Here is a 57,056-nt window from a genome sequence, read left to right on the forward strand (position 1 = left end):
AAAGGCAAAGTTGGCGCCCACTGCTACGATGGCCAGCACGCGCCACTGGAAGTAATGAGTGCCTATCTCGACCACTGCAGGGTCGTCGGCGAGAAAGCGAATGATGCGCTCGGCCTGGGTCCAGCACAGCAGAGTGAGCGGCACGGCGAGCAGCAGAGCAATCAGCAGGCCTTCGTTGAGCGGACCGGCAATCCGGTTGGTGTCACCGGCGCCCTGGCGGCGTGCCACCATGGCCTGCACACCGGCGCCCAGTCCCATGACCAGCGCAACGGCCATGAAGTTGGCGTAGCTGCCCAGCCCCACACCTGCCAGCGCCTCGCTGCCCAGGCTGCCGACCATGGCGGCGTCCACCAGGTTAAGCAGGCTCTGGCTCAGCATGCCGCCCATAATCGGCAGCCCGAGCACGGCGATGCTGCGCAGCCGTGCGCGGGAGGGGAGCAGGGCCATCAGTTGTCGTAGCTGAGGTTGGGTGCCAGCCAGCGTTCGCTGACTGCCTGATCCTGACCTTTGCGGGCACTGTAGGACTCAACCTGATCACGGGTAATCTTGCCGACCGCGAAATACTGGCTTTGCGGATGCGAGAAGTACCAGCCGCTGACGGACGCCGCCGGGAACATGGCGAAGTGCTCGGTCAGGGTCACGCCGCTGGTGCCCTCAGGATCGAGCAGCTTGAACAGCGTGGCCTTTTCGGTGTGATCGGGGCAGGCGGGATAACCAGGTGCCGGGCGAATGCCGCGATACTGCTCACGGATCAGGCTGTCATTGTCCAGCTCTTCGGCGCTGTCGTACCCCCAGTAGTTCTTTCGCACCTGCTCGTGCAGCCATTCGGCGCAGGCCTCGGCCAGACGGTCGGCCAGCGCCTTGACCATGATGGCGCTGTAGTCGTCTCCCTTGGCCTCATACTCCTTGGCCAGCTCTTCGGCGCCGATGCCGGCGCTGGTGATAAAGCCGCCGACGTAGTCGGTCTTGCCGCTGTCTGCCGGGGCTACAAAGTCGGCCAGCGACAGGTTGGGCTTGCCTTCGGGCTTGATGGTCTGCTGGCGCAGGTGGTGCAGCAGGGCCAGCGGTTCACCTTGCGGGTCAAACAGCTGGATGTCGTCATGTGCGACCTGCTGGGCCGGCCAGAAACCGAAAACCGCGCGGGCGCTGATCAGTTTCTCGTCGATCAGGCGGGTCAGCATGCTGCGGGCGTCGGCGTACAGCGCGGTTGCCGCCTCGCCAACCACCTCATCTTGCAGGATGCGCGGGAACTTGCCGGCCAGATCCCAAGAGATGAAGAAGGGCGTCCAGTCGATATATTCGGCCAGCACCCGCAGATCGATGTTGTCCAGTGTCTGCACGCCGAGCGCGCGCGGGGTGGGCGGCTGGTAGTCGGTCCAGTCGAGCTGCAGGCGATTGTCGACCGCCTGTTGATAGGTCAGGTATTCGGTGCGCGCCGAGCGGTTGGCGGTGCGCTCGCGGACTACGGCGTAATCCTCGCGAATCTGCTGCACGTAGCCCGGCTTGAGCTCCTTGGACAGCAGCGAGGTGGCCACGCCGACCGCACGAGAGGCGTCGGTCACGTAAATCACCGCGTCGTTGTGATAGTGCGGCTCGATCTTCACGGCGGTGTGCGCCTTGGAGGTGGTGGCCCCGCCGATCAGCAGCGGCAGATGGAAGTCGCGGCGCTGCATTTCTTTGGCTACGTGGACCATCTCGTCCAGCGACGGGGTGATCAGACCGGAGAGACCGATGATGTCGCACTTTTCGTCGATGGCGGTCTGCAGAATTTTCTCCGCCGGCACCATCACGCCGAGATCGACGATGTCATAACCGTTGCAGCCTAGTACCACGCCTACGATATTTTTGCCGATATCGTGCACATCGCCTTTTACCGTGGCCATCAGGATCTTGCCCTTGGCCTCGGGGGTGTCGCCCTTTTCCTCTTCAATAAAGGGGATCAGGTGCGCGACGGCCTGTTTCATGACCCGGGCAGATTTGACCACCTGCGGCAGGAACATCTTGCCGGCACCGAACAGGTCGCCGACCACGTTCATGCCGGCCATCAGCGGGCCCTCGATAACTTCGATCGGGCGCTTGGCCTGCTGGCGAGCCAGTTCGGTATCTTCGACGATCCAGGCGGTGATGCCCTTGACCAGCGAGTGCTCAAGGCGTTTTTCCACCGGCCAGCTGCGCCATTCTTCGTTTTCTGCTTCCTTGGCGGCGCCGTCGCCCTTGAACTGCTCGGCAATGGCCAGCAGGGCGTCGGTGGCATCAGGGTTGCGGTTGAGGATCACGTCCTCAACGCGGTCACGCAGTTCGGCTGGGATTTCGTCGTAGATCTCCAGCTGGCCGGCGTTGACGATACCCATGGTCAGCCCGCTGCGAATGGCGTAGTAGAGGAACACCGAGTGAATCGCCTCGCGCACCGGGTTGTTGCCGCGGAACGAGAAGGACACGTTGGACACGCCGCCCGAGCTCAGTGCGTAGGGCAGGTTGTCGCGGATATAGGCGCAGGCATTGATGAAGTCGACAGCATAGTTGTTGTGCTCTTCGATGCCGGTAGCCACGGCAAAGATGTTGGCGTCGAAAATGATGTCTTCCGGCGCAAAGCCGACTTCGTTGACCAGGATATCGTAGGAGCGCTGGCAGATTTCGTTCTTGCGCGCTTCGGTATCAGCCTGACCGGCTTCGTCGAAGGCCATGACGATGACGGCCGCGCCGTAACGTTTACACAGGCGCGCGTGCTGTTTGAACTGTTCAACCCCTTCCTTCATCGAGATCGAGTTGACGATGCCCTTGCCCTGAATGCACTTGAGGCCGGCCTCGATCACATCCCACTTGGAGGAGTCGATCATGATCGGCACGCGGGAAATATCCGGCTCGCCGGCGATCAGGTTGAGAAAACGCACCATCGCCGCCTTGGAGTCGAGCATGCCCTCGTCCATGTTGATGTCGATGACCTGGGCTCCGGCTTCTACCTGCTGCAGGGCAACCTCAAGCGCTTCGGTGTAGTTTTCCTCACGAATCAGGCGGGCGAACTTGGCGCTGCCGGTAATGTTGGTGCGCTCGCCGACGTTAACGAACAGCGATTCCCGGGTAATGGTGAAGGGTTCCAGGCCGGAGAGACGGCAGGCTGGTGCGATCTCCGGGATCTTGCGCGGCGGATATTGGGCAACGGTCTCGGCGATGGCGCGAATATGCCCGGGTGTGCTGCCGCAGCAGCCGCCGACGATGTTGAGGAAGCCGGCGCGGGCAAAGTCTTCGATGACCGCAGCCATTTCTTCCGGGGTTTCATCGTACTCGCCGAACTCGTTGGGCAGGCCCGCGTTGGGGTGCGCCGAAACAAAGGTATCTGCCTTGTTGGACAGTTCTTCCAGATAGGGGCGCAGGTCCTTGGCGCCCAGAGCGCAGTTCAGACCGATGGACAACGGCTTGGCGTGGCGCACCGAGTTCCAGAAGGCTTCGGTGGTCTGGCCGGACAGGGTGCGACCGGAGGCATCGGTAATGGTGCCGGAGATCATGATCGGCAGTTCGATGCCGTCGTCTTCGAAAACCTGCTGCACGGCGAAAATGGCCGCCTTGGCATTCAGGGTATCGAAGATGGTTTCGATCAGAATCAGGTCGGCGCCGCCTTCGATCAGGCCGCGAGTCGATTCAATGTAGTTTTCTACCAGTTCGTCGAACGTGACGTTGCGGTAGCCCGGGTCATTCACGTCCGGTGAGATGGAGCAGGTGCGGCTGGTCGGGCCCAGCACCCCGGCGACGAAGCGCGGGCGGTCCGGGTTTTCGGCGGTCTTCGCGTCACAAACCTGGCGGGCGATGCGGGCCCCCTCGACGTTCAGCTCATAGGACAGCGCCTGCATGCCGTAGTCGGCCTGGGAAATGCGCGTCGCGTTGAACGTGTTGGTTTCGATGATGTCGGCGCCGGCGTCCAGATAGGCTTTCTGGATGGCCGATAACACCTCGGTCTGCGTCAGTTGCAGCAGGTCGTTGTTGCCCTTGACGTCGCTGGGCCAGTCGGCAAAGCGTTCGCCGCGGTAGTCCGCTTCTTCCAGCTTGTAGCTCTGGATCATGGTTCCCATGCCGCCATCAAGAATCAGGATGCGCTGCTGCAGGGCGTTACGCAGGGCGGTCAGGCGGGTGCTTCGGTCAGGCATGGGTACTCCGGGAAAGGCGCGCTGAAAAGCCGAAAATCATAGCACGGCGCGGGCTTGGGTGGCAGTTGGCTGCTGCGTGGATAATAACCAAGTAAAAAGGTAGGGCTTTATTCGCGAGCGTGCATCCCTTACACTTGCGCCCTATAAGGTCATTGAGTACGAGGCATTTCATGGCAGGCATTGTTTTTACCCAGGCGGCAGAGGACTACCTCGCTGACCTGCTGTCCAAGCAGGATACTGAAGGCGTCGGCATTCGGGTGTTCATCACTCAGCCGGGCACCCCCTACGCGGAAACCTGTATTGCCTACTGCAAGCCCGGCGAGCAAAAGCCGGAGGACGAGCTGCTCAAGCTGGACTCTTTCAATGTCTGGCAAGACGCCGTCAGCGTGCCTTTTCTCGAAGAGGCGCTGGTGGACTTTGCTACCGACCGCATGGGCGGCCAGCTCACGATCAAGGCGCCGAACGCCAAGGTGCCGATGGTCAACGACGACAGTCCGCTGAACGACCGCATCAACTACCTGCTGCAAACCGAGATTAACCCGGGACTGGCCAGCCACGGCGGTGACGTCAAGCTGGTGGATGTGATTGAGGGCGGTATTGCGATCCTGCAGTTTGGTGGCGGCTGTCAGGGGTGCGGCATGGTCGATGTGACTCTTAAGGAGGGCATCGAGAAAACCATGATTGCGCGGATTCCCGAGATCAACGGTGTGCGCGACGCCACCGACCACAGCGTTACCGAGAATGCCTACTACTGATTTGGCAGCAACCGCTCGTCGTGGCCGTGCATAAATAATCGGCGCCGGCCTGACGTATGCTTGCGCCGGGCCGCAGCTGTAGCGCTATACTGCTGCAAACAGGCTGGCCTCGTGCCAGCGCTTGTTCCATCGGCACGATGAGGCGACGTTATGGCAGGGGTTCTGGATACGGTTGACCAGCGCACGCGACTGGTTGGTGAAAACCGACTGGAAATACTACTGTTCCAGCTTGCCGGACCGCAGCTGTTTGCGCTCAACGTCTTCAAGATTCGCGAAGTCCTCACGCTCCCGGCGTTGACCCAGATGCCCCAGCGCCACCCAAACGTGGTCGGCGTTATCCACCTGCGCGGGCAGACCATTCCAGTGATTGATCTGTCCGGTGCCATCGGTTTGCAGCCGCAGGCTGTGGATGCCAACAGCACCATCATCGTCACCGAGTACAACCTCTCCGTGCAGGCGTTTCTGGTGCGGGCGGTCGATCGCATCATGAACCTCAACTGGGACGCCGTGCAGCCACCGCCGCGAGGCGCTGGGCGCGCGCATTATCTGACCGCCATCACGCGGCTGGATAACATGCGTCTGGTTGAGATCATTGACGTCGAGAAGGTGTTGGCGGAAATCGTACCGTTCAATACCCGGGTCAGCGATGCCTTGCTGGAAGACCCGCTGCTGCAGCGCGCCCGCGGGCGCGAAGTGCTGGTGGTGGATGATTCGCCGACCGGTGTCAATCAGGTGCGTGACACGCTCGCGCAGCTCGACCTGCAGCTGCATGTGGCTACCGACGGGCTGAAAGCCCTGCGCATGCTGCAGGGCTGGGCCGACGCCGGTGAAGACCTCAGCGAGCGCCTGCTGATGGTGATCACCGATGCCGAGATGCCGGAGATGGATGGCTATCGTTTAACCACCGAGATTCGCAAGGATCCGCGCCTCAAAGACCTGTATGTGGTGCTGCACACCTCGTTGTCCGGCAACTTCAACAAGGCCATGGTCGAGAAGGTCGGCTGTGACGGCTTCCTGTCCAAATTCCAGCCCGACCAGTTGGTCGAGGTGGTACGTACCCGGCTGCAGCGGCTGGAGTCCTGAGCGCTGATGGCTCAAGGCTCCAGATAGCGCTCGTGCTGTTCCATCACTGGTTGCTGAATGCCGAGTTTCTCACCGTAGATCACTGCATAGCTAAGTACGCTCTGCACGTATTTGCGCGTCTCATCGAAGGGAATGGCCTCAATCCACACGTCTGATGGCAGGCTGCCCATGTCGCGGGTCCACTGACGCACGCGCCCCGGTCCGGCATTGTAGGCGGCGGAAGCCAGTACCCGGTTGCCAGCGAACTGGCGATGCAGGCCAGACAGGTAGGCCGCACCCAGGGCGATGTTGCGCTCGGGGATCAAGGCATCCTGATTGCCGGAATAAGGGATGGCGTAGCGTCGAGCAGTTTCCCGCGCGGTGGCCGGCATCAACTGCATCAGGCCCATGGCGCCAGCGTGTGAGCGGGCGTCGGCCATGAAAGCGCTTTCCTGACGGGTGATGGCATAAACCCAGGTGGAATTGATTTGGCGTGTCTGGGCCTGATCCTTGATTGATTGCTGATAGGCCATCGGGAAGCGGATATCCAGATCGTCCCAGTACTGTGCCTGGCTGATGCCGCGGATGGCCGGGAAGTACCAGGCCATCTGGTTGGCCAGGACGGCCTGTGCAATCAGCTGCTCGCGGTTGAAGCGGTCACCCGCGTGATACCACTCGCGGCGAGCATTGATCACTTCATTGCGGTCCAGAAACTCCTTGGCGCGCAGGGTGCCCGGGTCTTGCTGCACGCTCTGCATGACCGCGTCCGGCACGCTGGCGCGCTGATGATTCAGGGCGTAGGGCTGACGCGCTCGTTCTGCTGCGAGAAAGCCGTAGAAATCGCGCTCCTGCGCCAGCGCCTGATAGTCGCTGACCAGTTCGCCCACGCCGTTGTTGGCCAGTTGCGCACTGCGCAGGCGCCAGTAGCGCCAGCGGCTCTGTCCGGCCAGTGAAGGCGGCAGTTGCGCGGTAAGCTGGCTGGCGGTATCCCACTGGCGGGTCCGCAGGGCCAGGCGCACGCGCCACTCGCTGACGTCGTCATCTTTCATCTGTGGATCGTTGGCTGCCATGAAGGGCAGGGCGGCCGGGTCGACCTTTTTGGCCAGACGTACGCCGATATCGCGGGTGATGGCCAGGCGGTCTTCCTCGGCGTACGGCAGATCCTTGTATTGCGGCCAAAGGCTCAATGCGGTGCTCGCGTCATCGCGGCCGAGTCGGCGCAGTGAGACGGTGGCAATGTCGGTCATGCGCTGGGGCGGCAGGTTGCGATAGGCGCTGGCATCGCGGAGTTTGGTTGGCTGGGTGGCGGTATCGACAAATAGAGTCGCCAGCGTCTGGTTGTCCTGCATTAGCTTGGTCAGGTAGCGGGCCAGGGCGTCTTGGCGGTACAGCAGGGCCAGGCGGATACGTTGCCAGACCACGTCGTCGTTTAAGCCGCCAGCGGCGCGCCAGCGATCAAACAGCGGGTCGCAGGCGTTGGGCTGTGAGCGACCGACAGTCCAGAGTGTCTGGGCCTGCTGCATGGCGCCGGCTTGGTCGCCCATATCCCATTGGTGCATGGCACGGCGACAATCCAGGCTGGCGTTGCGGTCAGCCTCCTGGTACTGCTGGTCAAACTGCTGCCATTTGCCCTGGCGCGCCAGGCGGGTCAGCCAGCGGTCTTTCAGGCGGCTGGCAAAGGGCAGGGTGCTGTGATCGCGAACAAAGTCGGCCAGGTCCTGATCGGTGGCGCTGTCGAAAGTCTGGTTCAGGTAAGCCTGGCGGATGTAGGGGTAGAGCACGTAGTCGCGTAGCCCCGGCTCCAGCTGTCGAAACTGCTCCCACTGCTCCTTGTCGATGGCCTCCAGCGCGCGATCATAATTCAGGCGCTGGCTGTCCAGACGAGCATTGGCCTGGGCCAGCACGGGCAGCAGCAGGCTGGCAAGAAGAGTACAGGTGAGAAAGGAGCGGGTGTGGCGACGCATGATTCTCCTGCCGCGAGGGCGTTGCAAGCTCGGTAATTGTCGTTGCGGCTGTCTGCTTTGCTGGCTGCGGCCGATTTGCGCACAGCTTAGCCTGTTGCCTGACGGCGGCATAGGGCCGGCATGTGAAATGGCGCACAGCGGTTATCGGCACGCCCGCCACAGGGTAGACTATGCGGCTTGCAAACCAACAGGTGAGTTATGGCGCTGCTCTCGTTCTCTGATGTATCCCTGGCCTACGGCCTCAATCCGCTGCTCGACAAGGTGAGCTTTCAGCTCGACCGGGGCGAGCGCGTGTGTCTGATCGGCCGCAATGGCGCCGGCAAGTCCAGCCTGTTCCGGTTGGTGACCGGTGAGCAGGGTGCTGACGAGGGCGATATCTGGTTTGCGCCGGGTTTGAAGATTGGTCAACTGCCGCAGGAGCTGCCGGCGGCCGACGACAAGACCGTTTACGACGTGGTCGCCTCCGGCCTGGCTGGGGTGGGCGAGCTGCTGGCCGAGTACCATCACCTGATTACTGGCGAGATGGGTGACGCGGAGCTGGCGCGGCTGGAGAAAGTGCAGGTTCAGCTCGAAGCCAAAGATGGCTGGCGGCTGGATCAGTTGGTTGATACCACACTGACGCGGCTCGGCCTGCCGGCCGACAAACAAATGTCCGAGCTGTCTGGTGGCTGGCGCCGCCGCGTCTTGCTGGCCCAGGCGCTGGTGGCTGAGCCTGATGTGCTGCTGCTGGATGAGCCGACCAACCATTTGGATATCCATACGATTGCCTGGTTGGAGTCGGTACTGCTGGAATTTCGCGGTGCCGTACTGTTTATTACCCACGATCGAGCCTTCCTGCAGGCGCTGGCGACGCGCATTCTGGAGCTGGATCGCGGCCAGCTGATTGACTGGCAGGGCGACTACCGCAGCTTTCTTGAGCACAAGGAGCAGCAGCTGGCTGCCGAGGCCACGGCCAATGCGCTGTTTGACAAGAAGCTGGCGCAGGAAGAGGCCTGGATTCGCCAGGGCATCAAAGCCCGCCGCACCCGCAACGAAGGCCGTGTGCGGGCCCTCAAGGCGATGCGGGACGAGCGCGCCCAGCGTATTGAACGTCAGGGCAAGGCGAGCTTCCAGCTGGAAACTGCAGAGGCCTCCGGCAAGCGGGTTATCGAGGTCGAGCATGTCAGCTTTGCCTGGCCTGGCCGCGCGCTGCTGGTGCGTGACCTGTCGCTTAACGTGATCCGCGGTGACCGGATCGGTCTGATCGGCAACAACGGTTCCGGCAAAAGTACGCTGCTCAAGCTGCTGCTGGGGCAACTGCAGCCGACCAGTGGTCGCATTCACAGCGGCACGCGCCTGGAAGTGGCTTATTTCGACCAGCTGCGCGACCAGCTGGAGCCGGAAAAAACGGTCATCGATAACATCTCCGAAGGCCGTGATTTCATCGAAATCAACGGCGAGCGTCGACATATCATCAGTTACCTCGGCGATTTTCTGTTTTCGGCCGAGCGCGCACGTACGCCGGTCAAGGCGCTGTCCGGCGGTGAGCGCGCGCGCCTGTTGCTGGCGCGTCTGTTCAGCAAGCCGGCCAACCTGTTGGTGCTCGATGAGCCGACCAACGATCTGGACGTGGAAACCCTGGAACTGCTGGAAGAAGTGCTCGCCGGTTTCGACGGCACCGTGCTGATCGTCAGCCACGACCGGGCGTTTCTGGATAACGTGGTCACCAGCAGCCTGGTGTTCGAAGGTCAGGGCAGGGTGCGTGAGTATGTCGGCGGCTATGCCGACTGGCTGCGGCAGGGCGGCAGTGTTGACCAACTCGCGGAGTGGGGTGAGAAGGCGCAGCCGCAGAGTGCACCGGTTGCCGAGCCGCCCCCTGAACCAGCTGCGGCAGCACCGGCAGCGGCCGCCAAGCCCAAACTCAGCTACAAGTTGCAGCGCGAACTGGACGGGTTGCCTGCTGTATTGGAGGCGCTGGAGGGTGAGCTTGAAGCCTTGCAGGCGCAGGTCGGCGATCCCGAGTTTTATCTGCAATCGCATGAGGTGACCGCGCCGGTGCTGGCGGCAGTGGAAGCCAAACAGGCCGAACTGGACGCCGCTATGGAGCGCTGGGCGGAGCTGGAGGACCAGTCGGGCGGCTAGACCGCTTCGCTTTAGCTGCAAGCTACAAGCTACAAGCTACAAGCTACAAGCCAGGGTGGGCTGTTCTCCCGGGTTTCTCTTGCAGCTTGAAGCTTGCGGCTTGCAGCTCCCGCAGGGCTGTTAGCCCTTCTTCCCCAGTCGTACCGCAATCACGTCGCACGGCGCGCCGTGCAGCACATCGTTGGCGGTGGAGCCCAGCAGCAGGGCGAGGCCGTGTCGACCGTGGCTACCCACCACAATGAGGTCGCATTCCTGATCGGTGGCTACCCGATGAATCTCCTGGCGCGGATGGCCAAAGGCGATCTGCAGGCATTCGTCGGGCAGCCCGTAGTCGGCGGCAAACAGCTGCATGCGTTCCTTGGCCTGTTCAAACTGCTGCTGCTGCAGCATTGACAGGTCCATGGGTACATCCCCCCCGTACGCCATCGCAAGCGGCTCGACCACATGCAGTAGCGACAGCTTGGCGTTTAGTGCGTTGGCCAGCTGCATGGCGTGGTCGGCAACCGCCCGACACTCTTCAATCAGATCGACGGCTACCAGAACGTGTTTGTACAGCATGGGCTCTTTCTCCTTTTTTGCTCGGATACTAGGCGTTGCCCCAGCCTGATCGCAAGCGGTGCGTTGTTGATAGCGCTTCAGGTGGCCCGGCAAATGCTGTCGGCTTTTTATTTTCAAGCGCTAGCGCGTTGTTTTGAGCGTTGCGCTTTCACTAGTTTGCGGAGGTTTAACAGCGTACAAAGTCAGCATACGCCGCCTGGTAGCGATGGCCCAGCGCCAAGCATGCGACCGAATGGCGCTAGGCGCTCTGGCGCGCCGGTCGGCCGGCTTCTACAGTAGTCTGTTGGTATGCTGGCGCGTTGATTTTATGCGTGCCGGGCTTTGCCAGGTATCTTTCGCAACCTATTGTTTTTTAATGACTTTGAATCTAGGTGCAGAGGGGCGTACGCTAGTGCCTGGCGCTCAGGCGGTGCGCCGGCAATTGACAACCGCCAGGAATTAAAAGAAGGTGTGCGCACCCGAATCAAACGGTCGTATGAATTTTTTGGTTCATCCCGTCCCGGATAATCGGGATCGTTCATGACACGGGCTTGGCCTGACGCCCCTAGCGGCAGTCAGGTCGGTCGGTGTTTCTCATGTGCTTTTCATAGCGTGGAGATCAGTTGATGATTTACGAAGGTAAAGCCATCACGGTTCAAGGCCTTGAAGACGGCATCGTCGAGCTCAGATTTGATCTGCAGGGCGAGTCGGTCAACAAGTTCAACAGCGCCACTCTGTCCGAGCTCGATGCGGCAGTGCAGGCCATCCAGAACAACGCCGACGTTAAAGGCGTTGTTGTCACCAGCGGCAAGGACGTATTCATCGTCGGCGCCGACATCACCGAATTCGTCAGCACCTTCAAGCTGCCTGAAGAAGACCTGGTTGCCGGCAACTTGTCCGCCAACAAAATCTTCAATGCCTTCGAAGACCTGAATGTTCCCACTGTCGCAGCCATCAACGGCATCGCACTGGGCGGTGGCTTGGAAATGTGTCTGGCTGCGGACTTCCGTGTCATGGCCGCCAGCGCCAAGATTGGTCTGCCGGAAGTCAAGCTGGGTATCTACCCGGGCTTTGGCGGCACCGTTCGTCTGCCGCGCATTATCGGTGTCGACAACGCTATTGAATGGATCTGCGGCGGTACCGAGCAGCGTGCCGACAAGGCGCTGAAAGCGGGCGCAGTTGACGCTGTTGTTGCTGATGACAAGCTGAAAGCGGCTGCCATCGACGTGATCAAGCGCGCCATCGCCGGCGAGCTGGACTACAAGGCCAAGCGTCAGCCCAAGCTGGAAAAGGTCAAGCTGAACACCATCGAGCAGATGATGGCGTTTGAAACCTCCAAGGGTTTCGTCGCCGGCCAGGCTGGTCCGAACTATCCGGCACCGGTTGAAGCGATCAAGACTATCCAGAAAGCCGCTAATCACGGCCGCGAAAAAGCGCTGGAAATTGAAGCTGCCGGTTTTGCCAAGCTGGCCAAGACCTCTGTTGCTGCCAGCCTGGTGGGTCTGTTCCTGAACGATCAGGTGCTCAAGCACAAGGCCAAGAAGTACGACAAGCAGGCTGCCGACGTCAATCTGGCCGCTGTTCTGGGCGCGGGCATCATGGGTGGCGGCATCGCCTACCAGTCTGCGGTCAAGGGCACCCCGATTCTGATGAAGGATATCCGCGAGGAAGGCATCCAGCTGGGTCTGGATGAAGCCTCCAAGCTGCTTGGCAAGCGCGTAGCAAAGGGTCGCATGAAGCCCGAGCAAATGGCCAAGGCGCTGAACGCCATCCGTCCGACCATGTCCTACGGCGACTTCAAGGAAGTTGACCTGGTGGTCGAAGCGGTGGTCGAGAACCCGAAGGTCAAGCACGCGGTACTGGCTGAAGTTGAAGGTCAGGTGACTGAAGACACCATCATCACCTCCAACACCTCGACCATCTCCATCACCTATCTGGCTGAAGCGCTGAAGCGCCCGGAAAACTTCTGCGGCATGCACTTCTTCAACCCGGTACACATGATGCCGCTGGTTGAGGTTATTCGTGGCGAGAAGTCCAGCGAGAAGGCGGTTGCCACCACCGTTGCCTACGCCAAGAAAATGGGCAAGACCCCGGTTGTGGTCAACGACTGCCCCGGTTTCCTGGTCAACCGTGTTCTGTTCCCGTACTTCGGCGGCTTCGCTCGTCTGATCGGCATGGGTGCGGACTTCCAGCGCGTTGACAAGATCATGGAAAAATTCGGCTGGCCGATGGGCCCGGCGTATCTGATGGACGTTGTCGGCATGGACACCGGTCATCACGGTCGTGACGTCATGGCTGAAGGTTACCCGGATCGCATGGCTGACAAGACCCGCACTGCTGTTGACGTCATGTACGACGCCGGCCGCCTGGGTCAGAAAACCGGTAGCGGTTTCTACGCCTACGAGATGGACAAGAAGGGCAAGCCGAAGAAGGTGGTCGACGCCAAGGCATACGAACTGCTGAAAGAAGTGGTTCTGGAGCAGCGCGAGTTCACCGACGAAGAAATCATCGAGATCATGATGGTTCCGCTGTGCCTGGAGACCGTACGCTGCCTGGAAGACGGCGTTGTCGAGTCTGCAGCTGACGCAGATATGGGCCTGGTCTACGGTATCGGCTTCCCGCCCTTCCGTGGTGGCGCGCTGCGCTACATCGACACCCTGGGTGTGGCCGAGTTTGTTGCCATTGCCGATAAATACGCCGAGTTCGGCGCCATGTACGCACCGACTGAGAAGCTGCGTGAAATGGCGAAGAACGGTCAGAAATTCTTCGGTTAACCGCGGAACGTACAGAGCGAGAGTAAATCTATGAGCCTGAATCCGAGAGACGTCGTTATTGTCGACTTCGGCCGTACCCCGATGGGCCGTTCCAAGGGTGGCATGTACCGCAACGTGCGTGCTGAAACCCTGTCCGCCAACCTGATTACCGGCGTACTGGCACGTAACCCGAAGATCGATCCGGCGGAAGTTGAAGATGTAATCTGGGGCTGTGTAAACCAGACCCTGGAGCAGGGCTGGAACATCGCGCGCATGGCGTCGCTGATGACCCCGATCCCGCACACCAGCGCTGCGCAGACCGTCAGCCGTTTGTGTGGTTCTTCCATGAGCGCGCTGCACACCGCCGCCCAGGCGATCATGACCGGCAACGGTGATGTGTTTGTCGTCGGTGGTGTCGAGCACATGGGCCACGTGGGCATGATGCACGGTGTTGATCCGAACCCGGCCCTGTCGCTGTATGCCGCCAAGGCGTCCGGCATGATGGGCCTGACTGCTGAAATGCTGGGCAAGATGCATGGCATCACCCGCGAGCAGCAGGATGCCTTTGGTGAGCGTTCTCACCGCCTGGCCCACAAGGCCACCGTTGAAGGCAACTTCAAGGACGAGATCATCCCGATGGAAGGTCATGACGAGAACGGCTTCCTGAAGCTGTTCACTGAAGACGAGACCATCCGCCCGGAAACCACCCTAGAAAGCCTGGCTGCACTGCGTCCGGCGTTCAACCCCAAAGGTGGTACCGTGACTGCGGGTACCTCTTCACAGATCACTGACGGCGCCTCCTGCATGATCGTGATGTCCGCAGAGCGCGCTCAGGCCCTGGGTCTGGAGCCGCTGGCGGTCATTCGCTCGATGGCGGTGGCCGGCGTTGATCCGGCGATCATGGGTTACGGTCCGGTTCCGTCCACCAAGAAGGCGCTGCAACGTGCTGGCCTGAGCATGGATGACGTCGACTTCGTTGAACTGAACGAAGCCTTCGCTGCCCAGGCTCTGCCGGTCCTGAAAGACCTGAAGCTGCTGGACAAGATGGACGAGAAGGTGAACCTGCACGGCGGCGCCATCGCCCTGGGTCACCCGTTCGGCTGCTCCGGTGCACGTATCTCCGGCACCCTGCTGAACGTCATGAAACAGAACAACGGCACCATCGGTATCTCTACCATGTGCGTTGGCCTGGGTCAGGGCATCACCACGATCTTTGAGCGTGTCTGACGGCTCTGGCTGGTGACTAAAGCCGAGGCCCTGTGCCTCGGCTTTTTTATTGCTGTGAGGAGGTTGTATATGCGTCCAGGACGCTATCGGCACTATAAAGGAAAGGACTATCAGGTCATCGGTCTGGCGCGGCACTCCGAGACCGAGGAACCCTTGGTGGTCTACCGCACTCTGTACGGTGATTTTGATCTCTGGGTCAGGCCGCTCGCCATGTTCAACGAGCAGGTCGAGGTTGACGGGGAGCAATATCCACGCTTTACCTTTATCAGCGAAGACGTGTAGGCTCTGGCCCTCCAGCCTGTCCGGCAGTGTTCTGCCAGAAGGGGTTGAGTGTCAGCTTCGAGTTCAGTTCGGGTCAGGAAAACAAGTATCCATGGGAAAAGCACTGGTCATTGTGGAGTCGCCAGCCAAGGCCAAGACAATCAACAAGTACCTCGGCAACGAGTTTGTGGTGAAGTCGAGTATCGGCCATATTCGCGACCTGCCCACCAGCGGCAGCGGCAAGACCGAAAGCAAACCCAAAGGCGGGCGCAAGGCTGCTGCCAGTGAGCAGGAAAAGCAGCAGAAGGCGCGTGCCCAGTTGGTCAAGCGCATGGGCGTCGATCCAGAGAACGACTGGAAGGCGCACTACGAGATCCTGCCCGGCAAGGAGAAGGTCGTCGACGAGCTGCGTCGCCTGGCCAAAGACGCTGATACCGTCTATCTCGCGACGGACTTGGACCGCGAAGGGGAGGCGATTGCCTGGCACCTGCGTGAGAGCATCGGTGGTGACGATTCGCGCTACAAGCGCGTGGTGTTCAACGAAATCACCAAGAAGGCGATCCAGGAAGCCTTTGCCGAGCCCGGCGAGCTGGATATGAATCGGGTCAACGCACAGCAGGCACGCCGTTTTCTGGATCGCGTGGTCGGCTACATGGTGTCACCGCTGCTGTGGCAGAAAATTGCCCGTGGCCTGTCTGCCGGCCGGGTGCAGTCGGTAGCCGTAAAGCTGATTGTTGATCGCGAGCGCGAGATTCGTGCTTTCGTGCCGGAGGAGTTCTGGGAGGTTCACGCCAAGCTGAACACGCCCAAGGCCGAGAGTGTGCGCTTTCAGGTCGTCAAGCAGAACGGCGAGACCTTCCGTCCGGGCAACAAGGCAGAGGCTGATGCGGCCCTGGCGCTGCTGAACAAGGCGGCCTACAAGGTTGCCAAGCGAGAAGACAAGCCAACCAGCTCGCGCCCCAACGCGCCTTTTATCACCTCCACGCTGCAACAGGCCGCGAGTACGCGCCTGGGCTTTAGCGTAAAGAAAACCATGATGATGGCCCAGCGTCTGTATGAGGCGGGTTACATCACTTATATGCGTACCGACTCGACCAACCTGTCGGCGGACGCAATTGACATGGCGCGCAGCTACATCGAGAGCAACTTCGGCGCGCCATATCTGCCAGAAAAGCCCAACCTGTATAGCAGCAAGGAGGGCGCGCAGGAGGCTCACGAAGCCATTCGCCCCTCCGACGTGAAGCTCAAGCAGACCGATCTCAAGGGCATGGAGCGTGATGCCGAGCGCCTGTACGAGCTGATCTGGCGTCAGTTTGTAGCCTGTCAAATGACGCCAGCCAAGTACCTGTCCACCAATATTCAGGTGGCTGCCGGTGACTTCGAGCTGCGCGCCAAGGGCCGCATCCTCAAGTTTGACGGTTACACCCGCGTGATGCCGCAGCAGGGTAAGGGTGGTGAGGATGAGGTGCTACCCGAGATTCAGGTTGATGACGTCATGGCGTTGCAAGCCCTGGACCCCAAGCAGCACTTTACCAAGCCGCCAGCGCGTTATGCCGAGGCAAGCCTGGTAAAAGAGCTGGAGAAGCGCGGTATCGGCCGTCCTTCGACCTATGCGTCGATTATTTCCACCATTCAGGATCGTGGTTACGTCACGCTCAACAATCGCCGCTTCTACGCCGAGAAGATGGGCGACATCGTGACCGAGCGCCTCAACGAGAGCTTTCCGAACCTGATGGACTATGGCTTTACCGCCAACATGGAAGAGTCGCTGGATGACGTGGCGCAGGGTGAGGTGCTCTGGAAGAAGGTGCTGAACGATTTCTACAGCGACTTCAGTGCCAAGCTCAGCGCCGCCTCTGCATCGGGTGATGACAAGGGGATGCGCGCCAACCAGCCGACGCTGACAGACATTGCCTGTCATGAGTGCGGCCGGCCCATGATGATTCGTACGGCGTCGACTGGCGTATTCCTCGGCTGTTCTGGGTACGCGCTGCCGCCAAAAGAGCGGTGCAAGGCGACTATCAACCTGGTGCCGGGCAACGAAGTGGCCGCCGATGATGACGAAGGTGAGTCACGCGTGCTGCGCGGCAAGCGTCGCTGCGGCCTGTGCGGCACGGCGATGGACAGCTACCTGATTGATGAGCGGCGCAAGCTGCATGTCTGCGGCAATAACCCGGATTGCTCTGGCTTTGAGATCGAAGAGGGGCAGTTCAAGATCAAGGGTTACGATGGCCCGACGCTGGAGTGTGACAAGTGCGGCAGTGAAATGCAGCTGAAGACCGGTCGTTTCGGCAAGTACTTCGGCTGCACCAATAGCGAGTGCAAGAACACCCGCAAGTTGCTGCGCAATGGCGAGGCCGCGCCACCCAAGGCAGACCCGGTGCCCATGCCTGAACTGAAGTGTGAGAAGGTGGACGATGTCTACGTCTTGCGCGACGGGGCTTCTGGTCTGTTCCTAGCGGCAAGCCAGTTCCCGAAAAACCGGGAAACCCGCGCGCCGCTGGTTAAAGAGTTGCTGCCGCACAAGAGCGAAATCGATCCCAAGTACCACTTCCTGCTGGATGCGCCAGTTGCTGACCCGGATGGTAACCCGACCGTGGTGCGCTATAGTCGCAAGACCAAGGAGCAGTACGTACAGACGGAAGTTGAGGGCAAGCCGACCGGTTGGCGTGCATTCCACGATGGCAAGCAATGGTCGGTGGATGACAGTCGCAGCAAAAAAGCCAAGCGTTGAGGTGATCAGCCATGGCCAATGAAGCTTATACCCGTACCAATCAGGCGCTGTTCTTTGCACGCAAGGCGATCGAATCCTGGCAGCAGGCCGAGAGCAGCAATGCGCTGGACGCCCTGACCCAGGCACTGTACCACCGCGAGCACGCAGTGTTTCACCTGTATCGGGGAGCGCTGGCGCTGATCCATGAGGTTGCCGACCGCTATCGCTGGCCGCTGGTGGACGCGCGCCAGGTGGAAGCGGTGCTGGTGCCGTCGGTAGTGCAACGTTTTCCCGGCCCGGAGTTGGCTGAGCTGACTGAGTTGGCTGACAGTAACGGCACCTGGCTGGCGGGCGTGATTGGTGCCTGGCAGCGCCTGCAAGCGCCGCCGGTGCCGGCTGACAGTGGTGCTCAGTCGCTGATAGCGAGCAGTGCGGTTGCGACGACCGAGTGGAGCGGCAGTGATGCGCAGGAAGCCCTGCAGGCGCTGTCCGAGCGTGTGGCGGCATACCGCGACGGCATGCAGGAGTGGTAGTGCGGATGCCCTGAAGGCGGCGCTGTGTTACACTGCGCCGCTGTCATACAGGAGAACCGCGTCATGTCTTCACCCTTTCTGGAAATCGTCGAACTCGCCAACGGTAAGGTGGCGCTGCGTCGTTCCGACGAGGAAGGGGAGCCGTTGCTGGTAATCGAGTTTTCCGACGATGCACGTGAATATCTGCAGGGTAACTACATTGAAGTCGCCAAGGTCATGATCAGCGCAGGCATGCAAATGGCCGGGCAGATGATGGATGATGAAGACGAGGATGGCGAACTGATCCCAGAGGATCGGGTTCTGCATTGAGTGCCGAACAGACACAAAAAAAGGCCAGCTTCTCAGCTGGCCTTTTTCTTTGTGTCAGCCCAAATGCACGTTCAGGCTGTGGCAACGGCCGATACGGGCGGCGCGCTCAAGCCGTGGCGCGCTGCAGCTGTCCTTGTCCAGCCAGCTGACCACGGTATGGCTGCCGCCCATCTTGAGTAGGTCGCAGCACAGGGTCAGCGTGTCCATGCCGGTCTTGGAGCGCACAATCATGATGCGCTGCGGGTCAAGGTTAGCGCCGCGCAGCCATTGCTGGCTTACGGCTGCCGGCGGATCGATCAGTGTCAGCCAGCGGCGGCTGTTGCGCGTGCTCAGATCTCGCAGTACCGGGGCAAGCCATTGCAGGCACTGGCGCGCGCTGCCTTGCAGGCTCATCTCGCTGTAACTGCCTTCCGTGTCTTCGACTGGTTGCCTGAGCGTGGTATCAAGGCGCTCGTGTTTAAGTCGGCTGGCCATTAGAGCGTTGTGAAACAGGTCGGCCTGGGTCAGGGTCTGTTGTTCGGTGCGGGCGTACTGCATGATCAGCTCCTCAGCGACGGATAACACCGACGCTTAAACCTTCAATGGTAAGTTCCTGTTCGGTGAGGTCGACTTCGATTGGCTTGAAGTCCGGGTTTTCTGCAATCAGTGAGACCTTGCGGCCCTGCTTCTGGAAGCGTTTTACCGTCACTTCTTCGCCGAGGCGCGCCACGACGATCTGGCCGTTGCGGGCTTCGCTGGTGCGGTGCACTGCCAGCAGGTCGCCATCCATGATGCCGATGTCGCGCATACTTTCACCCTGAACGCGCAGCAGATAGTCGGCGCGCGGCTGGAAAAAATCCGGATCAATGCGGCAATGATCCTCGACATTCTCCAGCGCCAGGACCGGGGCGCCAGCGGCAACGCGGCCGATGACGGGCAGCTGGCCGTCGCTGCTGTCGGTTTCCGACTCGGGCAGCCTGATACCACGGGAGGCGCCGGGAATCATCTCGATGGCGCCCTTGCGTGCCAATGCGCGCAGATGATCCTCGGCGGCGTTAGGGGATTTGAAGCCCAGTGTCTTGGCGATGTCGACGCGGGTGGGGGGATACCCGTTGCCGTCCATGTACTCCTTAATGAAGGCCAGAACCTGCTGTTGTCGTGCGGTTAGCTTCTGCATGGGAGGGTGCCTGTGTTTTTATCCAGTAGCTGTGATTATATACAGTTAGTCGCAGGCGACAACCCTGAATTTGTCATCCGCTGGTGAGCGGATGGCTGTGGCTGGATGAAAATGTAAGCAAGGTCACGCAATGGCGCGTCATGAGGCGATATGAAGCAGGTGGAAGGGTTGACGGTATTTCGTTTTAAACGTATGTTTGAAACGACTGTTTGTTTCGATCTTGTACGCCAACTGGGGAGGACGCATGGCGCAGTCTGATACCGTCAAGCGCATTCTTGATGCCGCTGAGCAGCTGTTTGCGGAAAAAGGCTTTGCCGAAACCTCGCTGCGTTTGATTACCAGCAAGGCAGGGGTCAATCTGGCCGCGGTCAATTACCACTTTGGCTCAAAAAAGGCGCTGATTCAGGCGGTCTTCGTGCGCTTTCTGGACCCCTTTGTCAGCAGCCTTGAACGTGAGCTCGACCTGCGTGAGCGGCGTGGCGATGCGGGGCAGCAAAGTCTGGAGACCTTGCTTGAGATGCTGGTCGATCAGGCGCTGGCGGTCAAGCCGCGCAGCGGCAATGATTTGGCGACATTCATGCGTTTGTTGGGGCTTGCCTTCAGTCAGAGTCAGGGGCATTTGCGCAAGTATCTGAGCGAGGTGTACGGCAAGGTGTTCCAGCGCTATATGGGACTGGTTGTCGGTGCTGTACCCGGAATCCCGCCACAGGAGCTGTTCTGGCGCGTGCATTTCATGCTCGGTAGTGCCGCTTTCACCATGTCCAGCATGAAGGCGCTGCGTGCCATCGCCGAGGCTGAGCTGGGTGAGCCGCGTCCGGTTGATAGTGTGCTGCGTTTGATGGTGCCGTTCCTGGCTGCGGGCATGCGCGCCGATAGTGCGGTTGCCGAGCCGCAGGTCGCGCCCGTCTGATTTCGCCGCATTTACCTCTGCTGCGCCGTCCGCTATGGTGTGCGCAGCGTTGGAGGTGACATGCAGCTCGACCATATCCATATTTCCCTTTCTGATCAGCAGCTCGTCGGTTTTGTCGATGGTCAGCCGGTGTGCCGCTATCCGGTATCTACGGCGCTCAACGGCGCAGGCGAAGCCGAGGGCTCCGGTTGTACCCCGCGAGGTCGTCACCGCATCCGCGCGCGCATTGGCGAGGGGTTGCCGTTGGGGTCGGTATTCATCGGCCGCCGACCGACCGGTGAGGTCTGGTCCGCTGAGCTGGCGGAAGCCTTCCCGCAGCGTGACTGGATTCTGAGTCGCATCCTCTGGTTGTGCGGCGAGCAGACCGGATTCAACCGCGGCGGCAGTGTCGATTCCCAGCGACGCTACATCTATATACATGGCACCGGCGATGATCAGCCGATGGGTCGCCCGCTGTCCCACGGTTGCATACGTATGCGCAACACGGATCTGCTGGAACTGTTTGCTTGCGTGCCGGTCGGTTGCATAGTTCAGATCGACGCCTGATGTTTACCGCTCGCGCGGCGGATTCAGGCGTTTTTGTGTTTCATCAGGAGAATACGCATTGAAACAGGGTGCATTGATGCTGGACCTGCCCGGCCTGTGGTTGCAGGCGGAGGATCGCCAATTGTTGCGTCAGCCGGAGGTGGCAGGGCTGATCCTGTTCGCTCGCAATACCGAGTCGCCGCAGCAGGTAACCGAGCTGGTACGGGCGATTCGCGCGGAGCGTCCGGACATGCTGATCGCGATCGATCAGGAGGGGGGGCGTGTTCAGCGTTTGCGGCGCGAGGTGCTGCGCCTGCCGGCGTTGGCGGATGTGGCCGCGGTCGCTGATGAGCGTGCAGAGGAGGTTGCACGAACCGCCGCCTGGTTGATGGCGACCGAGATGCTCGCCTGTGGTATCGATATCAGCTTTGCGCCGGTGCTGGATCTGGATTACGGCCGTAGCCAGGTGATCGGTAACCGGTCGCTGGGCGGCGACCCTGAGCGCGTTACCCGCCTGGCCAGTGCCTATCTGGATGGGCTGCACGCTGCCGGCATGGCGGCCACGGGCAAGCACTTCCCCGGGCATGGCTGGGCTGAGGCCGACTCGCACTTTGCATTGCCGGTCGATGACCGTCCGCTGGAGGATATCCGCCGCACGGATCTGGTGCCCTTCGCCCAGCTTGCAGCCAGGCTGGACGGCATCATGCCGGCGCATGTTGTTTATTCGCAGGTCGACAGTCTGCCGGCAGGGTTCTCAGCGCGCTGGCTGCAGGAGATCCTGCGCGCCGAGCTGGGTTTTGCTGGCGTGATCTTCAGCGATGATCTGACGATGGCCGGTGCGCACGCCGTTGGCGGCATTCCTGAGCGTATCGACGCGGCCCAGGCCGCCGGTGGCGATATGCTGCTGATTTGCAATGATCGGGCGGCGGCCGAAGAGGGGCTGGTGCACGCGCAGCGTATTGGCTTGCAGGCACCGGCACACATCTCGCGCATGCTGGCTCGCCAGCCGGTGGCGGCTGATTACCGGGCGACACCGCAGTGGCGCGCTGCCGTATCCGTTTTAAAGGAGTTTGAGCTGGTTTGAATGACTTACTGGAACAGCTGCCTGAGCAGATAGAGCAGCTACCGTTAATTGGTGAATACTGGATTTACCAGGTCTTTGCCGTGGTGTTTTCGGCCCTGGTACTGGCTTATATCGTCAAGCGCGTGCTGGATCACGTTCAGCGCCGTGCCGAGCGAACCCGTAACATCTGGGACGATGCCCTGGTCGATGCGGCGCGCCGTCCGGCGTGGGTGATGATCTGGAGCATGGGTCTGATGTGGGCGGCCCGCATTACTGCGGTACAGATGGATCAGGCGCTGGAGCAGGTGCTTGATCAGGTCCAGCGGGTGTTGCTGATTGTGCTGCTGGCGTGGTTCCTGTTGCGCCTGATGCAGCAGATCGAGCGCCGTCTGGTCGATCCGCGCTACCGCGACAAGCCGGCGGACCAGACCACCGTGAGTGCTATTGGCAAGCTGTTGCGCGCCTCGGTGGTGATCACCGCTGTACTGGTTATCCTGCAATCGCTGGGTTACAGCGTGTCCGGCGTGCTGGCCTTTGGTGGTATCGGTGGTCTGGCGGTCGGCTTTGCCGCCAAGGACCTGCTGGCCAACTTTTTTGGCGGCTTGATGGTGTACCTGGATCGCCCCTTTGTGGTCGGCAACTGGGTGCGCTCGCCTGATCGCAATATCGAGGGGACTGTGGAGCACATCGGCTGGCGTCTGACCCGTATTCGCACCTTCGACAAGCGCCCGCTGTACATCCCCAACGCGATCTTCAACAACATCGTGGTGGAAAACCCCTCACGCATGACCCATCGACGGATCTACGAGCATATCGGTATCCGCTATGCCGATATCGGTCGCATGGAGCAGATCGTCGCCGACGTCCGGCAGATGCTGCAGGGGCACGAAGACATTGATCAGGACCAGACGCTGATGGTCTTTTTTGATCGCTGCTCGCCGTCGTCGGTGGACTTTTTCATCTATTGCTTCACGACGCCGGTGTGGGCGGAGTTTCATCGGGTCAAGGAAGATGTCTTGCTGAAGATTCTCGACATTATCGAATCCCATGAGGCGCAGGTTGCCTTCCCCACCTCCACCTTGCACCTGCCTGACGCGTTGGCGTTGCGCCGCGCTCAGGCGGGCGAGCGCGAGCCGGGGCCTGAGTCTCGCTCTGAGCAGGCGGTGGACGCATGAGCGGGCTCTGGGGGGTGATTGGCGGCACCGGGCTGAGCCAGCTGGAAGGGTTGCAGTTGACCGGCGAGAGCCGTCCGCAGACGCCCTGGGGCGAGCCTTCTGCTCCGCTGGTACACGGCGAGCTGGCTGGTCAGCCGGTCTGCTTTCTGGCGCGTCATGGGCATCCGCATACCATTCCACCGCATCGGGTGAATTACCGTGCCAACCTCTGGGCGCTGCGTGAGGCGGGCGTCAGTCGCGTCGTTGCGGTCAATGCGGTGGGCGGTATTCACGCTGACCTGCCGACCGGTCGCTTTTGTGTGCCGGACCAGTTGATTGATTACACCTGGGGGCGGCCTTCCACGTTTTACGAGGACGGTCTGGACGAGGTGGTGCATGTGGATTTCGCCGAGCCCTATGACGCGTCCGTGCGAGCCGAGCTGCTGCGCGCAGCGGCGGCGCAGGGTATCAGCTGTCGTGACGGCGGCGTGTATGCGGCCACCCAGGGTCCGCGTCTGGAAACCGCGGCAGAAATTCGCCGTCTGGAGCGCGATGGTGCTGATGTGGTCGGCATGACCGGCATGCCGGAAGCGGGCCTGGCGCGTGAGCTGGGTCTGGCCTATGCCTGTCTTGCCTTGGTGGTGAATCCGGCTGCCGGCAAGTCGACTGAGGTGATCACCATGGCGGCGATTGAAGGTGTGGTAAGGGCGGGGATGCAGCAGGTGCGTGACCTGCTGCAGGCCGTGCTGGCGTCGGCGGACTGAGCCGCCGATCGCGGGTCAGCGTCGAATGGTGACCAGCATGCCGAGGCTTTGATGGTCCAGATAATGTACTTCATTCGGACGCAGGGCGCGGGTTTGGTGCAGTTGCTCGGATACCACTGACGAGCTTGTCTGGATGCCGAGTCCGGCAGCAGGGCGGTTGCGCCAGAAGGCGACCTGCAGCTCGGTCAGGTTGTCCTGGCTCAGGCGAACCAGACCCTGCACCGGATAGATGCCGTTGTCAGCCTGGCCGCGATGCAGTGCCACCACCAGGTCGTTGTCCAGCGGCTGCGACCAGGCCTGATGCAGGTAGATCTCATACCCACTTTGTTCGAGCTTGCGGACCTGACTGTCGAGTTGATAGCGGGTCTTGTCGATGCTGCGTACATCGGCGCGAGCCGTCGAGGTCAGGTCGACCGCGTCGGCGCTCCAGTCCAGGTCTGGCGGGGTGCCTTGCACCAGCGGGGAGGAAGGCTGGCCAAAGAAGACCACCTCAACCAGGTAGTCCTCCGCCTGAGCGATTGGCGCGGCGGCCAGCAGGGTGGTCAGCAGTAGCAGGCCGAGCGCGTTGCTCAACTGTTTCATGGGCGTTTTCCTTTGCCTTGTGGGGTGTTGGGCGGGGTTTCTGTGAGGCGCTCCAAGAGTGCCTCCACGGTGTTCAGGCGCAATTCGGCATTGCCCATCGGGGCATTGAAGCGGAATACCGTGGCGCCTTCAAGACGGTAGCGCTGCGGGCTGTCCTGAATCATGCGCACCAGAATCATCGGGTCGATACGCGTGTCGGCGGCAAACTCGATGCGGCCGTGTTCGGCGCCGACGTCGATCTTGCTGATACCCAGCGGTTCGCAGTGCAGCTTGAGTGCAGTAATGCGGAACAATGTCTTGACCTGCTCGGGCAGCAGGCCGAAACGGTCGATCATTTCTACCTGCAGGTCCTTCAGTGCCTCGTCATCGGCCGCGTTGGCGATGCGCTTGTAGAGGATCAGTCGCGCGTGCACATCTGGCAGATAATCCTCGGGGATCAGCGCGGGCAGGCGGAGATTGATGTCGGTGCCGCCGCCCAGCGGTTGTTCCAGCTCGGGCTGCTTGCCCTGCTTGATGGCCTTGACCGCGCGCTCCAGCATTTCCATGTAAAGGGTGAAGCCAACTGCCTGGATTTGACCGCTCTGGCCATCGCCGAGCAACTCGCCGGCGCCGCGAATCTCCAGATCGTGGGTGGCCAGCGTGAAGCCGGCGCCGAGGTCCTGGGCGGCGGCGATGGCTTCCAGGCGCTTCTCGGCGTCGCTGGTGACCTTGCGGCCCTCCGGTGTCAGCAGATAGGCGTAGGCCTGGTGGTGGCTGCGGCCGACGCGGCCGCGCAGCTGATGTAGCTGCGCCAAACCGAATTTGTCGGCGCGCTCAATGATGATGGTGTTGGCGCTGGGCACATCGATGCCGGTCTCGATAATGGTACTGGTCACCAGGATGTTGAAGCGGCGATGGTAAAAATCGCGCATCACCTGTTCCAGGGCGCGCTCAGGCATCTGACCGTGGCTGATGCCAATGCGCGCCTCCGGCACCAGTTCGGCCAGGTCTGCTGCGCACTTCTCGATGGTTTCTACCTCGTTGTGCAGGTAGTAGACCTGGCCGCCGCGCAGCAGCTCACGCAGGATCGCCTCCTTGACCACGGGCTTCTGCTGGACCATGACAAAGGTCTTGACCGACAGGCGACGGGCCGGTGGTGTGGCGATGATCGACAGATCGCGCATGCCCGAGAAGGACATGTTCAGGGTGCGCGGGATCGGCGTGGCGGTCAGGGTCAATACATCGACTTCGCTACGCAGGGCTTTGAGTGCCTCTTTCTGGCGCACACCAAAGCGGTGCTCTTCGTCGATGATCACCAGGCCGAGATCCTGGAACTGCACATCACCCTGCAGCAGCTTGTGGGTGCCGATCATGATATCGACCTTGCCCTCGGCCAGCTCGGCGGCGGCGGCTTTGACTTCCTTGGCGGACTTGAAGCGCGACATCACCTCGACGCGCACTGGCCAGTTGGCGAAGCGGTCCTTGAAGCTGTTGTAGTGCTGCTGGGCGAGCAGGGTTGTGGGCACCAGAACGGCGACCTGCTTGCCGCTGTGCACCGCCAGGAAGGCTGCGCGCATGGCGACTTCGGTCTTGCCGAAGCCCACATCGCCGCAGACCAGTCGGTCCATCGGCTGGTTACTGGTCATATCGCTGACCACTGCCTCGATGGCGGCAGCCTGATCGGCGGTCTCCTCGAACGGAAAGTCGTCGGCAAAACTCTGGTAGTCCTGCTCGGGGTTGGCAAAGCTGAAGCCCTGGCGAGCGGCGCGACGGGCGTAGACGTCGAGCAGTTCGGCGGCCACGTCGCGGACCTTTTCGGCGGCCTTGCGGCGCGCCTTTTGCCACTGGTCGGAGCCCAAGCGGTGCAGTGGCGCGCTGCCGTCGTCGCTGCCGGAGTAGCGCGCAATAAGATGCAGGTTGGCGACCGGGACGTATAGCTTGGCCTCGTCGGCGTATTCCAGCACCAGAAACTCGGCTTGCTGATCCTCGACCGTCAGGTTGGTCAAGCCGAGGTAGCGGCCGACCCCGTGGTCGATGTGCACGACTGGCGCGCCCTCGCGCAGTTCGGTCAGGTTGCGAATCACGGCATCGCCGAGATCGGTGGCCTTGCCGCGGCGGCGGCGCTGCATCACGCGCTGACCGAACAGCTGACTCTCGGCGATCAGGGCCACGCCCGCGCTATTGATCTGCATGCCCTGGTCGAGCGGGGCGATGGTAATGGCGACCTTGCTCTGGCTGGCTGTGAACGCCGGCCAGCTGCCAATCGGTTCTGGCTTGAGCTGAATGCGGGCCAGCAGCTCGGTCAGCGCCTCGCGGCGACCGGCGGTCTCGGCGACAAACAGCGTCCGGCCTGCGTGCTGATCGAGAAAACGCTGCAATGCCTGTAACGGGTTTTCCAGCTTGTTATCGATGGCCAGTTCTGCCGGTGCCGGGCAATCGAACACGTTGGCCTGTGGCTCATTGGGCTGATCCTGATGGCAGATAATGCGGGGTTGGCGCTTGAGCTGGGCAAACGCCTCCTCCACCGGCAGAAACAGTTCGCCCGGAGGCAGTAGCGGGCGCGTAGGGTCAACACCCTGTTCGCTGTGGCGAGTACGCACGTCTTGCCAGAAATGCTCGGCGCTCTGTTCGATGCCGGGCAGGGTAAACAGCCGGGTATTGTCCGGCAGGTAGTCGAATAGGCTGGCCAGCTCGTCAAAGAACAGCGGCAGGTAATACTCGATGCCGGGGGGGACCAGCCCCTCGCTCAAATCCTGATACAGCGGGCAGCGACGGTGGTCGACCTCGAAGCGCTCGCGAAAGCGCGCCCGAAAACCGGTCAGGGCCGACTTGTCGAGCGGGAACTCCTTGGCCGGCAGCAGGTGAATGCGCTCAACCTTGTCGATGGAGCGCTGGCTCTCGGGGTCAAAGGTGCGCAGGGTTTCGATTTCCTCATCGAACAGGTCGATGCGGTAGGGCAGGTTGCTGCCCATGGGATACAGATCCAGCAGGGCGCCGCGCACTGCGTAGTCGCCGTGTTCATACACGGTGTCCACGCAGCGGTAGCCGGCGGCGTCCAGATTCAGGCGCATCTGGTCGATGTCCAGCCGCTGGCCGACTTCCATCAGCAGCACTGAGCCGCCGAGGAAAGCCCGGGGCGGCAAGCGATGCAGGACCGTAGTCATCGGCACCACGAGAATGCCTTGTTCGATACGCGGCAGCTGAAACAGAGTTTTCAGGCGCTGGGAAATGATGTCCTGGTGCGGCGAGAAGCGGTCGTAGGGCAGGGTTTCCCAGTCGGGGAAGCTGATGACCGGCAGCTGCGGTGCAAAGAAGCGCAGCTCCTGTTCCAGGCTGTCGGCCGAGGCGCTGTCGGGGGTGATGACCAGACTCAGGCCGGCGTGCTGCTCGGCTCCTTCGGCGATCGCCAGCGCCCGGGCTGCGCCCTGCAAACCGGTCCAATACAAGCGATTGCCGGTGGTGGTCGTCAGAGGAGGAGATAGCAGCGGCTGTGATGCAGGCATGCGATGACTCTTGGGTTGGTTCGGGTTGCGCTGGCCAGCGGCCGGCTGACGAAGGCAGGCAGTTTACCGCGCTCGCCACCTTTGTGCCCATGTCGGCTGGTTTTTTGCGAATCATTGCCTATGACGGCCACTGAACGCATAATATGCGGCCTTTAGTTACCAAGACTTGGAAGGTATAGCCGTGACTCAAGCGCAATTTGAGCAGTGTCTGGAAAACTGGACGGACCGTGAAGCCACCGCCGAGGCGATGATTCCTCTGATCGGCCGCCTGTACCGTGAACATAACGTGGTGACGTCCATTTATGGACGTGGCCTGGTCAACCGCTCGGTCATCAGCCTGCTGAAATCGCACCGTTTTGCGCGTCAGATCGACGATACTGAGCTGTCCGTTCACGACACCTTCCCGGTCCTCACGGCGCTGCTGGATATGAACCTGGGTCCGGCTTCCATCGATCTGGCCCGTCTGGTCAACAAGTTCCGCGCCAGCGGCAGCGACGATCTGGATGCCTTCCTGCGTGACGAGCTGGCCAGTGTTATCGGCAAGGCTGGCGAGCGTCGCCACGGCCGTGACGTTGTGCTGTACGGCTTTGGTCGTATCGGTCGCCTGCTGGCCCGCATCATGATCGAGAAGTCCGGTGCCGGTGACGGCCTGCGTTTGCGTGCTATCGTTGTGCGCAAGGGCGCTGCCAATGACCTGGCCAAGCGTGCCAGCCTGCTGCGCCGGGATTCGGTTCATGGTTCCTTCCAGGGCACCATCACTATCGATGAAGAAAACAACACCATCACTGCCAATGGCAACCTGATCCAGGTTATCTACGCCAGTGATCCGACCAGCATCGACTACACCTCCTACGGTATTGAAGATGCGATCATTGTCGACAACACCGGTGTATGGCGTGACGAGGCCGGCCTGTCTCAGCACCTGGAGTGCAAGGGTGCCAGCCAGGTTGTACTGACTGCGCCGGGTAAGGGTGACCTGAAAAATGTGGTGCACGGTATCAACCACGCGGTCATCACGCCGGAAGACAAGATCATCTCCGCTGCGTCCTGTACCACCAATGCCATCGTGCCGGTGCTCAAGGCGATCAACGACAAGTTCGGTATCGTTAACGGCCACGTTGAGACTGTTCACTCGTACACCAACGACCAGAACCTGATCGACAACTTCCACAAGGGTAATCGTCGTGGTCGCAGCGCGGCGCTGAACATGGTCATCACCGAGACTGGTGCTGCCAAGGCGGTTGCCAAGGCGCTGCCGGAGTTGGCTGGCAAGCTGAGCGGGAATGCCATTCGCGTGCCGACGCCGAACGTCTCTATGGCGATTCTGAACCTGAACCTGGAGAAGTCGACCGATCGCGACGAGGTCAACGACTACCTGCGTCACATGGCGCTGCACTCCGAGCTGCACAAGCAGATCGACTTCACCAACTCGCAGGAAGTGGTGTCGACTGACTTCGTCGGTTCCCGTCACGCGGGTGTAGTGGATGCTGAGGCAACCATCTGCAATGACAATCGTGTCATCCTGTACGTCTGGTACGACAACGAGTTTGGCTACAGCTGCCAGGTTGTTCGCATTCTGGAAGACATGGCCCACGTCAATCCGCCGGCATTCCCGGCCTGATTCGCGGGTACTGACAAAAAAAGGCGCTTCGGCGCCTTTTTTGTTGCCTGCTGGCCAGGTTACTTGAGCAGGGCGCTGCGCAAGCCCTCGGATAACCCGTCTTCGTCGAGCCAGATGCCAAGATACAGAGTCGCCAGTCCGGGTGTGTCGCTGCGGTAGGCCAGGCTGTCGTTGTAGTGCAGCTCCAGGCTGCCGTCGGGCCTGCGATCCAGGCTGTAGGTGTCTCCGGCGCTGACATCGCGGAACGCCTCGTGCAGGGCTGTGAGCTCATCTTGCCAGTGCTCCACCTGCTGGCTGCCATGCTGACGCTCAATAGTTGTCAGTGCGGCTTTGGTCAGGTCGTCCCGGTCGATGTTGCGGTGGTAGCGCAGCGTTAGGCGCAGCGGTTGCTCGCGGGCCAGTGCCTGCGCAAGAGGTGTGTCGGGGGCGCTGTAGAGCTCGGCAGTGTAGACGTCGACCAGCAGGTAACGGAACAGGTGCTGGTTGCGCAGCTCAAGGGCGGCGTCGGCGGTGCTGGCGCAGCTCATGGTCAGCATCAGGGCAAGGGTCAGGGGGCGCAAGGGTAATGGCATGGCTTGACTCGGCTATGATGGTGGTGCCTGTTCAGTCTAGCCTGCTCTGTTGTCGCCACCCTGAACATACAGTGTTTCCGGGTGTTTCGAGATTGGCGGCAGGGGCGGAGGGCTCCATAGATTTCATCAATGTAAGCCATATAAAAAGGGAAAAACCCAAGTGGCTCAGTAGCATTGAAAAGTCATGCTCTTTATACTTAGAGGGATTTTTTATTGGGGTTTGTGGTCGCCTTGCCCTGTTCGTTTGCACCTGCTGTCAATCGGTTTTCGGCGCATGCATCTGTTCGCGTAAGCGGTCCGCCCTGAAAGATTCCACCAAGTGATTAGGCTAATCGTATGATAAAAATCAAACGGGGCTTGGATCTGCCGATCACCGGTTCTCCTGAGCAGCGTATCGAGGACGCACGTCCGGTACGCAGCGTCGCTGTTGTTGGCTTCGACTACCACGGTATGAAGCCGACCATGGAGGTGCGCGAAGGGGATCGGGTCAAGCTGGGGCAGATTCTGTTCAGCGACAAGAAAACACCCGGTGTCGTGTTTACCGCGCCTGCGGCTGGCACGATCAGTGCCATCAATCGCGGTGAGAAGCGCGTATTGCAGTCGGTTGTCATCGATATCGATGGTGACGATGCGGTCAGCTTTGACGCCCATAGCGCTGCTGCCCTTGAGCAGCTGACCGATCAGCAGGTCCGTGACCAGTTGATCGCGTCCGGTCTCTGGACCGCACTGCGCACCCGCCCGTTCAGCAAGACGCCCGCCGTTGATGCCAAGCCCAGTTCGATTTTTGTCACTGCCATGGATTCCAATCCGCTGGCGGCTGACCCGGCTGTGATCATCAAGCAGCACGCGGCTGAGTTCGAGAACGGCCTGAAAGTCCTGGCCCGTATGGCCAAGGTCTGGCTGTGCAAGGCCGATGGCGTCGCCCTGCCGGGCGAAAGCGTCAGCGGCGTCAGCACCGAAAGCTTTGCTGGTCCGCACCCTGCTGGTCTGGCCGGCACGCATATTCATCACCTGGATCCGGTTAGCGAGACCAAGAGCGTCTGGCAGATCAACTATCAGGACGTGATCGCTTTTGGCGTGCTGTTCACCGAAGGTCGCATCTGGACGGATCGCTACGTTGCTCTGGCTGGCCCGCAGGTTGAAAAACCCCGTCTGCTTAAAACCCGCCTGGGTGCCCAGCTGGACGAGCTGACCGCGGGTGAGCTGAAAAGCGGTGAGAACCGTCTGATCTCCGGCTCGGTATTCGGTGGCCGCGTGGCCCGTGGCCCGGTTGCTTTTCTGGGGCGTTTCCACTCCCTGGTATCCGTGCTGAAAGAAGGCAACGAGCGTCAGATGCTGCATTACCTGCGTGCTGGCGTTAAAAAGCACTCGGTACTGAACATCTTCATTTCCAAGCTGAATCCTTCCCGTCTGTTCGACTTTGACACCAGCACCAACGGCAGTCCGCGTGCCATGGTGCCGGTAGGCAACTACGAGATGGTCATGCCGCTGGACATCCTGCCAACCCAACTGCTGCGTTATCTGGTAGTGGGTGATACCGACATGGCGCAGAAGCTGGGCGCTCTGGAGCTGGATGAAGAAGACCTGGCGCTGTGCAGCTACGTCTGTGCTGGCAAGTACGAGTACGGCCCGATTCTGCGGGATAACCTGACTCGCATCGAGAAGGAGGGCTGACATGGGCCTGCGTTCATTCCTCGACAAGATCGAGCACAACTTCGAAAAGGGCGGCAAGCACGAAAAGTGGTATGCCCTGTACGAAGCCATCGATACCTTCTTCTACCGCCCGGGCAGCGTCACCAAGACCACTGCCCACGTGCGTGACGGTCTCGACCTCAAGCGCATGATGATTACCGTATGGCTGTGCACCTTCCCGGTGATTTTCTACGGGATGTACAACATCGGTTTCCAGGCCAACACCATCTACGCAGGTAACCCTGATCTGCTGGCCGCTCAGGACAACTGGCGTCTGGCGCTGATTGCCCTGTTTGCCGGTTTTGATCCGGCGAGCCTGTGGGATAACCTGATCCACGGTGCTGCCTACTTCCTCCCGGTCTACGCCGTGACCTTCCTGGTCGGTGGTTTCTGGGAAGTGGTCTTTGCCTCCATCCGCAAGCATGAAGTGAACGAAGGCTTCTTCGTTACCTCCATCCTGTTTGCCCTGATCGTGCCGCCGAGCATCCCGCTCTGGCAGGTCGCGCTGGGTATCAGCTTCGGTGTGGTTATCGGCAAGGAAGTGTTTGGCGGTACCGGCAAGAACTTCCTTAACCCGGCGCTGACCGGCCGTGCGTTCCTGTTCTTCGCCTACCCGGCGCAGATGTCCGGTGACGCGGTCTGGACCGCTGTTGACGGTTTTGCCGGCGCGACCGCGCTGAGCATGGCGGCTTCCGGTGGCATCGAGCAGGTAGTCGGTAGCGGCCTGACCTGGCTGAATGCCTTCTACGGCAACATGCAGGGCTCCATGGGTGAAGTGTCCACACTGGCCATCTTCATTGGTGGTGCGGTGCTGCTGATGACCAAGATCGCCAACTGGCGCATTGTTGCCGGCGTGATGCTCGGCATGATCGCTACCAGCCTGCTGTTCAACGGTATCGGTTCTGACACCAACCCGATGTTCGGTGTGCCGTGGTACTGGCACATGGTGATTGGCGGCTTTGCCTTCGGCATGATCTTCATGGCGACTGACCCGGTGTCGGCCTCCATGACCAATACCGGCAAGTGGATCTTTGGTGCGCTGATCGGTCTGATGGTCATTCTGATTCGCGTCGTCAACCCGGCATTCCCTGAGGGCATGATGCTGGCGATTCTGTTTGCCAACCTCTTTGCTCCGCTCATCGACCACTTCGTGGTTCAGGCCAACATCAAACGGAGGCTTGCACGCAATGTCCAGTAAGAAAGAATCCGTTGCCCGCACGCTCACGGTAGCGCTGCTCGTCTGTCTGGTCTGCTCGGTGGTGGTGTCGGCTGCCGCTGTGGCACTCAAGCCGGTACAGACCACCAACCGCCTGCAGGACAAACAACGCAACATCCTGCAGATCGCCGGTCTGTATGACGAAAGTCGCAGCATCGAAGAGCAGTTTTCGCAAATTACGCCGCGTCTGGTCGACCTGCGCACTGGCGAGTTCAGCGATGCACAGGATCCGCTGACCTTCGATCAGCAGAAGGCCTCCAAGGATCCGGACATGTCCCAGCAGCTCACCGGTGAGCAGGACATTGCCAGCATCCGTCGTCGCGCCGACTACTCCACTGTCTATGTTGTCGAGAACACTGATGGCAGCATCAAGACCCTGATCCTGCCGATTCACGGCTATGGTCTGTGGTCGACCCTCTATGGTTTCATGGCGCTGGAAAGCGACCTGCAAACCGTGGTTGGTCTGGGCTTCTATCAGCACGCTGAAACCCCCGGTCTGGGTGGTGAAGTCGATAACCCGAACTGGAAAGCGCAGTGGCAGGGCAAGGTCGTCTACGATGAGTCTGGTGATGTTGATATCAGTGTCGTCAAGGGCAGCGTCGATCCGAACAGCCCGAAGGCCGAACACCAGGTTGACGGTCTGGCCGGTGCCACACTGACCAGTCGCGGTGTTGAGAGTCTGGTGCGTTTCTGGCTGGGTGAAGACGGCTTCGGTCCGTTCCTCGATCATCTTCGTGCAGGGGAGGCATAATCATGGCTAAAGCCACTGCAAGACAGGTTCTGTTCGAGCCTATTTTCAGCAATAACCCGATCGCCCTGCAGATTCTCGGTATCTGTTCGGCGCTGGCGGTTACCACCAGCCTGAGCGTGACCCTGGTCATGTGTATCGCGCTGACCTCGGTAACCGCGCTGTCCAACTTCTTTATTTCCATCGTACGTAACCAGATCCCCAGCTCGATCCGCATGATCGTGCAGATGGTGATCATTGCGTCGCTGGTTATCGTGGTTGACCAGGTGCTCAAGGCCTATGCCTACAGCATCAGCAAGCAGCTGTCGGTATTCGTCGGTCTGATCATCACCAACTGTATCGTGATGGGTCGGGCTGAAGCTTTCGCCATGCAGAACCCGCCGCACATGAGCTTCCTGGACGGTGTCGGTAACGGTCTGGGCTACAGCTTCATCCTCATCTGCGTTGCGGTTGTGCGTGAGCTGCTGGGTGCCGGCAAGCTGTTCGGTATCGAGATTCTGCCGGTGGTCAACGCCGGTGGCTGGTACCAGCCCAACGGTCTGCTGCTGCTGCCGCCGTCTGCGTTCTTTATCATCGGTCTGATCATCTGGGGCCTGCGCTCCTGGAAGAAAGATCAGGTGGAAGAGGCTGAGTTCAAGATGGCGCCGCAGAGCCGCGCCATGAAGGAGGCAATGTAAGCCATGATTGAACATTACATCAGCCTGCTGGTGCGGGCGATTTTCGTCGAGAACATGGCGCTGGCCTTCTTCTTGGGGATGTGTACCTTCATCGCCATTTCCAAGAAGGTGCAGACGGCGCTGGGCCTGGGTATTGCGGTGGTCGTGGTACTGACCATCACGGTTCCGGCCAACAATCTGATCTACACCTATCTGCTCAAGGACGGTGCGCTGGCCTGGGCTGGCATGCCGAACGTCGACCTGAGCTTCCTGGGTCTGCTGAGCTACATCGGTGTGATCGCGGCGATCGTGCAGATTCTCGAGATGTTGCTCGACAAGTTTGTACCTGCGCTCTACAACGCCCTGGGGGTGTTCCTGCCGCTGATCACTGTGAACTGCGCCATCATGGGTGCGTCGCTGTTCATGGTTGAGCGCGATTACGCTTTCGGTGAGAGCGTGGTTTACGGTGCGGGTGCCGGTATCGGTTGGGCGCTGGCGATCGTTGCCCTGGCGGGTATCCGTGAAAAACTCAAGTACAGCGATGTGCCGGATGGTCTGCGCGGTCTGGGCATCACCTTCATTACCGTTGGTCTGATGTCGCTGGGCTTCATGTCCTTCTCCGGCGTGCAACTGTAAGAGGAGCTGTAACTGATGAACATGGAAATCTATCTGGGCGTCGGGATGTTTACCGCGATTGTATTGTCGCTGGTAGCCATCATTCTGATTGCCCGTTCCAAGCTGGTCAGCAGCGGCGATGTCACCATTGAAATCAATGGTGAACGCACGGTTACTGTTGCTGCCGGTTCCAAGCTGTTGAATACCCTGTCGGCCAACGGCATCTTCCTGTCTTCGGCCTGTGGTGGCGGCGGTACCTGCGCCCAGTGCAAGTGCATCGTCGAAAGCGGTGGCGGCGAAATGCTGCCGACCGAAGAGTCGCACTTCACCAAGCGCGAGGCGAAGGAAGGCTGGCGCCTGTCCTGTCAGACTCCGGTCAAGCAGGACATGAAGATCGAGGTGCCGGAAGAAGTCTTCGGTGTGAAGAAGTGGGAATGCACCGTGGAGTCCAACCCGAACGTGGCTACCTTTATCAAGGAGCTGACGCTGAAGCTGCCGGAAGGCGAGAACGTCGACTTCCGCGCCGGTGGTTATGTCCAGCTGGAATGCCCGCCGCACACCGTCAACTACAAGGATTTCGACATTCAGCCGGAATTCCGTGGTGACTGGGACAAGTTCAACCTGTGGAAGTATGTGTCGAAGGTGGATGAAACCACCATCCGTGCTTACTCCATGGCGAACTATCCGGAAGAAAAGGGCCTCGTGAAGTTCAACATTCGTGTTGCTTCGCCGCCGCCCGGTCGTGACGACCTGCCGCCGGGCAAGATGTCTTCCTGGGTGTTCTCGCTGAAGCCGGGCGACAAGGTGACCGTTTACGGTCCGTTCGGTGAGTTCTTTGCCAAGGATACGGACGCCGAGATGGTCTTCATCGGCGGTGGTGCCGGCATGGCGCCGATGCGTTCGCACATCTTCGACCAGCTCAAGCGTCTGAACTCCAAGCGCAAGATGAGCTTCTGGTACGGTGCACGTTCGCTGCGTGAAGCCTTTTACGTTGAAGAGTACGACCAGTTGGCGGCCGAGAACGACAACTTCAAGTGGCATCTGGCGCTGTCCGATCCGCTGCCGGAAGACAACTGGGAAGGCCCCACCGGCTTCATCCATAACGTGTTGTTCGAGAACTATCTGAAGGACCACCCGGCGCCTGAAGACTGCGAGTTCTACATGTGTGGACCGCCGATGATGAACGCATCCGTGATCAAGATGCTGCAGGACCTTGGCGTTGAACCCGAGAACATCCTGCTCGACGACTTCGGCGGCTAGTACATGCGTCTGAGCGTTATCCGGCCCGTTATTGCTGTTGCTCTGGCAACAGCCCTAACGGGCTGTTTCAATTCTGTAGATCCGGTTTCCGAAATGTACGGCGCCACCATGGGCAGCACCTATTCGATCAAATGGGTGCCGGTCGATGATGCGCCGGACACAGAAGCGCTGCAGGCCGATATAGACGGCATGCTGGCGCGCTTTGACGCCGAGGTGTCCACCTGGCGTTCCGATTCCACGCTGGCACAGTTCAATGCCGCGCCGGCGGGTACCTGCATGGACATGCCGGAATCCGTCCTGACAATGATGATGCAGTCCGATCGTCTGAGTGCAGAGAGTGATGGCGCGTTTGATGTGACGGTGGCGCCATTGCTCAAGCTGTGGGGGTTTCACGGCGATCCGCAACTGCAGACCGTGCCGGACCAGCAACTGCTTGACGAGGCGATGGCCCAGGTCGGTCAGCAGCATCTGCATATCGACAATGGCCAGCTCTGCAAGGATGTGGCGGTAACGGTAGATTTCAGCAGTATCGGCGCCGGCTATATGGTGGACCGGGTGGCTGAACGACTCGAGCACTATGGCATCAAAAGCTATATGGTGGAGATTACCGGTGAGCTGAAGGCCGTGGGTCGTAAACCGGGTGACCGGCCATGGCGTATCGCCGTCGAAGAGCCACGGGATGATAATCGCGTGGCCCAGATTATCCTGGCGCTGGACGGTGAGTCGGTGTCGACCTCGGGTGACTACCGCAATTACTTCGAACTCGATGGGCAGCGCTATTCCCATACGTTCGACGCCCGGACCGGTCGGCCCGTGATGCATCGACTGGCGGCGGTGACGGTGCTGGATGACTCGGCCGCCCGTGCCGACGGTCTGTCTACGGTGCTGATGATCATGGGAGAGGAGGCTGGCTGGGATTATGCTGTCAGTCACCAGATCCCCGCGTTTTTTGTCGTGCGTGCGGGCGACGTGTTCGAATCTCGCGCTACCCCGCACTTTAATGCCCTGATTGAGGGCGAGGAGTAACTCATGGTTTGGCTTCTGGCGTTTGCCCTGATGCTGTTGCTGTTCGCCGGCATGGCGGTCGGCGTAATGATGGGCCGTAAGCCGATTGCCGGCTCCTGTGGCGGTATCGGCGCGGTTGGCGTCGACAAGGCCTGTGGTATCTGTGGTGGTGACACCACCAAGTGCGAAGAGGCGAGCGCCAATGCTGGTGTGGTCCAGCGCCCGCGTACGGATCTCGCTCACGACGCGACCAAGGTCGACTAGGGCTCCATCGCCCTGCGTGGCACTCTGAATTGCCTGTTGAAACAAGGAATACCGAATGGCCGTATACAACTACGACGTAGTGGTGCTGGGCTCGGGCCCAGCGGGTGAAGGGGCGGCGATGAACGCCGCCAAGCACGGCCGTAAGGTGGCCGTCGTGGAGGAGCGCAAGGAAGTTGGCGGCAACTGCACTCACCTGGGGACCATTCCGTCCAAGGCGTTGCGTTACTCGGTCAAGCAGATTATCCAGTTCAACACCAACCCGATGTTCCGCCAGATCGGCGATCCGCGCTGGTTCTCCTTCCCGGACGTACTGCGCAGTGCCGAAAAGGTGATGGGCAAGCAGGTTGCCTCGCGTACCAGCTATTACGCACGTAACCGGGTAGATGTGTTTTTCGGTAAAGGCAGCTTTGCCGATGAGCACACGCTGGAGATTGTGGATGGCTCCGGCGTGGTCGACAAACTGATTGCCAAGGAGGTGATCATTGCGACGGGGTCGCGCCCGTATCGCCCCGCAGACGTGAATTTCAGTCACCCGCGTATCTATGACAGCGACACCATTCTCAAGCTCAACCACACGCCACGGACTCTGATTATCTACGGCGCTGGTGTCATCGGCTGTGAGTACGCGTCGATTTTCTGCGGTCTGGGTGTGAAGGTGGATCTCATCGATACCCGTGACCGCCTGCTCAGCTTTCTGGACGACGAGATTTCCGATGCGCTCAGCTACCACCTGCGCAACAGCAGTGTGCTGATCCGGCATAACGAGGAATACGAGAAGATCGAAGGTGTGGACGGCCGCGGCGTGGTGCTGCAGCTCAAGTCAGGCAAACGCCTGAAGGCTGACGCGCTGCTCTGGTGCAACGGGCGGACCGGTAATACCGACGGCCTGGGGCTGGAGAACGTGGGCCTGCACCCCAATGGTCGCGGCCAGCTGGAGGTAGACGAAAACTACCGCACCAGCGTGCCGAACATCTACGCCGTGGGTGATGTAATTGGCTGGCCGAGCCTGGCCAGTGCTGCGTTTGACCAGGGGCGTTCGGCGGCAGGCAATATTGTCAGCAACGATGCCTGGCGCTTTGTTGATGATGTGCCGACCGGCATCTACACGATTCCGGAGATCAGCTCACTGGGCAAGACCGAGCGCGAGCTCACCGAGGCCTGTGTGCCTTACGAGATCGGGCAGGCGTTCTTCAAGAGCATTGCCCGAGCCCAGATCAGTGGTGAGCCGGTGGGCCTGCTGAAGATTCTGTTCCACCGCGAAACCCTGGAAGTGCTTGGCATTCACTGCTTTGGTGACCAGGCGGCGGAGATTGTGCACATTGGTCAGGCCATCATGAACCAGAAAGATGGCGCCAACACCATGAACTACTTCGTCAACACTACCTTCAACTACCCGACCATGGCCGAAGCCTATCGTGTCGCGGCACTGGACGGTCTGAACCGTCTGTTTTGACCGACAGGGGCGTGAGGGTCTGTTGACGTTTCGTTCACCCTCCTGTTGCAGCCTGTAAAGCCGCCAATCAAGGAGCGAGAAGCGTAGCGTGGTCATTCCACGTGAGCGACGAGCGACGCCGAGTGGCGGCTTTACAGGCGCAACCCGCAGGGCCGGGGCCATTTTTCGGCCATGCTGCGTTGTCGGTTGCTTATGTGGGATGACCACACTGCGCTCCCTCCGTCTTGCCTGGCCGAAAAATGGCCTCCGGCAGGCGGGTGAACGAAACGTCAACAGACCCTAGCCGCGCCCCTGACTCACTTCCATCGCTCTTGCCGGGTAGTCCGTGATCAGACTGTCGACGCCCATGTCGATCAATTGCCGCATGCGTGCGGCGTCGTTCACGGTCCAGACCGAGACGTGCAGGCCCTGTGCCTGTGCCTGGCGCAGCCGCTCGATGTTGCACAGCTTCCAGTTGAGTATCAGGTAACGGCAGCCGTAACGGCGCGCGCTTTTCAGCGGGTTGAGCAGCCCATACTCTTCGACCAGCCCGGTAGGCAACGCAAAACCGCTGCGTTTGGCGTAGCGCAGCAGGGTGCGGCTGGCCGAGGTCACCACCACCTTGTCGTGCAGCTGGTAGCGCTCCACCAGCGCCATGATGGCATTCAGCACGATGCGTGACTGGCGCTCGGACCCGCTTTTGACCTCAAGTTGGTAGTGCTCGAGCTGCGGGCAGGCCTGAAACAGCTGCTCCAGGGTTGGGATCGGGCAGGGTTGATCCCAGCCGGGCAGGCCCAGGCGGGCATCCATGCGGTTCAGTTCGGCAGCCGTGTGCTGGGCCACCTTGCCGCGTAGCCCGGTGGTGCGCTTGAGGGTCGGGTCGTGAATGATCATCAACTGCTGGTCAGCCGACAGGTGCAGGTCCAGCTCGACCCGGGTGACGCCGGCTTCAAGCGCCTTGTGGAAACTGGGCAAGGTGTTTTCCGGTGCTTCTGCCCGTGCACCGCGGTGTCCATAAATCAGTGTCATGTCAGATCAGGGCGCCTTGTGCTGCCGGACGCTGTTGATCACCTTGTCGTACTCGAAGTAGACGCTGAAGCCGGGATAATCCCAGCGTGTGATTGGCGGCTGACCGACCGCAGCATGGCGGCGGCTGGGCTCACCCCAGCGTGCGCTGACGCTGTCGAAGCTGGCGCCGCGTTGGGGCAGGGCGCCCTGGTTGCTGCCAGCCTGTTCTCCAACGGGGATGCGCAGGGTATCAGCCTGGGTGGTGGTGGCCAGCAGCAGGCTGGCGCCAAACAGCAGGGCGGAGAGGCTTTTCATGGTGAGTTCCTTTCAGGTCGATTTGGCGGCGCGTATATCTTGCGCCTGTTTTTGCAGGATATGCCGAGCCAGTAGTTGGCGTTGGGCATCGTTGATGACATCAAAGTTCACTGCAATGCGCCAGGTGCCGGGCGTCTGAGCCGATTCGCAGCGGGTGACGCGGGCTGGCATGACCAATCCAAGTGGCGCGGGCAGCAATACCATGCGCACGGCCAGCCAGCTGTCTTCGGGGAAGGGAGCAGGGTAGTCAAAATCGACGCCGCCCTCGCTCAGACTGACTTGCCGGGGGGCGCCAAGGTCCGCTGTCAGCTCCTGCGCCACCGCACGGCCGAGCAGGTCGATGCGTTTATTGATGATCTTCAGGTATTGCGCCAACGCGCGGTCGCGCTCGCTGATCTGGCGCAAAAGGTGCTGCGACTCATAATCGAGCATGTGCATATCGGCCAGCAGGTTGAACAGGGTGCTCTGTTGAGCATCGAGTTCTACCTCTGGACCGTCGATGGGACTGCACTCAAGAAACACCTGATCCTGAATGCGAAAGAACTCACGGCGGTCTTCATGGTCTGTGTGCATGGCGATTCTCGTTGGGCGCTGATGACAGGCGCTGACCAGCCTCCGTCGTTCAGTGTAACATGTCGCGCACAATTCACCGGCTGGGGCCGGATACAAGGTAGCCTGCTTTTCATGTTCAGACCCTTACCCTTTTTTATCGGCCTGCGATATACCCGCGCCAAGCGGCGTAATCACTTCATCTCCTTTATTTCACTGATTTCCATGCTCGGTCTGACGCTCGGTGTTATGGTCATGATCCTGGTGCTGTCGGTGATGAACGGCTTTGATCGCGAGTTGCGAACCCGCATCCTGGGCATGGTTCCGCATGCGACCATCAACGGTTATCAGCCCATCGATGATTGGCGCTCGTTGGCAGAACAGCTGGAGAGCAATCCCAAGGTTGTCGGCACGGCGCCCTTCATTCAGCTGCAGGGCATGCTGACGCATAACGGCAGCGTGGCTCCGGTGCTGGTCAACGGGATTGACCCGCAGGCCGAAAAGCGCGTCTCCATCCTGCAGAACCACATGCAGTCCGGGTCGCTGGATAATCTGGCCGAAGGCGAGTTTGGTATCGTCATTGGCGAGTTGATCGCCAAGCGTTTTGATGTCGCGCCCGGCGACAAACTCACCTTCGTATTGCCCGAGGCCTCGGTTACGCCGGCTGGCGTGTTCCCCCGTCTGAAGCGTTTCACTGTGGCGGGTGTGTTCAAGGTCGGCGCGGAGCTGGATGGCTCGCTGGCGATGATCCATGTGGCGGATGCGGCGCGCCTGAGTCGCTGGCAGCCGGGACAGGTTCAGGGCGTAAGGGTGCAGTTGCAGAACCTGTTCGAGGCGCCGCAGGTGGCCTGGGATCTGGTGCGCGAGCTGCCGGGCGACTACTACGCCCAGGACTGGACGCGCACCCATGGCAACCTGTTTGCGGCAATCAAGATGGAAAAGACCATGATTGGCCTGCTGCTGATGCTGATCGTCGCGGTGGCGGCGTTCAACATCATCTCGACGCTGGTGATGGTGGTAACGGACAAAAAGGCCGATATCGCGATTTTACGCACCCTGGGCGCCACGCCCGGCTCCATCATGGGCATCTTCATGGTGCAGGGCTCGCTGATCGGCGTCGTGGGTACGGTCAGCGGCTGCATCCTCGGCGTGCTGGCGGCGCTGAATGTGTCCGATATGGTTGCGTGGCTGGAGCGGGTGCTGGGTATCCAGTTCCTCAGCTCGGATGTCTATTTCATCAGCTATCTGCCCTCAGAACTGATCTGGAGCGATGTTGTGGTGATCTGTACCACCGCCCTGAGTTTGAGTTTCCTTGCTACCTTGTATCCCGCTTGGCGGGCATCGCGTACCGAGCCGGCGGAGGCCCTGCGTTATGACTGATGTCGTTCTCGAATGCCGTGATCTGAGCAAGGAATACTCGGTCGGCCCGCAAACCCTGCGGGTGCTGGATGAAGTCCAGTTGCGCTTGCTGCGTGGCGAGCGCGTCGCCATTGTCGGCAGTTCCGGCTCAGGCAAGACCACCCTGCTGAACATGCTGGGCGGGCTTGATACGCCCACCTCGGGCGAAGTGCGACTGGCCGGCCAGCAATTGTCGACGCTGAAGGAATCTGAGCGCGGTCGCCTGCGTAACCAGCAACTCGGGTTTGTCTACCAATTCCATCATCTGTTGCCGGAATTCACCGCTCTGGAGAACGTGTGCATGCCGCTGCTGATCGGTAAAACGCCGATCAGCGAGGGGCGTGAGCGCGCCACGGCCATGCTGGAGCGAGTAGGGCTGGGCGAGCGGATTGGTCATAAGCCGGCCGAGCTGTCTGGTGGTGAGCGTCAGCGGGTGGCCATTGCCCGTGCCCTGATCAGCCAGCCGGCCTGTGTGCTGCTGGATGAGCCGACCGGTAATCTGGATCAGCAGACTGCTGAAAGCATTCAGCAACTGATGCTGGAACTCAGTCAAACCCTGCAGACTGCCTTTCTGGTGGTCACCCATGACCTTGCATTGGCGGCTCGCATGGACCGCACCTTCACCCTCAAGCAGGGGCAGCTGCGCGAGCAGGTCTGAGCGCCGATTACTCGGGCGACTGGCGACGGCGTCGCAATTTGCGGCGTTGCCAGTTGCGCGATACCCAGATGCGCCAATACAACAGCGTCAGGACGTAGCCCAGTCCGGCGATGACCGTGCCAACGATCAATGAGCCCAGCAGCAGCGGCTGCCAGATGTGCTGTAGCTCGGACATCAGCCAGGTGAAGGACAATTCCATCGGCATGCTGCGCTCTGGTGCGCCCAGCAGCAGCGTGCCGACCTTGTACTGGGCGAAGAAGATCGGCGGCATGGTGACCGGGTTGGTCAGCCAGACCAGGCTGACCGAAATCGGCAGGTTGGAACGCGCAACGATGGCTACCGCGGCTGCCACGGCCATCTGCATCGGGATGGGCAGGAAGGCGACGAACAGGCCAACGGCCATAGCGCGGGAGACGCTGTGGCGGTTGAGATGCCAGAGGTTCGGATCGTGTAGCAGGTTGCCCATGAACTGCAGGGACTTGCTGCCTTTGATCCGATCCGGGTGAGGCATCATGCGTTTGAGAAAACGGCGTGGCATCGCAGGATTCGGCTAGGTGGGCGTGCGCCAATTATGCCCGGATTGATACCGCCGCACTACTGCCTGACAGCCAGGGTCTGTTGCCGTTTCTTTCCCCGGCCTGTCGAGGTGCGTCTGTAACGCCGCGACCCAGCGCCTTGCGCTTCTTGATTGGCCGTTTTACAGGCTGGATAAGGCGGGTCAGCGAAGTCTCGGCAGACGCTAACAGGAAAACAGGATGTTTCCGTGAGCCACCCTCGCTTGCTGTTGACCGCGCTGCTGGCCGGTCTGCTGACTCCGCTGTGCTTGACTCGCTTGCCGGCGCTGCCTTGGTGGGGCTGGCTGCTATTTCCTCTGTTTGCCTGTCTCTTGCGTCGCCGGCCTGCGGGCCGGCTGCTGCTGGTCTTTGCGCTGGGCGCCTGCTGGGCGCTGGCGTGGCACCAGCTGCAACTTGCTCAGCGCCTGCCGGCGGAGCTGGATAACCAGACACTGGAACTCGTCGGGACCGTCGCGGCACTGCCTGAGCAGACCGAGACCGGATGGCGCTTCATGGTGCGTGACGGGCATACGCTCGATGGCCGGAGCTTGCCGCTGATGCGCTTGCACTGGTGGGGTGGCGAGGGTGTGCGTGCGGGAGAGCAATGGCAACTGACGGTGCGCTTGCGTGCTCCGCGGGGTATGCGCAACCCGGGCACCTTTGACTATGAGGCCTGGTTGTATGCGCAGGGTATTGGTGCTGTGGGAAGTGTGCGTGCCGGGCGGCGCATCGCGGCTGCGCCGGCCCTGGGGCAATGGCGCGATCGCTTGCACCAACATCTGGGTGCCACGCTGGTTTCTCAGGACAATAGGCGCCTGCTAGCCCTGCTGATCGGGGATCGCCAGGCCCTGTCCGATGCGGACTGGGAGGTGCTGCAGCGCACGGGCACCAGTCACTTGCTGGTTATCTCCGGCTTGCACGTTGGCATGCTGGCTCTGGCCTTCTTTGTGCTGGTGCAACTGCTGCTGCGCTGCTCCCTCTGGCACTGGCCCTGGCCTCAGCTGTGGCTGGCGGCACCGCTCGCGCTGGGCGCGGCGGCCGGCTACGCGCTGTTGGCCGGAATGGCGGTGCCGGTACAGCGGGCGCTGCTAATGTGCGCTGCGGCGCTGTTGCTGCAGTTGTGGCGTCGCTCCGTTGCGCCGCTCACGATCTGGCTACTGGCGATGTGCCTGGTCGTGCTGGCCAATCCCGCAGCCCCATTGCGCGCCGGCTTCTGGTTGTCGTTTATGGCGGTTGGGCTGCTGATCCTTGCTATGGGCGGGCGGCTACACAACCGCGGTCTGTGGTGGCGTTGGGGGCGAGCCCAGTGGGTTGCCTTTGTCGGGCTCTGGCCCTGGCTGGTGCTCTGGGGGATGCCGGCCAGCGGCGCGTCTATGCTGATCAACCTGCTGGCCATTCCCTGGATAAGTCTGCTGGTGGTGCCGCTGGCTCTGCTGGGCAGCTTGATGGAATTGGCGCTGGGCTGGAGTCAGCCGCTGCTGCTGGCAGCCTGGTTGCTCAATCTGTTGATGACGGTGCTTGCCTGGGCCGGCAGTTGGAGCCCGCTGATTTATCTGCCTTTTCCGGGTTGGGCGAGTTGGTGTCTGGCGCTGGCCGGCAGTTTGCTGTTGCTGTTGCCCGGCGCCGTTGTTGTGCGGCCGCTGGCATTGCTCTGCCTGTTGCCGCTGCTGATGGCCGAGCAAACGCGGCCGGCACCGGGGGAGTTGCGTGTCGTGACGCTGGATGTGGGGCAGGGCCTGTCGGTGCTGTTGCAGACGTCCGGGCACACGCTGCTGTATGACGCCGGCGCCCGGCTGGCCAGCGGCTTTGATCTGGGCGAGGCGGTTGTCGTGCCCAGCTTGCTGGCGCTGGGAGTTGAGCGGTTGGATGTGCTGCTGGTCAGTCATGGCGACAATGATCACGCCGGTGGTGTCCCCAGCGTGATCCGTATGCTCCCGACCGAGCGGTTGATCGCAGGTGAGCCCGAGCGCCTGCAAGGGCTCGGCGCGCAGGCCTGCCGTCATGGCGAAAGCTGGTCGTGGGACGGGGTCGAGTTCACCTTGCTGCGTGCGGCCCTGTCCGATGCGCCGGCCAATGGGCAGTCGTGTGTACTGCAGGTGCGCGCCGGAAAGCAGGGCCTGCTGTTGCCGGGCGACATTCGGCAGGCCGAAGAGTATGCCTTGCTACCGCAGCTGGAGTCGGCAGACCTGCTGCTGGCACCCCACCACGGCAGCCGCAGCTCCTCAAGTTATGCGTTTATCCGTCGGGTGGCGCCGCACTGGGTGGTATACAGCGCGGCTTATCACAATCCATACGGGCATCCGCATCCGCTGGTTGTGCAGCGCTACCAAGAATTGGGCAGTGATGCGATTTATACTGGCCACTCGGGGGCGGTCGGTTTTATCCTTGGCCGCTCGGGGTCGATTAGCCCCGAATGGCGCTGGCGGGAGGCCGCACGTCGTTTCTGGCATCAATGATAAAGACGGGTTATTCGCCGGCCGACAGGGCGGCAGCCTGTGCTAGAGTAGGCAACCATTTTGGGGAGGGATCGCTTGTGTGGGAATTGATCAGTTCTGGCGGTTGGTTGATGGTGCCCATCATCCTGTCGTCAGTCATTGCTGTGGCTATCGTATTTGAGCGTTTGTGGGTGTTGCGCGCAGCGCGGGTCGCACCGGCAGGCTTGCTCGGCCAGGTCTGGCAATGGGTCAAGGATGGTCAACTGGACGCAGCCAAACTCAAGTCGCTGCGTGCCGATTCGCCACTGGGCGAGATTCTCGCCGCCGGCCTGGCCAACTCGCGTCATGGCCGCGACATCATGAAAGAGTGCATCCAGGAAGCCGCCGGCAAGGTGGTGCATGAGCTGGAGCGCTACCTTAATACCCTGGGTACTATCGCTGCGATTACGCCTTTGCTGGGCCTGCTGGGTACTGTTATCGGCATGATCGACGTGTTCAGCGCCATCATGGTGCAGGGCACCGGCAATACCGGCGTACTGGCTGGTGGTATTTCCAAGGCTTTGATCACCACGGCGGCGGGTCTGACGGTGGCCATCCCGGCGGTCTTTTTCCATCGTTTCTTCGTGCGCCGTGTGGATGAGCTGGTGGTCGCCATGGAGCAGGAAGCGACCAAGCTGGTTGAAGTCGTACTGGGCAACCGTGAGGTGGATTTCAACGGCAATGGCAACGGTCGCAAGCTGGCTGCCGCCGGTGGCAAGGGAGCCTGAGCGTGAACTTTCGCCGGCAGAAGATTGAAGAGGTCAGCGTCAACCTGACACCGTTGATTGATGTGGTGTTTCTGCTGCTGATCTTCTTTATGGTGTCGACCACCTTTACCCGAGAAACCCAGCTCAAGTTGGAGCTGCCCCAGGCCGCCTCCGGTCAGCGGGTCGAGGACCGCAGCATCCAGCAGCTGGAGCTGACCATCGCCGCCAACGGCGAGATGGCGCTGAATGATCGCACTCTGATGCGCTCGGACTTGGAAACCCTGACCGCCGCGCTGCAGAGAGAGTCAGGCGGGGATACCCTGTTGCCGGTAATCATTACCGCCGACGCGCAAACGCCGCACCAGTACGTCATTATCGCGATGGATGCTGCCGGCCAGCTCGGTTTCAGTCGGCTGCGCCTGACAACCAGTGAAATCGAGGCGGACGCCACGCAGTGAGCGGTTCGTCCCTGGAGCAGCGGTTGCTGCGCGCCTGGTACAGCCGGGCTGGCTGGCTGAAGCTGCTGCGTCCGTTGTCCGCACTGTATCGCCGGGTTGTGGTGCGACGTCGTCAGCAGTATCTGGCTGGGCAACGTGCTCAGTGGCAGCCGCCGGTGCCGCTAATAGTGGTTGGCAATATCACCGTCGGTGGGACCGGCAAGACGCCGATGGTGGTCTGGCTGGTCGAGTTCCTGCGGCGTCAGGGCTATCGCCCCGGGGTAGTTAGCCGGGGTTACGGCGCCGCGCCACCGTCACTCCCCTGGGTGGTTTCCTCAACCGATGCGCCGGCGATTGCTGGCGACGAGCCGCTGCTTATCGTGCAGCGGTGCCAGGTGCCGTTGGTCATTGATCCGAACCGCCCGGCCGCCGCCCGCCGCCTGCTGGAGGAGGGGGTAGATCTGATTATCAGTGATGATGGCCTGCAGCATTATGCCCTGGGCCGAAGCGTTGAACTGGTGTTGCTTGATCAGCAGCGTGACCTGGGCAACCGGCGCTGTCTGCCCGAAGGGCCGCTGCGCGAGCCGGTTGAGCGCTTGCAATCGGTTGATCTGGTGGTGCGCAACGGTGCCGCAGCCGATGGCCCCAAGGGCTATGCGATGCAGCTGGCACCCGGTGTGCTGGTCAATCTTGTGACCGGCGAGCGCGTTGCTGCCACCCGCTGGTCTGGCTCTCGTCATGTGGCGGCCATGGCAGGTATCGGCAATCCCGAGCGCTTCTTTGTCACCCTGCAGGCGCTGGCCTTTGAGTGCGAGACCTACATCTTTGCTGACCATGCCCGCTATGATGAGCAGGTGCTGGCGCCTTTGCCAACGAACAAACCAGTGCTGATGACTGAGAAAGATGCGGTCAAATGTGCTGCACTGGCGCGCGACAACTGGTGGTATCTGAGTGTCGATGCGCAGCTAAGCGACGACTTTGCAACAGCGCTGCTGGCGCTGCTGCCTGCGCCCGAAAGGGCTTGCGAATCAATCCAGGAGTGATCGATGGATCCCAAACTGATGGACGTGCTGGCCTGCCCCCTGTGCAAGGGGCCGCTGGTATTGAGCAATGACAAGCAGGAACTCTGGTGCCGCGCAGACGGGCTGGCCTTTCCGGTGCGAGATGGTATTCCGGTGATGCTGGAGTCCGAGGCGCGCGCACTGGACGCCGACGAAAAGCTGGGTGATTAGCGCGATGTTTCACGTCATTATTCCGGCCCGTTACGCCTCGACCCGCTTACCCGGCAAGCCGCTGCAGCAGATCGCCGGCAAGCCCATGGTTCAGCACGTCTGGGAGCAGGCGTGCAAGAGTGGGGCGGCGACGGTCACTGTGGCGACGGACGATCAGCGTATTATTGATGCCTGTCGTGCCTTTGGCGCCGAGGTGGTGCTGACCCGCCCAGACCATCCTACCGGCACCGATCGCCTGCAAGAGGTCGTCACCCAGCTGGGCCTGCCCGGCGATGCCTGCGTGGTCAATGTGCAAGGTGATGAGCCACTGATTCCGCCAGCGGTGATCGACCAGGTGGCGGCCAATCTGCTGGCTGCTAGTGATGCCGGCATTGCGACGCTCGCCGAGCCGATCGCTGACAGCGAAACGCTGTTCAATCCTAATGCCGTCAAGGTGGTGATCGATCACCAGGGGTATGCTCTGTACTTCAGCCGTGCGCCGATGCCCTGGTGTCGTGACCAGTTCGCCAATGGCCCGGCGCCGCTGCCCGAGCAGGTTCCCTTTCGACGCCACGTCGGCATCTACGCGTACAAGGTCAGCTTTCTGCATGCTTATGTCGGTTGGCCGGCCAGCCCATTAGAAACGGCTGAGTCGCTGGAGCAGTTGCGTGCGCTCTGGTTTGGCACACGCATTCACGTCGCCGACGCCTGTCAGACCCTGCCTGCGGGGGTGGATACCGTTGAGGATCTGGCGCGGGTGCGGGCGTTGTTGGAGTCCGCATGACGCGCGTGCTGTTTGTCTGTCTCGGCAATATCTGTCGCTCGCCCAGCGCTCAGGGCGTATTCGAGGCACGCCTGGCCGAGCGCGGCCTGCAGTCGGCCTTTGAGGTCGACTCCGCCGGTACCGGCGGCTATCACGCTGGCGAGCCGCCAGACCGGCGTGCTCAGGCGGCGGCCCGCCGACGTGGCTATGACATCAGTGGCCAGCGCGCGCGCGCCGTGCGCGACGGTGATTTTCATCAGTTCGATCTGATTCTCGCGATGGATCGCAGCAATCTGAGCAATCTGCTGCAGCGTGCGCCTGCTAACTGTCGGGCCAAGGTGCGCCTGTTCATGAGTGGGGTCAGAGGCTGGCCAGAAGAAGTACCTGATCCGTATTTTGGTGGCGACCAGGGGTTTGAGCAGGTGCTGGATATGCTTGATGCCGCGTCTGATGCCCTTTTGGCGGAGCAGGGCTACTGATGCGGATGCAAGAGGGCGCGGACCTCAAGCCGTTTAACAGTATGGCGCTATCGGCTCCGGCAGAACATCTGCTGGAGGTAGCCAACGACCGCGAGCTGCGGGAGGCGTTGGCGCTGGCGCAGCGCAACGGCTGGCCGCTGACGTTAATGGGGGGTGGCAGTAATCTGATACTGGCGGGCGCGGTATCCGGCCTGGTGGTACGCATGGTCAGTCGTGGTCGACGGGTTTTGTCTCGTGACACCGAGCAGATTGTGATCGAGGCTGAGTCGGGAGAAAACTGGCACCAGCTGGTGTGCTGGAGTCTCGATCTCGGCTTGAGCGGCCTTGAGAATCTGGCCTTGATACCGGGGACGGTGGGTGCTGCGCCGGTGCAGAATATCGGCGCTTATGGTGTCGAGCTGTGCGATTGTTTTGACAGCTTGCAGGCACTGGACCGTGAAACCGGTGAGTTGTGCTGGTTCGATCGCGAGCAGTGCAGCTTCGCCTATCGGGACAGTCGTTTTAAGCGCGAGACTGGCCGATATGTGATCTTGCGGGTTCGTCTGCGGCTATGGCGCCGGGCGCGGCTGAGGGTGGGGTATGCGCCCTTGGCTGCAGCCTGGGCGGCGACCGGCCTGAGCGAGCCTGATGCGCGAGTAGTGGCTGCGCTGGTTGTGCGCATTCGTCAAAGCAAGTTGCCGGACCCGCAGATCCTGCCGAATGCTGGCAGCTTCTTCAAGAACCCGGTGGTGAGTGTGGGGCAGGCGCGACAGTTGCTTGAGCGCTATCCTTCGATGCCGCAGTTCACGCAGGCCGATGGCACGGTCAAACTGGCTGCCGCCTGGTTGATTGATCAGGCGGGCTGGAAGGGCTTTCGCGATGGGGCGGCTGGCGTGCATAGCGAGCAGGCGCTGGTGCTGGTCAACCATGGCGGCGCAACCGGTGCGCAGATTCTCGAGCTTGCGGCGCGCATTCGTGCCGATGTGCTGGCACGTTACGGTGTTGAGCTGGAGCAGGAGCCTCCGGTGATCGGTCTGCCTTAACGCCACGAAGGTTGCGGCAAAGGCGACCGCACAGCTGCAGGATACGAAAGCCCGGCTAGTCAGCCGGGCTTTTTTTGGGGGTCGTGCAGGCACAAAAAAGGAGATGCCGATCGGCATCTCCTTTTTGGCTTACGCCCCGGTCAGGGCTTCTGGCTGTCGACGGTCTGCTCGTCCTTGCGGACTTGCTCGCTGTCGTCGCTATCGGCGGTGTCGTCTGCGGTCGTCGCGTCCGACTCGGCCTTGGTTTCGCTTTCCGGCTGCGCGGCGCCATCGGCAGCTATGGGCTGCTCGGTGGCACTTGGCTGCTCGTTCAGCAGGTCGGCCTGTTGGGGCTGAGCCGCAGGTGCAGCTTCGGCTACGACTTCCGGTGCCTTGACAGCGTCTGGCTCGGCTGGAGCAGCTTGCGGTGCCTCAACTGCGGCCTCTGCGACAGGTGCCGGCTCGCTCTGAGTTGCCTGGGCGGCTTCTTCGGCCTGGCGCTTGGCCTCAAGCTGACGCTTGCGGATTTCGCGTGGGTCGTTATAGGCGCGGCCGCTTTCGGTCAGTGCCGGAATAGCGGAGTCTTGCGCTGCAACTGGCGCAGGCTGCTCTTCCTCAGGCGCTGCAGCGGGCTGCTCCGGAGCCTGCTCGGTTGCGGGCGCAACGGCTTCTGCCACGGGCTCGGCAGCAGGTGCTGCTTCTGCGGGCGCTTGTTCTGCCGGTGCTTGCTCTGCCTGCGGCGCGTTGTCCGCTGTTGCTTCGGCGCTTGCCTCAGCGACAGGTGCGGTGGCGGGTGCTTGTGCAGGCTGCTCGGACTGTTCTGCATCGTCCTCTGAGCGGCTGCTGTTGCGCTCGCGACGCGGGCGGCGGTTACGCTCGCCACGCTCACGACGGGACGGGCGAGTCTCTGCCTGCTCGGTTTGCTCGCCAGACTCTTCGCTCTGAACGTCGTCAGCACCAGCCTCGGTAGCCGCCTGCGGTTGCTCTTCGCTGTCGGACTTATCAACCGGTTGGGCCTGGGTGAAGGCCTCGACGGCGGTCTCGATAGACGCTTCCAGTTTGCTGGCCGCTTCGGTCAGCCCCGCTTCAACCGGTGTCTGCACATCGGTTACGGTCTCGGCATCGGCGTCAACTGCGGTGGTGACGGCTGCATCGCTGCTGGGGGCGTCGGCGGAGGTGGAGACGGCTGCGGCGACGGCAGTGGTGCCGGCTTCGCTGTTGTCGCCTTCTTGCTGAGCACCTTCGGCCTGCGGACGGCGGCGGTTGTTGCGACGACGCTGGCTGCTGCGTGAACGGCGCTTGGGACGCTCGCCTTCGTTACCGTCGGCAGCGTTATCCTGGGCCTCGTCAGCAGTGGTCTGCAGGTTGCTCAGCTCGTCGTTTTGCTCGGCTTCTTCGGCGCGCGGCTGTGGGGCACGGCGCTCGCGTTGCTCGCGCGGCTGACGGTTCTGGCTGTCGTCCTCGCGGTTGGTGCGCTGCTCGGCGTCAGCCGGGCGGCGGCGGCGGCGAGTGCTACCTGCTTCATTCTTACGGGTTTCGCTGGCGTCGTTCTCGTTGCGCTGCTCTGGCTTGGCGCCTTGTGCCTTGCGTTCACCGTCCTGGCGGTTGCCACGATCATTGCGCTCACCGCGCTCACCGCGCTCACCGCGCTCACCGCGCTGGCGACGGTTGCGGTTGTTGCGGCGCTCGTCGGCGTTACGCGGATTGCGCTCACGCTTACGTTCGTTGCTGTCGCTCTGCTCCTGCTTCTCGGCTTGCTCTGCAGTCGGCTGCTCGCTGGCGAACAGGCCTACCAGGCTCTTGATCAAACCCTTGAACAGGTTCGGTTGAGCGGCTTGTACGGCTTCGACCGGCGCTGGCGGCGTTGGTGCCGGGCGGGCAGGGGAGAGTGCCTTGACGGCTGCTTCCTGACGCACGATGGCGCGGGTCTGGCTGACCGGAGCGGGTTCTTCTACTTCGACGGTGGCGGTAGCGGTGTAGCTTGACTCGCCGTTCAGTACCGACTCGTGATCGTCACGCAGACGCTGTACGTCAAAGTGCGGGGTGTCCATGTGTGGGTTGGGCAGCACCAGCACGCGCACGCGGGTGCGCGCTTCGGTCTTGGCCAGGGCGTCGCGCTTTTCGTTGAGCAGGAAGGTGGCGACCGGTACGGGTACGTGGGCACGTACTTCGGCGGTGCGGTCCTTCAGGGCTTCCTCTTCGATCAGGCGCAGCACGGATAGCGACAGGGACTCGACGTCGCGGATGGTGCCGCGGCCGTTACAGCGCGGGCAGACGATGCCGCTGGTCTCACCCAGCGACGGGCGCAGACGCTGGCGGGACATTTCCAGCAGGCCGAAGCGCGAGATGCGGCCAACCTGCACGCGGGCGCGGTCGGCTTCGAGGCTTTCGCGTACGCGTTCTTCAACGGCGCGCTGGTTCTTGGCCGGGGTCATGTCGATAAAGTCGATGACGATCAGGCCGCCGATGTCGCGCAGACGCAGCTGGCGAGCGATCTCTTCAGCCGCTTCCAGGTTGGTCTGCAGTGCAGTTTCTTCGATATCGCCACCCTTGGTCGCACGGGCGGAGTTGATGTCGATGGAAACCAGAGCTTCAGTGTGATCGATAACGATGGAACCGCCGGAGGGCAGTTTCACTTCGCGTTCGAAGGCGGTCTCGATCTGGCTTTCGATCTGGAAGCGATTGAACAGTGGCACGCTGTCTTCGTACAGTTTCACCTTGCTGGCGTACTGCGGCATGACCTGGCTGATAAAGCTCAGCGCCTCTTCCTTCACTTCCTCGCTGTCGATCAGCACTTCACCGATGTCTTGGCGCAGGTAGTCGCGGATGGCGCGGATGATGACATTGCTTTCCTGATAAATCAGGAGGGGTGCCTTGCGCTCCTCGGAGGCGCCTTTGATGGCTTCCCAGAGTTGCAGCAGATAATCCAGGTCCCATTGCAGTTCTTCGGCGCTGCGGCCCAGGCCGGCGGTGCGCACGATCATGCCCATGTCGGCGGGCACGTTCAGGCTGTTCAGGGCTTCGCGCAGTTCGTTGCGCTCTTCGCCTTCGATGCGGCGCGAGATTCCGCCAGCGCGGGGGTTGTTCGGCATCAGCACTAGGTAGCGGCCGGCGAGGCTGATGAAAGTGGTCAGGGCTGCGCCCTTGTTGCCGCGCTCTTCCTTGTCGACCTGGACGATGACTTCCTGGCCTTCTTTCAGCACGTCCTTGATGTTGACGCGACCTTCAACTTGCTTGGAGAAGTATTCGCGGGAGATTTCCTTGAGGGGGAGAAAACCGTGGCGTTCGGAGCCAAAGTCGACAAAAGCGGCTTCCAGGCTGGGTTCGACGCGGGTGATACGGCCTTTGTAGATGTTGGCCTTTTTCTGCTCGCGGGCGCCGGATTCGATGTCCAGATCGTAGAGGCGTTGGCCGTCTACCAGGGCGACACGCAACTCTTCGGGTTGAGTTGCGTTAATGAGCATTCTTTTCATGAAGTACCGTTGTGTTTCCAGAGCTATCCGGTCTGCACGGGCACGGCACCTGCGACTCTTCAGTTAGGTGTCAGGTGTGTTTCTGTTATCGGCGGGGCCGAGATACAGAGTTCACATCGCCACTACAGTGGCGACAGTTCTGTCTGTTACTGCTACTGCATACAGAGAAACTGCTTCGGGACTCCCTGCCATGCGGTCTGGCGGGGCGCGGCAGCGGGTATGCTGCCGAATGGGTCCTGGGGCGTCTACGCAAGGTCTGCGGAGGCCGTCGGGCCGTAGTGCCTGCGCGCCGGAGCGCTATTGCAGGGAATCCTTGGGGAGGAATCAGCTGGACTGGGGACGGGGACACCCTGGTTGGCAAGTGTCTACGCTCGTCACATGATCCTGAAGCTGTGCATCTCCACCTAAACACTTACCCATCTGAATCGGGTGCCGCTCCGTATATTGAACGGGAGCGGGTTAATGGTCTGATCGCCCTTCGGCGTCCAGTCGTCTAACACAGGGCCTGTCGACGTTTTGAGTTCTGCTTGCTGCGTCAGGCCGCCGTGTGGTTGTTTCTGGGGGTGGCAGGCATTTGTTTGGCCTGAGTTCCCCGGCTGCAGAATCGGCAGCTCGCCGGACTATAGCAGCATTTTTTAAGTGCTTCAATTGCATGAAAAATTGTATGATGCGCCGATGAAAAATACCGCTTCAGGCCTTCCCGCCCAGGTTCAATTCGATGAAATCTCCGCCGATCAGGCGGGGCAGCGCATTGATAATTATTTGATCACGCGCCTCAAGGGGGCGCCGAAAACACTCGTCTATCGCATCTTGCGCAAGGGCGAGGTGCGGGTGAACAAGGGGCGGGTCAAGCCTGACTACCGGTTGCAGGCGGGTGATCTGCTGCGCATACCGCCGGTCCGGCTGCCGGCACCGGATGAGCCGGTGCTGGTAGGGCAGGGCATTCTCAATGCGCTTGAGCAGAATGTTCTGTTTGAGGATAAGGGGTTGATCGTGGTCAACAAGCCGGCAGGTCTGGCGGTGCACGGTGGTAGTGGTCTGCACTTCGGCGTGATCGAGGCAATGCGCCAGTTGCGTCCGGACTGCCCGCAGCTGGAATTGGTGCACCGGCTGGATCGCGATACCTCGGGTTGTTTGATGATCGCCAAAAAGCGCAGCGTGCTGCGCCATCTGCATGCCGCGCTGCGTGGCGATGGCGTGAACAAGCGCTATTGGGCGCTGGTGCGTGGGCGTTGGCCGGGGGCGACAAAAAAGGTGCATGCGCCGTTGCAGAAAAATAACCTGCGGTCCGGTGAGCGTATGGTCGAGGTGGATCCGGCAGGTAAGGAAAGTCTGACCGAGTTTCGTGTGCTGCAGCGCTTTGGTGATCGCGCCACCCTGGTCGAGGCACGGCCCGTCACCGGGCGTACCCATCAGATTCGTGTGCACGCCAAGCACGCCGGTCACCCGATTGGCGGTGATCCCAAGTACGGTGATGATGAGTTTTCCCGGGAGCTGCGTGAGTTGGGCGGCAAGCGACTGTTCCTGCATGCGCGCTCGCTGGCGGTGACGCTGGCCGATGGCGAAGCGTTGGAAGTGCAGGCCGAGCCGGGCCCCATGTGGGACGATACGCTGCGCAGGTTGGCCGCTGATGGTGATTGATACGCTGATTTTCGATTGGGACGGCACTCTGGCCGACTCGATAGGTCACATCGTCAGCACCATGCAAAGCGCTGCGGTGGCTGTCGGTTTGCCGGTGCCCAGTGAGGAGGCGGTCAAGGGGATTATCGGGCTTGGCCTGCCGGAGGCCGCTGCGGTGCTGTTTCCACAGCGTCCTGATCTGGCGGTGCCGGTGGTCGAGGCCTACCGTGACATCTATCTGAGTGATGATCAGCAGGCGGTGCCCTTGTTTGCTGGTGTTCGGCAGGCATTGGATGACTGGCGTGAGGAGGGTTACCTGCTTGCTGTTGCAACGGGTAAAGGGCGTCGTGGTCTGAACCGGGTGCTCGGTCAGCATGATCTGTTGGATTACTTTGACGCCACGCGTTGCGCTGACGAGACTGTCAGTAAGCCGGATCCGGCCATGCTGCATCAGATTTTGCGGCAGCTGGGGCGTGGTTCCGGGGCGGCAGTCATGGTGGGTGATAGCTGTTTTGATATTCAGATGGCCCACAACGCCGGCGTGCGCGCGGTGGGGGTCAGTTATGGCGCGCAGTCGCGCGGTCGGCTCGAGCAGCTGACGCCGGCGGTGTGTGTGGACAGATTTGTCGAGCTTGCGCCCTGGTTGTCCGGGCAGCGGGCAGGGTCTCGTGGTATCGGGTTGGAGAGAGTTTGATGGATCAGGATCGCTGGACGGAAGGCAATATGGTATCGGGTGAGCAACGCCGTGAGGCCAAGGAAGATGCCAAGGCCTGGAAGCTGCTTGAAAATACGCTGACCGCTTCGTTGCAGGAGCAGCGTCGCTCGCGTCGCTGGGGGATTTTTTTCAAGACGCTGACCTTTGTATATCTGTTTGTTGCGCTCTTGCTCATCTCGCCGTTTGGCAAGATGGGTGCGGCAACCAGTGTCGGGCCGCATACGGCAGTGATCGAGGTGCGTGGTGTCATTGCTGATCAGGAGGAAGCCAGCGCCGACAACCTGGTAGGGGCGCTGCGTGAGGCGTTTGAGGATGAAAATACCAAGGGTGTGGTGCTGCGTATCAACAGCCCGGGCGGCAGTCCGGTACAGTCCGGCTACGTCTACGATGAGATCAAGCGTCTGCGTGCGCTGCATCCGGATATCAAGTTGTATGCGGTGATTACCGATCTTGGTGCATCCGGTGCTTATTACATTGCGTCGGCGGCGGATGAAATTTACGCGGACAAGGCCAGTCTGGTTGGCTCGATTGGTGTAACGGCTGCCAGCTTCGGCTTTGTCGATACTATGGAGAAGCTGGGGGTGGAACGCCGCACTTACACGG

The 57,056-nt window shown here is 61.1% G+C and carries 51 protein-coding genes (2 of these 51 running past the window's edge); 37 read left to right on the forward strand and 14 right to left on the reverse strand.

Annotated elements, in window-relative coordinates:
* Together CNQ84_RS09390 and metH are read right to left on the reverse strand one after the other, a co-directional pair.
* On the reverse strand, positions 1-447 hold the 5' portion of the coding sequence (locus tag CNQ84_RS09390) for an MATE family efflux transporter (RefSeq protein WP_096004629.1). The gene continues 888 nt to the left of window position 1, outside the view; only the first 447 of its 1,335 coding nucleotides appear in the window; it begins with the start codon at positions 445-447; the stop codon falls past the left edge of the window.
* Positions 447-4,139 carry a methionine synthase gene (metH, locus tag CNQ84_RS09395; RefSeq protein WP_096004630.1) on the reverse strand — a complete coding sequence of 1,231 codons (3,693 nt, stop codon included), beginning with the start codon at positions 4,137-4,139 and terminating at the stop codon, positions 447-449. The genes CNQ84_RS09390 and metH overlap by 1 nt, the downstream gene beginning before the upstream one ends.
* A 170-nt stretch (positions 4,140-4,309) precedes the next feature.
* Between metH and nfuA the strand changes: the two genes are divergently transcribed.
* Together nfuA and CNQ84_RS09405 are read left to right on the forward strand one after the other, a co-directional pair.
* The gene (gene nfuA, locus CNQ84_RS09400) at positions 4,310-4,894 is read left to right on the forward strand and encodes a Fe-S biogenesis protein NfuA (protein WP_096004631.1); all 585 of its coding nucleotides are present in this window, start codon (positions 4,310-4,312) and stop codon (positions 4,892-4,894) included.
* Between the two features lie 150 nt (positions 4,895-5,044).
* The gene (locus CNQ84_RS09405) at positions 5,045-5,977 is read left to right on the forward strand and encodes a chemotaxis protein CheV (RefSeq protein ID WP_096004632.1); all 933 of its coding nucleotides are present in this window, start codon (positions 5,045-5,047) and stop codon (positions 5,975-5,977) included.
* Positions 5,978-5,988: 11 nt separating this feature from the next.
* Here the strand turns inward: CNQ84_RS09405 and CNQ84_RS09410 are convergent, their stop codons facing one another.
* Entirely contained in the window at positions 5,989-7,920 is a 1,932-nt protein-coding gene (locus tag CNQ84_RS09410; protein ID WP_165771263.1) for a transglycosylase SLT domain-containing protein, read from the reverse strand.
* 198 nt (positions 7,921-8,118) lie between these two features.
* Between CNQ84_RS09410 and CNQ84_RS09415 the strand changes: the two genes are divergently transcribed.
* Positions 8,119-10,041, forward strand: coding sequence for an ATP-binding cassette domain-containing protein (locus CNQ84_RS09415; RefSeq protein ID WP_096004634.1), 1,923 nt, complete (start codon positions 8,119-8,121; stop codon positions 10,039-10,041).
* Between the two features lie 120 nt (positions 10,042-10,161).
* Here CNQ84_RS09415 and CNQ84_RS09420 read toward each other — a convergent pair whose 3' ends face one another.
* Complete coding sequence (locus CNQ84_RS09420; protein WP_083726005.1) at positions 10,162-10,599, reverse strand: universal stress protein; 438 nt, start codon at positions 10,597-10,599, stop codon at positions 10,162-10,164.
* A gap of 605 nt (positions 10,600-11,204) precedes the next feature.
* Here CNQ84_RS09420 and fadB point away from each other — a divergent pair.
* The 6 genes from fadB (at position 11,205) to CNQ84_RS09450 (ending at position 18,374) form a co-directional block, all read left to right on the forward strand.
* The gene (gene fadB / locus CNQ84_RS09425) at positions 11,205-13,352 is read left to right on the forward strand and encodes a fatty acid oxidation complex subunit alpha FadB (protein ID WP_096004635.1); all 2,148 of its coding nucleotides are present in this window, start codon (positions 11,205-11,207) and stop codon (positions 13,350-13,352) included.
* Between the two features lie 30 nt (positions 13,353-13,382).
* Positions 13,383-14,558 (forward strand): acetyl-CoA C-acyltransferase FadA, encoded by a 1,176-nt coding sequence (fadA, locus tag CNQ84_RS09430; protein WP_096004636.1) that lies wholly within the window; start codon positions 13,383-13,385, stop codon positions 14,556-14,558.
* A 69-nt stretch (positions 14,559-14,627) separates the two neighbouring features.
* Positions 14,628-14,840, forward strand: a complete 213-nt coding sequence (locus CNQ84_RS09435; protein WP_174704249.1) for a DUF1653 domain-containing protein — start codon at positions 14,628-14,630, stop codon at positions 14,838-14,840.
* 91 nt (positions 14,841-14,931) lie between these two features.
* Positions 14,932-17,553, forward strand: a complete 2,622-nt coding sequence (gene topA, locus CNQ84_RS09440; RefSeq protein ID WP_096004637.1) for a type I DNA topoisomerase — start codon at positions 14,932-14,934, stop codon at positions 17,551-17,553.
* Positions 17,554-17,564: 11 nt separating this feature from the next.
* On the forward strand, positions 17,565-18,065 hold the full coding sequence (locus tag CNQ84_RS09445; protein ID WP_096004638.1) for a DUF6586 family protein: 501 nt from the start codon (positions 17,565-17,567) through the stop codon (positions 18,063-18,065).
* Positions 18,066-18,128: 63 nt separating this feature from the next.
* Positions 18,129-18,374, forward strand: a complete 246-nt coding sequence (locus CNQ84_RS09450) for a hypothetical protein (RefSeq protein ID WP_083725993.1) — start codon at positions 18,129-18,131, stop codon at positions 18,372-18,374.
* 54 nt (positions 18,375-18,428) lie between these two features.
* Here CNQ84_RS09450 and sulA read toward each other — a convergent pair whose 3' ends face one another.
* On the reverse strand, positions 18,429-18,911 hold the full coding sequence (gene sulA, locus CNQ84_RS09455) for an SOS-induced cell division inhibitor SulA (RefSeq protein ID WP_096004639.1): 483 nt from the start codon (positions 18,909-18,911) through the stop codon (positions 18,429-18,431).
* Positions 18,912-18,921: 10 nt separating this feature from the next.
* A complete protein-coding gene (gene lexA, locus CNQ84_RS09460) occupies positions 18,922-19,530 on the reverse strand; it encodes a transcriptional repressor LexA (RefSeq protein WP_096004640.1) in 609 nt (202 codons plus the stop codon).
* Between the two features lie 244 nt (positions 19,531-19,774).
* Here lexA and CNQ84_RS09465 point away from each other — a divergent pair, with 244 nt between their 5' ends.
* The 5 genes from CNQ84_RS09465 to CNQ84_RS09485 all read left to right on the forward strand — a co-directional run bounded on the left by CNQ84_RS09465 (position 19,775) and on the right by CNQ84_RS09485 (position 23,946).
* Positions 19,775-20,440, forward strand: a complete 666-nt coding sequence (locus CNQ84_RS09465; protein ID WP_096004641.1) for a TetR/AcrR family transcriptional regulator — start codon at positions 19,775-19,777, stop codon at positions 20,438-20,440.
* Between the two features lie 60 nt (positions 20,441-20,500).
* Positions 20,501-20,986: a L,D-transpeptidase gene (locus tag CNQ84_RS09470; RefSeq protein WP_096004642.1), complete on the forward strand. Its 486-nt coding sequence runs from the start codon at positions 20,501-20,503 to the stop codon at positions 20,984-20,986.
* 76 nt (positions 20,987-21,062) lie between these two features.
* Positions 21,063-22,049 (forward strand): beta-N-acetylhexosaminidase, encoded by a 987-nt coding sequence (nagZ, locus tag CNQ84_RS09475; RefSeq protein ID WP_096004643.1) that lies wholly within the window; start codon positions 21,063-21,065, stop codon positions 22,047-22,049.
* Positions 22,046-23,203 carry a mechanosensitive ion channel family protein gene (locus CNQ84_RS09480; protein WP_217350082.1) on the forward strand — a complete coding sequence of 386 codons (1,158 nt, stop codon included), beginning with the start codon at positions 22,046-22,048 and terminating at the stop codon, positions 23,201-23,203. The genes nagZ and CNQ84_RS09480 overlap by 4 nt, the downstream gene beginning before the upstream one ends.
* A complete protein-coding gene (locus CNQ84_RS09485) occupies positions 23,200-23,946 on the forward strand; it encodes an S-methyl-5'-thioinosine phosphorylase (RefSeq protein WP_096004644.1) in 747 nt (248 codons plus the stop codon). The genes CNQ84_RS09480 and CNQ84_RS09485 overlap by 4 nt, the downstream gene beginning before the upstream one ends.
* Before the next feature lie 15 nt (positions 23,947-23,961).
* Here the strand turns inward: CNQ84_RS09485 and CNQ84_RS09490 are convergent, their stop codons facing one another.
* Together CNQ84_RS09490 and mfd are read right to left on the reverse strand one after the other, a co-directional pair.
* Positions 23,962-24,528 (reverse strand): CsiV family protein, encoded by a 567-nt coding sequence (locus CNQ84_RS09490; protein WP_096004645.1) that lies wholly within the window; start codon positions 24,526-24,528, stop codon positions 23,962-23,964.
* Positions 24,525-28,010 (reverse strand): transcription-repair coupling factor, encoded by a 3,486-nt coding sequence (mfd, locus tag CNQ84_RS09495; RefSeq protein ID WP_096004646.1) that lies wholly within the window; start codon positions 28,008-28,010, stop codon positions 24,525-24,527. The genes CNQ84_RS09490 and mfd overlap by 4 nt, the downstream gene beginning before the upstream one ends.
* A gap of 175 nt (positions 28,011-28,185) precedes the next feature.
* Between mfd and CNQ84_RS09500 the strand changes: the two genes are divergently transcribed.
* Positions 28,186-29,631 (forward strand): glyceraldehyde-3-phosphate dehydrogenase, encoded by a 1,446-nt coding sequence (locus CNQ84_RS09500; RefSeq protein ID WP_407920319.1) that lies wholly within the window; start codon positions 28,186-28,188, stop codon positions 29,629-29,631.
* Between the two features lie 59 nt (positions 29,632-29,690).
* Here the strand turns inward: CNQ84_RS09500 and CNQ84_RS09505 are convergent, their stop codons facing one another.
* The gene (locus CNQ84_RS09505; protein WP_096004647.1) at positions 29,691-30,203 is read right to left on the reverse strand and encodes a chalcone isomerase family protein; all 513 of its coding nucleotides are present in this window, start codon (positions 30,201-30,203) and stop codon (positions 29,691-29,693) included.
* Positions 30,204-30,539: 336 nt separating this feature from the next.
* On the opposite strand from CNQ84_RS09505, the gene CNQ84_RS09510 reads away from it, so the two are divergent.
* The 9 genes from CNQ84_RS09510 to sthA are packed head-to-tail and all read left to right on the forward strand — an operon-like array spanning position 30,540 to position 39,112.
* Positions 30,540-31,877: a Na(+)-translocating NADH-quinone reductase subunit A gene (locus CNQ84_RS09510; RefSeq protein ID WP_096004648.1), complete on the forward strand. Its 1,338-nt coding sequence runs from the start codon at positions 30,540-30,542 to the stop codon at positions 31,875-31,877.
* A 1-nt stretch (position 31,878) separates the two neighbouring features.
* Positions 31,879-33,093 (forward strand): NADH:ubiquinone reductase (Na(+)-transporting) subunit B, encoded by a 1,215-nt coding sequence (locus tag CNQ84_RS09515; protein WP_096004649.1) that lies wholly within the window; start codon positions 31,879-31,881, stop codon positions 33,091-33,093.
* The gene (locus CNQ84_RS09520; RefSeq protein WP_096004650.1) at positions 33,083-33,862 is read left to right on the forward strand and encodes a Na(+)-translocating NADH-quinone reductase subunit C; all 780 of its coding nucleotides are present in this window, start codon (positions 33,083-33,085) and stop codon (positions 33,860-33,862) included. Before CNQ84_RS09515 ends, CNQ84_RS09520 begins: the two co-directional genes overlap by 11 nt.
* A gap of 2 nt (positions 33,863-33,864) precedes the next feature.
* Complete coding sequence (locus CNQ84_RS09525; RefSeq protein ID WP_083725963.1) at positions 33,865-34,536, forward strand: NADH:ubiquinone reductase (Na(+)-transporting) subunit D; 672 nt, start codon at positions 33,865-33,867, stop codon at positions 34,534-34,536.
* 6 nt (positions 34,537-34,542) lie between these two features.
* Positions 34,543-35,151 (forward strand): NADH:ubiquinone reductase (Na(+)-transporting) subunit E, encoded by a 609-nt coding sequence (gene nqrE, locus CNQ84_RS09530; RefSeq protein WP_083726043.1) that lies wholly within the window; start codon positions 34,543-34,545, stop codon positions 35,149-35,151.
* A 15-nt stretch (positions 35,152-35,166) separates the two neighbouring features.
* On the forward strand, positions 35,167-36,390 hold the full coding sequence (gene nqrF / locus CNQ84_RS09535; RefSeq protein ID WP_096004651.1) for an NADH:ubiquinone reductase (Na(+)-transporting) subunit F: 1,224 nt from the start codon (positions 35,167-35,169) through the stop codon (positions 36,388-36,390).
* A gap of 3 nt (positions 36,391-36,393) precedes the next feature.
* Positions 36,394-37,416, forward strand: coding sequence for an FAD:protein FMN transferase (locus tag CNQ84_RS09540; RefSeq protein WP_096004652.1), 1,023 nt, complete (start codon positions 36,394-36,396; stop codon positions 37,414-37,416).
* A gap of 3 nt (positions 37,417-37,419) precedes the next feature.
* The gene (gene nqrM, locus CNQ84_RS09545; protein ID WP_083725957.1) at positions 37,420-37,659 is read left to right on the forward strand and encodes a (Na+)-NQR maturation NqrM; all 240 of its coding nucleotides are present in this window, start codon (positions 37,420-37,422) and stop codon (positions 37,657-37,659) included.
* Positions 37,660-37,714: 55 nt separating this feature from the next.
* Positions 37,715-39,112 (forward strand): Si-specific NAD(P)(+) transhydrogenase, encoded by a 1,398-nt coding sequence (gene sthA / locus CNQ84_RS09550; RefSeq protein WP_096004653.1) that lies wholly within the window; start codon positions 37,715-37,717, stop codon positions 39,110-39,112.
* Positions 39,113-39,391: 279 nt separating this feature from the next.
* Here the strand turns inward: sthA and CNQ84_RS09555 are convergent, their stop codons facing one another.
* The 3 genes from CNQ84_RS09555 to CNQ84_RS09565 are packed head-to-tail and all read right to left on the reverse strand — an operon-like array spanning position 39,392 to position 40,987.
* Positions 39,392-40,120: a glycerophosphodiester phosphodiesterase gene (locus CNQ84_RS09555; protein WP_096004654.1), complete on the reverse strand. Its 729-nt coding sequence runs from the start codon at positions 40,118-40,120 to the stop codon at positions 39,392-39,394.
* Between the two features lie 6 nt (positions 40,121-40,126).
* Positions 40,127-40,414: a phosphodiesterase gene (locus CNQ84_RS09560; protein WP_096004655.1), complete on the reverse strand. Its 288-nt coding sequence runs from the start codon at positions 40,412-40,414 to the stop codon at positions 40,127-40,129.
* A 12-nt stretch (positions 40,415-40,426) separates the two neighbouring features.
* The gene (locus CNQ84_RS09565; RefSeq protein ID WP_096004656.1) at positions 40,427-40,987 is read right to left on the reverse strand and encodes a PilZ domain-containing protein; all 561 of its coding nucleotides are present in this window, start codon (positions 40,985-40,987) and stop codon (positions 40,427-40,429) included.
* Positions 40,988-41,098: 111 nt separating this feature from the next.
* Here CNQ84_RS09565 and CNQ84_RS09570 point away from each other — a divergent pair, with 111 nt between their 5' ends.
* Positions 41,099-42,343, forward strand: coding sequence for a lipoprotein-releasing ABC transporter permease subunit (locus CNQ84_RS09570; protein ID WP_096004657.1), 1,245 nt, complete (start codon positions 41,099-41,101; stop codon positions 42,341-42,343).
* Positions 42,336-43,019: a lipoprotein-releasing ABC transporter ATP-binding protein LolD gene (gene lolD / locus CNQ84_RS09575; protein WP_096004658.1), complete on the forward strand. Its 684-nt coding sequence runs from the start codon at positions 42,336-42,338 to the stop codon at positions 43,017-43,019. The genes CNQ84_RS09570 and lolD overlap by 8 nt, the downstream gene beginning before the upstream one ends.
* A 7-nt stretch (positions 43,020-43,026) precedes the next feature.
* Here lolD and CNQ84_RS09580 read toward each other — a convergent pair whose 3' ends face one another.
* Positions 43,027-43,557, reverse strand: coding sequence for a DUF2062 domain-containing protein (locus tag CNQ84_RS09580; RefSeq protein WP_083725943.1), 531 nt, complete (start codon positions 43,555-43,557; stop codon positions 43,027-43,029).
* A 225-nt stretch (positions 43,558-43,782) separates the two neighbouring features.
* Between CNQ84_RS09580 and CNQ84_RS09585 the strand changes: the two genes are divergently transcribed.
* The 8 genes from CNQ84_RS09585 (at position 43,783) to murB (ending at position 50,666) form a co-directional block, all read left to right on the forward strand.
* Positions 43,783-46,029 (forward strand): DNA internalization-related competence protein ComEC/Rec2, encoded by a 2,247-nt coding sequence (locus CNQ84_RS09585; RefSeq protein ID WP_096004659.1) that lies wholly within the window; start codon positions 43,783-43,785, stop codon positions 46,027-46,029.
* 77 nt (positions 46,030-46,106) lie between these two features.
* Positions 46,107-46,775 (forward strand): MotA/TolQ/ExbB proton channel family protein, encoded by a 669-nt coding sequence (locus CNQ84_RS09590; protein ID WP_096004660.1) that lies wholly within the window; start codon positions 46,107-46,109, stop codon positions 46,773-46,775.
* Positions 46,776-46,777: 2 nt separating this feature from the next.
* Entirely contained in the window at positions 46,778-47,212 is a 435-nt protein-coding gene (locus tag CNQ84_RS09595) for an ExbD/TolR family protein (protein ID WP_096004661.1), read from the forward strand.
* Positions 47,209-48,234, forward strand: a complete 1,026-nt coding sequence (gene lpxK, locus CNQ84_RS09600; RefSeq protein WP_096004662.1) for a tetraacyldisaccharide 4'-kinase — start codon at positions 47,209-47,211, stop codon at positions 48,232-48,234. Before CNQ84_RS09595 ends, lpxK begins: the two co-directional genes overlap by 4 nt.
* A gap of 3 nt (positions 48,235-48,237) precedes the next feature.
* Entirely contained in the window at positions 48,238-48,423 is a 186-nt protein-coding gene (locus CNQ84_RS09605) for a Trm112 family protein (protein WP_065335674.1), read from the forward strand.
* Complete coding sequence (gene kdsB / locus CNQ84_RS09610) at positions 48,419-49,186, forward strand: 3-deoxy-manno-octulosonate cytidylyltransferase (RefSeq protein WP_096004805.1); 768 nt, start codon at positions 48,419-48,421, stop codon at positions 49,184-49,186. Before CNQ84_RS09605 ends, kdsB begins: the two co-directional genes overlap by 5 nt.
* Positions 49,183-49,644 (forward strand): low molecular weight protein-tyrosine-phosphatase, encoded by a 462-nt coding sequence (locus CNQ84_RS09615; RefSeq protein ID WP_096004663.1) that lies wholly within the window; start codon positions 49,183-49,185, stop codon positions 49,642-49,644. The genes kdsB and CNQ84_RS09615 overlap by 4 nt, the downstream gene beginning before the upstream one ends.
* Positions 49,644-50,666, forward strand: coding sequence for a UDP-N-acetylmuramate dehydrogenase (murB, locus tag CNQ84_RS09620; protein ID WP_096004664.1), 1,023 nt, complete (start codon positions 49,644-49,646; stop codon positions 50,664-50,666). Before CNQ84_RS09615 ends, murB begins: the two co-directional genes overlap by 1 nt.
* 140 nt (positions 50,667-50,806) lie before the next feature.
* Here the strand turns inward: murB and rne are convergent, their stop codons facing one another.
* Positions 50,807-54,118: a ribonuclease E gene (gene rne, locus CNQ84_RS09625; protein ID WP_096004665.1), complete on the reverse strand. Its 3,312-nt coding sequence runs from the start codon at positions 54,116-54,118 to the stop codon at positions 50,807-50,809.
* A gap of 675 nt (positions 54,119-54,793) precedes the next feature.
* Here rne and rluC point away from each other — a divergent pair.
* The 3 genes in view from rluC to sppA are tightly spaced (at most 29 nt apart) and all read left to right on the forward strand, a layout consistent with a single transcriptional unit that may run on beyond the window.
* Entirely contained in the window at positions 54,794-55,759 is a 966-nt protein-coding gene (gene rluC / locus CNQ84_RS09630) for a 23S rRNA pseudouridine(955/2504/2580) synthase RluC (RefSeq protein WP_096004666.1), read from the forward strand.
* The gene (locus tag CNQ84_RS09635) at positions 55,749-56,432 is read left to right on the forward strand and encodes an HAD-IA family hydrolase (RefSeq protein ID WP_096004667.1); all 684 of its coding nucleotides are present in this window, start codon (positions 55,749-55,751) and stop codon (positions 56,430-56,432) included. Before rluC ends, CNQ84_RS09635 begins: the two co-directional genes overlap by 11 nt.
* A gap of 29 nt (positions 56,433-56,461) precedes the next feature.
* On the forward strand, positions 56,462-57,056 hold the 5' portion of the coding sequence (gene sppA, locus CNQ84_RS09640) for a signal peptide peptidase SppA (RefSeq protein WP_096004806.1). Its footprint extends 374 nt past the window's final position; the window shows 595 of its 969 coding nt (coding positions 1-595); the start codon lies at positions 56,462-56,464; the stop codon falls past the right edge of the window.

It is taken from the genome of Pseudomonas abyssi (assembly GCF_002307495.1).
GTDB classification, from domain to species: domain Bacteria; phylum Pseudomonadota; class Gammaproteobacteria; order Pseudomonadales; family Pseudomonadaceae; genus Halopseudomonas; species Halopseudomonas abyssi.

Bases quoted from the DNA above. Each gene is read 5' to 3' on its own strand.
- metH (WP_096004630.1), bottom strand. From the start codon at position 4,139: ATGCCTGACCGAAGCACCCGCCTGACCGCCCTGCGTAACGCCCTGCAG.
- nfuA (WP_096004631.1), top strand. From the start codon at position 4,310: ATGGCAGGCATTGTTTTTACCCAGGCGGCAGAGGACTACCTCGCTGAC.
- CNQ84_RS09405 (WP_096004632.1), top strand. From the start codon at position 5,045: ATGGCAGGGGTTCTGGATACGGTTGACCAGCGCACGCGACTGGTTGGT.
- CNQ84_RS09410 (WP_165771263.1), bottom strand. From the start codon at position 7,920: ATGCGTCGCCACACCCGCTCCTTTCTCACCTGTACTCTTCTTGCCAGC.
- CNQ84_RS09415 (WP_096004634.1), top strand. From the start codon at position 8,119: ATGGCGCTGCTCTCGTTCTCTGATGTATCCCTGGCCTACGGCCTCAAT.
- CNQ84_RS09420 (WP_083726005.1), bottom strand. From the start codon at position 10,599: ATGCTGTACAAACACGTTCTGGTAGCCGTCGATCTGATTGAAGAGTGT.
- fadB (WP_096004635.1), top strand. From the start codon at position 11,205: ATGATTTACGAAGGTAAAGCCATCACGGTTCAAGGCCTTGAAGACGGC.
- fadA (WP_096004636.1), top strand. From the start codon at position 13,383: ATGAGCCTGAATCCGAGAGACGTCGTTATTGTCGACTTCGGCCGTACC.
- CNQ84_RS09435 (WP_174704249.1), top strand. From the start codon at position 14,628: ATGCGTCCAGGACGCTATCGGCACTATAAAGGAAAGGACTATCAGGTC.
- topA (WP_096004637.1), top strand. From the start codon at position 14,932: ATGGGAAAAGCACTGGTCATTGTGGAGTCGCCAGCCAAGGCCAAGACA.
- CNQ84_RS09445 (WP_096004638.1), top strand. From the start codon at position 17,565: ATGGCCAATGAAGCTTATACCCGTACCAATCAGGCGCTGTTCTTTGCA.
- CNQ84_RS09450 (WP_083725993.1), top strand. From the start codon at position 18,129: ATGTCTTCACCCTTTCTGGAAATCGTCGAACTCGCCAACGGTAAGGTG.
- sulA (WP_096004639.1), bottom strand. From the start codon at position 18,911: ATGCAGTACGCCCGCACCGAACAACAGACCCTGACCCAGGCCGACCTG.
- lexA (WP_096004640.1), bottom strand. From the start codon at position 19,530: ATGCAGAAGCTAACCGCACGACAACAGCAGGTTCTGGCCTTCATTAAG.
- CNQ84_RS09465 (WP_096004641.1), top strand. From the start codon at position 19,775: ATGGCGCAGTCTGATACCGTCAAGCGCATTCTTGATGCCGCTGAGCAG.
- CNQ84_RS09470 (WP_096004642.1), top strand. From the start codon at position 20,501: ATGCAGCTCGACCATATCCATATTTCCCTTTCTGATCAGCAGCTCGTC.
- nagZ (WP_096004643.1), top strand. From the start codon at position 21,063: ATGCTGGACCTGCCCGGCCTGTGGTTGCAGGCGGAGGATCGCCAATTG.
- CNQ84_RS09485 (WP_096004644.1), top strand. From the start codon at position 23,200: ATGAGCGGGCTCTGGGGGGTGATTGGCGGCACCGGGCTGAGCCAGCTG.
- CNQ84_RS09490 (WP_096004645.1), bottom strand. From the start codon at position 24,528: ATGAAACAGTTGAGCAACGCGCTCGGCCTGCTACTGCTGACCACCCTG.
- mfd (WP_096004646.1), bottom strand. From the start codon at position 28,010: ATGCCTGCATCACAGCCGCTGCTATCTCCTCCTCTGACGACCACCACC.
- CNQ84_RS09505 (WP_096004647.1), bottom strand. From the start codon at position 30,203: ATGCCATTACCCTTGCGCCCCCTGACCCTTGCCCTGATGCTGACCATG.
- CNQ84_RS09510 (WP_096004648.1), top strand. From the start codon at position 30,540: ATGATAAAAATCAAACGGGGCTTGGATCTGCCGATCACCGGTTCTCCT.
- CNQ84_RS09515 (WP_096004649.1), top strand. From the start codon at position 31,879: ATGGGCCTGCGTTCATTCCTCGACAAGATCGAGCACAACTTCGAAAAG.
- CNQ84_RS09520 (WP_096004650.1), top strand. From the start codon at position 33,083: ATGTCCAGTAAGAAAGAATCCGTTGCCCGCACGCTCACGGTAGCGCTG.
- CNQ84_RS09525 (WP_083725963.1), top strand. From the start codon at position 33,865: ATGGCTAAAGCCACTGCAAGACAGGTTCTGTTCGAGCCTATTTTCAGC.
- nqrF (WP_096004651.1), top strand. From the start codon at position 35,167: ATGAACATGGAAATCTATCTGGGCGTCGGGATGTTTACCGCGATTGTA.
- CNQ84_RS09540 (WP_096004652.1), top strand. From the start codon at position 36,394: ATGCGTCTGAGCGTTATCCGGCCCGTTATTGCTGTTGCTCTGGCAACA.
- nqrM (WP_083725957.1), top strand. From the start codon at position 37,420: ATGGTTTGGCTTCTGGCGTTTGCCCTGATGCTGTTGCTGTTCGCCGGC.
- sthA (WP_096004653.1), top strand. From the start codon at position 37,715: ATGGCCGTATACAACTACGACGTAGTGGTGCTGGGCTCGGGCCCAGCG.
- CNQ84_RS09555 (WP_096004654.1), bottom strand. From the start codon at position 40,120: ATGACACTGATTTATGGACACCGCGGTGCACGGGCAGAAGCACCGGAA.
- CNQ84_RS09560 (WP_096004655.1), bottom strand. From the start codon at position 40,414: ATGAAAAGCCTCTCCGCCCTGCTGTTTGGCGCCAGCCTGCTGCTGGCC.
- CNQ84_RS09565 (WP_096004656.1), bottom strand. From the start codon at position 40,987: ATGCACACAGACCATGAAGACCGCCGTGAGTTCTTTCGCATTCAGGAT.
- CNQ84_RS09570 (WP_096004657.1), top strand. From the start codon at position 41,099: ATGTTCAGACCCTTACCCTTTTTTATCGGCCTGCGATATACCCGCGCC.
- lolD (WP_096004658.1), top strand. From the start codon at position 42,336: ATGACTGATGTCGTTCTCGAATGCCGTGATCTGAGCAAGGAATACTCG.
- CNQ84_RS09580 (WP_083725943.1), bottom strand. From the start codon at position 43,557: ATGCCACGCCGTTTTCTCAAACGCATGATGCCTCACCCGGATCGGATC.
- CNQ84_RS09605 (WP_065335674.1), top strand. From the start codon at position 48,238: ATGGATCCCAAACTGATGGACGTGCTGGCCTGCCCCCTGTGCAAGGGG.
- CNQ84_RS09615 (WP_096004663.1), top strand. From the start codon at position 49,183: ATGACGCGCGTGCTGTTTGTCTGTCTCGGCAATATCTGTCGCTCGCCC.
- murB (WP_096004664.1), top strand. From the start codon at position 49,644: ATGCGGATGCAAGAGGGCGCGGACCTCAAGCCGTTTAACAGTATGGCG.
- rne (WP_096004665.1), bottom strand. From the start codon at position 54,118: ATGAAAAGAATGCTCATTAACGCAACTCAACCCGAAGAGTTGCGTGTC.
- rluC (WP_096004666.1), top strand. From the start codon at position 54,794: ATGAAAAATACCGCTTCAGGCCTTCCCGCCCAGGTTCAATTCGATGAA.
- CNQ84_RS09635 (WP_096004667.1), top strand. From the start codon at position 55,749: ATGGTGATTGATACGCTGATTTTCGATTGGGACGGCACTCTGGCCGAC.